The following is a 55,821-nucleotide window of genomic DNA, read 5'->3' as shown; positions in this document are numbered from 1 at the left end:
TCGACGGCTCGGACCGTCTCCGGATGCTGCGTGATGCCGTCGAGGCCGGTCTCGGTCCAGACCGCGATCTTGAGCGGGCGGGGCGGGCGCTTGATGGCCTCGATGAACTGACGATCGGGCCGCCAGCCGTGCAGATCGCCCGGCCAGGGCTGGGCCATCACGTCGAGGAGCAGGGCCGCATCCTCGACCGTGCGGGCGATCGGGCCCTCGATGGAGGTGGGGAAGAACGAGCCGGCCGGTACCGCGGGGGTGATCAGGCCCAGACTGGGCTTCACGCCGACCAGGTGACAAGTTGCGGCCGGCGTCCGGATCGAGCCCGCGCCGTCGCTGGCATGGGCCACCGGCAACAACCCGGCCGCGACCGCGGTCGCCGCGCCGCCACTCGACCCACTCGCGTACCGCGTCACGTCGTACGGCGTGACCGAAGGTTGAGCCGTGACGTCGTTCGGGGTGTAGCAGGTCGAGCCGAACTCGGGGGTGTTGGTCTTCCCGACCAGCACCGCGCCCGCCCGCCGCAACAGCCCGGTGGCCCAGCCGTCGGTCTCCGGGACCGTGTCGGCCAGCGCCGCTGACCCGAACGTCGTCCGGACGCCGGCGGTCGGAAACAGATCCTTGATACCCAGCGGCAACCCGCGCAACGCGCCGTCACCCCAGGACTCGTCGATGGCGGCCGCCTCGGCCATCGCCAGATCCGCCGAAACACTCACGAACGCGCCGAGACCCTCGTCGTACTTGGCGATCCGCTCCAGGTAGTGCGCGGTCAGCTCCCGCGCGCTGAAGTCGCGCGCCCGCAGCCCCGCGACCTGCGCCGCCGCCGACAGCTCGTGCAGTTCGTTGCCCACTACACCAACTCCATTTCGCTACACCATGCAGTTTAAGTAATGTAGAGCTGTCCCTTGGCCGAGCACAAGGGATCGCGAGAACTCAGCTCGCGGCGGTGAGGATCTCGCGGATCGCCGCGTGCGTCGCGGCCGGATTCTCCTGCGGGACAAGGTGTCCGGTGTCGGCCGCGATCTCGACGCGCCCGCGGGGGACGGCGGCCATCAGCTCGGCGGCGGCGTGGTTGAAGAGCGGGCGCCGCTGCTTCATGCCGCGGTCGACGCGGCCGGCTTGGAGGCAAATCGTCGGGACGTCGGGTGTTCCGGCGGCCTGGAGGCGGCGCATCGTCGTCAGGGCGGGGATCACCTGCTGGGCCTCGCGGCGAGCGGCGCGCATGGCGCGGACGCAGGCGTAGTCGCGGGTCATCAGCTCGCGATCGGTCATGCTGATCTCGGGGGACCAGTGGGGAATTGTCTGCTTGACGATCAGGTTCTTCCCGCCGAGGCGGGCGAGTAGTCCCATCACCGCGAACGACCTGGACAGCAGTTTGCTGTCACTCGCCGGCATCACCTCGACGATGGTCGCGTCGATGAAGACCAGACCCGCAACGCGCTCCGGGTGGCGCTCGGCGAACAGCCGGATGATCGGCCCGCCCCAGCTGTGCCCGACCAGGACGACGGGCGCGGTCTCGCCGAGCGCGTCGAGGAGCGCGGTCAGGTCGTCGGCGATGCGTTCGAGGGTGCGGTCGGCCGGGTCGACATCGCTGCCGCCGTACCCGGCGCGGTCGTAGGAGAGCGTTCGCGCTTGTGCGCTCAGCTCGCGCTGGGTGTGCGCCCAGCAGGCGGCCGGGGCGCTCATACCTGCCTCGAAGACGACGAGTGGGCCGTCGCCGCGGCCGGCGGTGATCGCGCGCAGCCGGCGGCCGCCGGGGAGGACGACGTACTGCTCGGTCAGCCCGGCGCCGGGGTGGAGGGACATGGCATCACCGTTTCGCTGAGGACCCCGCGGTCAGAACCTGATGGACGACGGCGGCGAGCGCGTCGAGGAACTCCGGCGTGAGCGACTGGCGGGCCGCGATCCGCCGGTGCATCAGCGGGCCTTCGATCAGATCGCCGACCAGCGCGCGATCGGTGGTGGCGGCGATCTCGCCGCGCTCGATGGCCCGGTCGAGCGCGTTACTGAGCGCCGTCCCGCGCCCCTCGCCCATCCGGCGGAAGGCGAGCTCGGCGTCCGGATCGCGTTGCAGGTCGGCGGACAGCGCGACCACGCCGTCGATCCAGGACGACGACCAGGACTCCGCGAAGGCCCCGAGAATCGCGCGCAGATCGGACAGCAGTGAGCCGGTGTCACGCGCGACGATCGGCGGCAGGTGTTCGGTCAGGGTGTCGACGGCCAGCTGCGCCTTGCTCGACCAGCGGCGGTAGACGTCGGTGCGGTGCGCGCCCGCGTGGTTGGCCACCTCGGCCAGCGTCAGCGCGTCGTACCCGCGCTCGGTGAGCAGCTCCCAGGCTGCTTGCAGCAACCGCTTCTCGAGTTCGGGGTTGCGGGGACGTCCGGCCACAGTGATACTCCATTACGCTACGCCGTGCAGTGAATTCACTCTAAAGCTTTCGCGAGCACTTTGCCAGAGGAGTGTGCGATGGATCTGACCCAGGGTTTGCATCGAGCCGTCCAGCAGCAGCCGGATGCGATCATGACGATCTGTGGCCCTCGGCAACGAACCTTCCGGGAGGTGGCCGATCGGGTCGCCCGGCTGGCCGGCGCGCTGCGCGGGCTCGGCGTCGGATCGGGGGATCGGGTGGGGATTCTCGCGCTCAACTCCGATCGGTACTCCGAGTATCTGCTCGCGGTTCCGTGGGCGGACGCCGTCCTGAACCCGGTGAACATCCGGTGGAGCGCGGCCGAGATCGCTTACTCGCTGGCGGACTGCGACACCCGGACGCTCTTCGTCGACGACGCGTTCGCGCCGATGCTGCCGGCGTTGCGGGCTGATGTGCCCGGGGTGACGACGGTGATCCATGTGGGTGATGGGCCGACGCCGGACGGCGCTCTCGACTACGAGAGTTTGATTGCGGGCGCGGCGCCGGTGGCGGACGCGCATCGGGGCGGCGACAAGCTGGCCGGAGTCTTCTACACCGGCGGAACGACCGGGTTCCCGAAGGGCGTGATGCTCTCGCATGCGAATCTGGCGACGTCCTGGCTCGGGTCTGCGGCCACTGGTTGCCTGCCGACGGCCGACTCGCGCTCGCTGCACTGTGCGCCGATGTTTCACCTGGCCGCGCTCGCAGTCTGGGGATCGACGCTGCTGATGGGTGGCAGTCATGTGTTCGTGCCGAGTTTCAAGACCGTACCGGTGTTCGAGGCGATCGCCGCACATGGGGTCACCGATGTCCTCGTCGTCCCGACGATGATCCAGCTGATGGTCGACGATCCGGCGATCGGGGATCACGACCTGACCAGCCTGCATGCCGTGCTGTACGGCGCTTCGCCGATCCCGGCCGCGGTGCTGGAGCGGGCGATGAAGGTCCTGCCGGATGTCACCTTCACGCAGGCCTACGGCCTGACGGAGACCGCGCCGATCGTCACCGTGCTGACGCCGGCCGATCACCGGCGCGGGCTGCTCCGGTCGGCCGGTCGATCCGCGCCGCACAACGAGCTGCGGATCGTCGACCCGCTCGGGGCGCCGGTCCCCGCCGGGACGGTCGGCGAGATCGTCGTCCGCGGGGATCACGTCATGCACGGGTACTGGGACAAGCCGGCCGAGACTGCGGCGGCGATCCGGGACGGCTGGTTCCACACCGGTGACGCCGGGTATCTGGACGAGCAGGGCTACCTGTACGTCGTCGATCGGATCAAGGACATGATCGTCAGCGGTGGCGAGAACGTGTACTCGGCCGAGGTGGAGAACGCGATCGCGCGGCATCCGTCGGTGGCCCAGTGTGCGGTCATCGGCGTACCGGATGCGGACTGGGGTGAGCGGGTGCATGCGGTCGTCGTACCGCAGGCCGGCGCGAGCCTGACGCTGGCCGAGGTGCGTGAGCACGTGAAGACGCTGATCGCCGGTTACAAGGCGCCGCGGTCCCTCGAATTGGTGGAAGCGCTCCCGATCTCGGGGGCCGGGAAGGTGCTCAAGCGGGAGCTGCGCAAGGAGCACTGGGGTGCCGCCGTTCGCCAGGTGCACTAGGCCGATCAGGGTATTGAACAAGGTCTGAAACAAGTTCCGGAACCGGCGGGCTGTTGACCGGGAGCGCTTCCAATTTCATCCTCTAGCTGCCGACCCCGCCCCCCGGAGGATGCCATGTTCCGACGTGTCACAACCCTGCTCGCGATCAGCGCGACGCTCGCGTTCGCCGTACTCGCCCCGACCGGCAGCCAGGCTGCCACCACCGCCATCGGCGGCAGTTTCGTCGACAACTTCGACGGCTTCGACACCGGCCGCTGGCACAAGGCCGACGGCTGGAGCAACGGCGGAATGTTCAACGCCGGCTGGCGTGCCGACCATGTCTGGTTCAACGGCGGCGTGATGGGCCTGAACCTCGACAACGCCTCCTGCCCGGGCGGCTGCTCCGGCAAGCCCTACGCGTCCGGCGAGTTGCGGACCAACGACCTGTACTCCTACGGCCGGTACGAGGTCCGGATGAAAGCGGTGAAGGGCTCCGGCACCGTCACCGGCTTCTTCACCTACACAGGCCCAAGTGACGGGCAGCCGTGGGACGAGATCGACGTCGAGATCCTCGGTAAGAACACCACGCAGATGCAGACGAACTACTTCACCAACGGCGTCGGCGGCCACGAGAAGATCATCAACCTCGGCTTCGACGCCGCGGCCGGCTACCACGACTACGCGATCGAGTGGTGGAACCAGGGCACGATCAACTGGTTCGTCGACGGCCGCCTTGTCCACCAGGAGAACGGCTCCCGCGGCCCGCTGCCCACGCACCCGGGCCGGCTGATGCTCAACCTCTGGCCGGCCACCGGCGTCGACGGCTGGACCGGCCCGTTCACCTATCCGGGCTCGACAATGACCGCGTTCTTCGACTGGGCCCGCTACACGAAGTACTGAGCAGGCTTTCGGCGGTCTCCTCGATCGTCCGGTCGAGGGGACGCGGCTTCCAGCCGAGCATCTGTTCAGCCTTCGCGCTGGTGGCGTTGAAGTCCTGCCCCAGTTGCGGACGGAGCGCGCGCAACTGTGGGTTGAAATGGGCCAGCAGCCGCGCGATCGGCAGCGGCAGCTCACGAGTCGGGGCGTTCGCAGCCCGGTCGCCAAGCCGGCGACGCAGGATGCGGGCGACCTCGACGATCCGCAGGCTCGGCCCGGCCGAGGCGAGCCAGCGCTCGCCGGCCGCGGCCGGCTCGGTCATCACGCGCAGGTGCAGCTCGGCGACGTCGCGGACGTCGACCCAGCTGGTCCCGAACGGCGGGGTGGCCGGCAGATCGCCGTCCAGCATGCTCCGGATGGTTCGCAGCGACGGCGGGTCGTCCGGCCCGAGCACCGGCCCGATCACCGCGACCGGGTGGACGGCGGTCAGCTCCAGCGCGCCGCCCTCCTCCTGGATGAACTGCCAAGCGGCGCGCTCGGCCAGCGTCTTCGACTTCTGGTACGGCGCGATATCCGCCTCGACATTCGTCCAATCTGCCTCGGTGAACGGCGCCGTCCGCCGCGGGTGCCCATACCCGATCGCCCCGAACGCGCTCGTCAGCACCACCCGGCGTACCCCGGCATCGCGCGCCGCGCGCAGCACCCGCAGTACGCCGTCCCGCGCTGCTCCGACCATCTCGGCTTCACTCGCCGGCCCGTTCCGCAGTGTGGGCGACGCGACGTGCAACACATACTCGCTCCCCGCAACCGCCTCCGCCCACCCGTCATCACTCTGCAGATCGGCGCGGACGACGCTCAGCCGCTCGTCCGCGAAGTCGGCGGCCGCATGCAGCTGAGCCCGCAACCCCGCCTCCCGATCCAAGGTGCGCACCGTCGTCCGTACGTCGTACCCGGCCTGCAACAGCGCGAGCACACACCAGCCTCCGATGAATCCCGAACCTCCGGTGACCAAGACCTGTGACATCTCCGTGTCCTTCCCCTAAGCTATGTGGAGAGTTCTCCATTTACGTTAGTGGAGAACTCTCCGCTTAGCAAGGAGGGGTCGGCTGTGGTCCGTTCGGATGCCCGGGAGAACCGGGCTCGCATCCTCGCGGCAGCCCGCGAGGCGTTCGCCGCGGACGGCGCGACGTCGATGAACCAGGTCGCGCAGCGCGCCGGCGTCGGCGCGGGCACGCTCTACCGCAACTTCCCGACCCGGGAGGCGCTGGTGCTCGCCGTCTACCAGGACGAGGTCGACGGCATCACCGACGGCGTCACACGGCTACTGGCCGAACTGCCGCCGCTGGAAGCCCTCCGCGAGTGGACAACCGGCCTCGTCGAAGCGATGCGCCGCAAACACGGCCTGGGCGACGCCCTCAGTCCAGCCGCCCACCAAGCCATCGCCGAACAAACCTACGACCCTGTCGTCGCGGCCATCGCCCGAATCCTCGACGCCGGCAAGCAAGACGGCACCATCCGCACCGACGCCGACCCCGCCGACTTCCTCCAACTCACCGGCGCCCTCTGGCGCACCACCCCCGGCCCCAACGACCGCTCACCCCGAATGCTCGCCCTGATCCTCGACGGACTTCGCAAGTAGCGCGTCGACGGCTTCGAGGAGGGTTTGGCCGACGGTGGTGGGGTTGGTGAGGCAGCCGGCGGCCATGGCGCCGTCGCGGAGGAGGATGAACTGGCGGGCTGTGGAGGTGGGGGCGCCTAGTTGGGTGAAGAGGTTGGTGATGGTGGTTTCGAACCAGTGGCGGTGGGTGAGGACGGCCTGGTGGACGGGGTGTTCGGGGTTGGGGTATTCGGCGGCGGCGTTCAGGAAGGCGCAGCCGCGGAAGACTGGGGAACTGAGGCCTTGGGCAATTGATTCGGCGATCAGGCGGATGGTGTCCGCTGGGGCGCGGCCGGTGCCGACGGCCGCGCCGACCTGGCCGCGCTCCAGCTGGCTGACGCTCTCCAGGTAGGCGACGACGAGGTCGTCCTTGCTGGGGAAGTGGCGGTAGAGCGTCGCGCGGGTGACCTGCGCCTCGGCGACGATGCGGTCGATCCCGACCGCGTGCAGGCCTTCGGCGTAGAAGACCTGGGTCGCGGTGTCGAGCAGCCGGGTGCGGGCGGCGGAGGTCTTGGTCATCACCTCCGAGAATAGCCGACAGAACGTTCGGTCTAGGAGGGGTAGCGGAGGCCTTCGGCGCCGGCCTGGATCCAGTTCGGGTACGCCGGCGGCAGCGCGCTGACCGCGTCGAGTTCGGCCAGGTCCTCCGCGGTCAGGGTGAGGTCGCTCGCGCCCAGGTTGTCGGTGAGCTGCTCGACCTTGCGGGCCCCGACGATGACGCTGGTGACGGTCCGCTGGGCGAGCAGCCAGGCGATCGCGACCTGGCTCGGGCTCGCGTCATGCCGCTTGGCGACGGCGCGGACGACGTCCAGGACGTCGAACCCCCGCTCCTCGTCGAACGGCACGAAGTCGCCGCCCGCTTGCGCCCGCCGGGACGCGGTGTCGGTGATGCCGCCCCGATCGAATTTGCCGGTCAGGAAGCCGCCGACCAGCGGCGCCCAGATCGTCAGGCCGACCCCCTCGGATTCGGCCATCGGGATGAGGTCGCGTTCGGCGTCCCGGCCGAGCAGGGAGTAGTGGATCTGGTTCGCGACGAACCGCGCCGCGTGCTCGCGCTCGGACACGCCAAGCGCCTTGGTGACCTGCCAGGCGGTGAAGTTCGAGCAGGCGGCGTACCGGATCTTGCCCTGCCGGACGGCGTCGTCGAGCGCGCCCAGCGTCTCCTCGATCGGCGTCAGGTGGTCGTGGTTGTGCAGGTAGTAGACGTCGATGTGGTCGGTGCCGAGCCGGCGCAGGCTGTCTTCGAGCGCGTTCATCACATGCAGCCGGGAGGCGCCGCGGCTGTTCGGCCCGGCGTCGGCCCCGAGTGGCGCCATGAACTTGGTGGCGAGGACGACGTCCTTACGCCGGGCCCGGATCGCCCGACCGAGGATCTCCTCGCTCTCGCCATCGGCGTACACGTCGGCGGTGTCGATGAAGTTGATGCCGGCGTCCAGCGCCGTCCCGACCAGCCGGTCGGCCGCGGCCTGGTCGAGCATTCCGAGTTTGCTGTAGACGGGGTGCTCCTGGCCGCCGAAGGTCATCGCGCCCAGCGAGAGTTCCGAGACCCAGACGCCGGTCCGGCCGAGCAGTCGATATTTCACGGTGATCCATCCTCCTGAACAGTCTGTCCGGACACTATGTCCAAAAACAATGCTACATGGTGTCCGGACAAGGTGTCTTAAAACTGTTTCCGCCGGTATGCTCGGTGGATGCCATCGATCACCCGCCGGCCCGGCGCGCAGCCCGGCCGCCCGGCCACCGCGGAGGCCGAACTGCTGGCTGCGGTCCGGCGTCTGCTGGCTGGCGGGGCGACCTTCACCGAGCTCGGCGTCCAGGCAATCTGCAAAGAGGCCGGCGTCGCCCGCTCCACCTTCTACATCCACTTCAAGGACAAGGCGGCGCTACTGCTCGGGCTCGGCGCCGAGTTCACCAGCTCGTCGTTCGCGATCGCCTCCAGCTGGCAGCCGCAGGACGGCCCGGAGGCGCTCGCCGACGTCTTCAGCCACATCGTCGCCGTCTACCGCGAGCACGCTCCGGTCCGCCGCGCGCTGGCCGAGGTCGCGGCCTACGACGAGACCGTGCGCGCCTTCTGGGACGCCGAGCTCCAGCCGTTCACCGCCGGCACCATCGCCCTGATCCGCCTCGAACAAGACGCCGGCCGCATCCCCGCCGACCTCGACCCGGTCGCCGTCACCCGCATCGTCGTCCCCGGCGGCGAACGAGCCATCGTCGACCAGGTCGACCACGGCGATCCCGCCGCCGACGACGCCTTCACCCGCGAACTAGCCCTCACCTGGTGGCACGGCGTCTACCGCCGCCCCACCTGACGTGTTCAGGGGCGAGTAAGAAAGTCTTCGTACTGCTGGCAGACCTGGCGCCAGAGCTGGGCGCGCCGGCTGACGTCGTACTGCGGGAACGGGAGGTGGAACTCGTCGGCGAGCAGGGTGAAGTAGTCGGCGCGGGAGTTGATGACGACGGCGTCGGTGCGGTCGGCGAAGGTCTCGGTGAAGCTGAGTGAGCGAAGGGTCAGGAGGGACTTCGGCTTGCGGCGGAAGGCGAAAGCGGTGCGCACGAAGCCGGCTTCCGGAACGGTCGACAGGACGGCGTGCTGGGCGGCGAAGCGTTCGAAGGTGACCGGCTCGGCGGCGAAGTCCATGCCGACGATGCTCGCCCGGGCATCGTGGTCGAGTCGCCACCCATCCGTCTTCACGGATCGCCGCAGCCGTAGGTCGAACGGTTCCTGCCGCATCGACCCGGCCTCCAGCGGGATCGGATGCAGCAACCCGCCGCTCAGCCCGGCGTCCACCAGCCATGCGCGCTCCGGATCGTCGACCAGGCCGGTCACTGTCAGCACCAGATGGGTGCCGTCGACATCCCCCGGCCGAGTCTTCGTCTCCACCCCGCCTGCGTGCATGGTCGCCCGGTATCCGAGTTCGGTCAGCAACCGCGCCAGGACGCCGTTCAGCTGGAAGCAATACCCACCCGACTCGCGCTCGACGATCCGCCGGGCGGTCTCGTCGAGGTCGAGCGGTCCACCCGGCATCAGCTGAAACTGAATCGACTCGTACGGAATCTGATCCACGTAAGCCGCATGCAGCCTGCTCAGAGCCTCGACCCGCGGCGGACCGTCGTCCTGGAATCCGATCCGCCGCAACAGCGCACCACTGTCCATGTTCTCCCAGACCGGACTGGAAGGACGTCTGTGACAGTACATGCTCTTGCGGTTATATAGCCGAGTGGGTATGTTAGGGGTTGTGAGCGCACCCTTCGATGTTTTGGCCGAGCCGCGGCGGCGGCAGATTCTCGAGCTGTTGCGGCAGCGGCCGCGGCTGGTGGGGGAGTTGACCACGGAGCTCGGGGTGAGTCAGCCGGGGGTGTCGAAACATCTGCGGGTGTTGCGCGAGGCGGGGCTGGTCGGCGTCCGGCAGGACGCGCAGCGGCGATGGTACGAGCTGCGGCTCGGGCCTTTGCGTGAGCTCGACGCCTGGTTGCACCCGTACCGGATGTTGTGGGACGACGCGCTCGACGACCTCGAGAAACACCTCGAGACCATGCCCGATCGAACGGAAGGTTGATGATGGCGAACGAGACCCTGGTCAGGAGCGAGGGCCGCTCGGTACTGCGGATGGAGCGCCGGCTGCGCCACCCGGTGGAGAAGGTCTGGCGCGCGCTGACCGATCCGGACGAGCTGGTCCACTGGTTCCCGGCCACCGTCCGCCTGCAGCCGCGGATCGGCAGCCCGGTCGAGTACGTGATGGACGGCGAGCCGGGCGGCGACGGCGAGGTACTCGAATTCGATCCGCCGCGCGTCTTCGCGTTCACCTGGAGCGGTGAGGTACTCCGCTGGGAGCTGCTCCCCGAGGACGACGGCTGTCTGCTCGTCCTCAGTCACACCTTCGACGACCACTTCGGCGCCGCCAGCTTCGGCTCCGGCTGGTCGCTCTGCTTCGAGGCCCTCGACCTTCGCCTGCAGGGCAAGCCCATCGACGTCGAGCCGGACACCGGCCCGCTCCACGACCGCTACCTCGCGCTCCTCGAGCTGGGCGAAGGCGAGGCCGAGGAGACTCCCGACGGCTGGCGGGTCCGCTTCGAGCGCCAGCTGACCCGCCCGGCCGAAACCGTCCGCCCCGAACTTGCCACCTGGCAGGACGACAACCTGCACTGGGAGCTCACCACCGGCACCGGCCACGGCGCCCGCCTCATCCTCACCCAAACCAACCTCAGCACCCCCGACAAAGCCCTCGCCCTCTGGCGCGAGCGCCTCGACGACCTGGCCGCCGCCCTCCTGCAAACCCCGGCCCCGCGCTAGCCGCCCAGGCGGCGCAGGTGGGTTCCACCTGCGCCGCGGTCGGTCAGGCGAGCAGCCACTGGCCGGGCGTCGTGCCGAGCTGGTCGCTGAAGCGGCGGGCCAGGGTCCGCGGCGAGACGTTCAGTTGCGCGGCGAGGTCATTGACGCCGATCGGCTCGGCGAGATGCTCGGAAACCCAGTCCAGCAAGGCGCCCAGCGACTCACCGGGCGGCGGCTCATCATCGGCGCGATACTGCACCTGACCACCTTCGCGGTGTGGCGGCATGACCATCCGGCGCGCGATCCTGGCGGCGTACGCGGATCCGTGGTCGGCACGGACGAGCTGGAGGCACAGGTCGTATCCGGTGCCGGATCCGGCGCCGGCCACGCAGCCGAGCTCGAAGCTGCCTGCGGAGCCGAGACCAGCGCCACGACACGATGGACGCTCATGGCAGAAAAGTACTCCTCAACGACAATCCTGACCCTGGGGTCGTCGTCCGCGCCGGCCGAGGATGGCGGTATGGAATGGATTTCGGCAACAGATGTTCCCGTCCGCGAGCTCTTCTTCATCCACGCCCCCGCCGGCTCGTCCCACATCCCCCGGTCCGCCGAAGGCTGCACGCTCTTCCTGTTCTACCCGGAGGGCTAGGACAAGCAGCGCGACACGAAAGTGGCTCGCGTCCCGTAGAAACTTCTGCACGTCTCTGCAAGGGTTTTCCACGAGCACCTGGCACCGTCGACTCCCGCCCGCCCGCCCAGTCGAAAGGCGCGACCCTCATGCACGAGAAGGAAGAGCAGACTCCGGCCAGATTCAGCCGTCGCAACGTCCTCACGGCCTCCGCGACCGCAGCTGCCGCGCTCGGTGCGGCCGGATTGCCGGTTCTGGCCACCGGAACTCCGGCGTTCGCGACCGGCGGCGACCATGGCCACGGTCGTGGCCTGCGGGCCGAGCCGCTGATCCCGTCCGGTAACCGCGGGATCATCCTGTACAGCGTCCGCGACCGGATCGGCGCGGCGCCGGACAACACCGGCGTACCGTACGGATTCGAGCGCGTGCTGGCCCGGCTGGCCGAGATCGGCTACCGGGAGGTCGAGTTCGCCGGCTACACCCAGAACACCGCGCTCCTCGGCCGGCAGATCACGCCCAAGGAGATTCGCAAGATCCTGGACGACAACGGGCTGGTCGCCAACGGCACCCACACCCAGATCCACCCGGACACCTTCGAGCAGCAGATGGACATCGCCCAGGAGCTGGGCATGAAGCACATCGGCACCGGCGGCGACCCCACGAACAGCGCGTACAAAGCCGACTGGGACGCCGCCGCCGACGTCTGGAACGAGCTGGGCCGGCGAGCCAAGGCGCGTGGCCTGCGGCTCTACACCCACAACCACCACGAGGCCTACGACTTCCTCCTGGACACCGGCCCCTTGGACGCGAACGGCAAGCCGACCCGGTCGTCCGGGCTGCGCCGGCTGGAGTACTTCTTCGACCAGGCCGACCCTCGCTACGTGTTCTTCGAGATGGACATCTACTGGGCGTACGTGGCCCGCTTCAGGCACACGACGTACACCGATCGGAGAGGCAACCAGCGGACCGACCTCTTCGACCCGATCCTGACCGTAGCCCCACGCACCGCCCGCTTCCCGCTGTTCCACGCCAAGGACGGCGACCGCAACCCCGCTGTGCCCGACGGGCACGACATGGTCCCGCTCGGCGACGGCGACATCAACTTCCAGCAGTTCTTCCAAACCATCGGCGCACCGCACCTCCACCACGCGAACTGGGAGCACGACGACGCTTCCGGCGGTACGGCGATCCCCGCGCAGTCCCTGAACTTCGCCGCCTCCAGCTACACCAACATGTCCGAACTGACCATCTACCGCCACTGACGGATCAGCTGACGAGGGCCTTCAACTCGTCCTTGTGCAGCTCCAGCCAGGTGTCGAACGACTGGAGGGCGGGGTTGAGGGCGCGGACGGCGTCGAGGTCGCGGTCACCGGCGAAGTCTTTGTTCTCGGCGTAGAACTGGAACATGTTGGCCATCTCGACGGCCATCGGGAAGCCGTAGGAGCGGAACTCGGCCCAGGTGGGGGAGTTGTAGGTGACTTCTTCGCCGAGGGTGGCGGCGAGGCGTTCGGCGTACTGGTGGCCGGTGAGGTGGGCGCCGGCGATGCTGATGGTTTCGTCGATCAGGTCGGGGCGCTTGAGGATGGCGAGGGCGGTGCGGCCGATGTCGTCGGAGGCGACGCCGGAGAGCGGCTGGTCGGACATCGGGAAGGTGATGGTGATCTTGCCGTCGGCGTCGCGTTTGGGTTCGAGGCCGTTCAGGAAGGCGTCGAAGTAGAAGGTGGTGCGCAGGTAGGTGGTGGGGACGCCGGTGCTGCGGAAGATCTCGTCGGCCTCGCCCTTGGCGTCGAAGTGCGGGACCTTGTAGCGGCCGTCGTCCAGGCCCGGGACGTCGGCGCGGTCGCCGAAGAAGTCGCGGGTGTCCTCGAGGGTCGACCAGACCAGGTGCTGGACGCCGGCGTCCTTGGCGGCGCGGGCCGCGTTGCCGGCCTGCTGCAGCTCCATCTCGGCGCGGGTCCGGGCGGCCTCCTCGGCCGGGGTGCGCGCGACCCAGTAGTTCGTCACGACGAAGGCGCCGTACACGCCGTCGAAGGCCTTCCGCAGGCTGCTCTCGTCGTCCAGGTCGGCCTCGACGATCTCCGCGCCGCGGGCGGCGAGCGCCTGGGCGGACGCCGACTGCGCGCTCCGTGTCAGCGCGCGGACGGTGAAGGCCCGCTCGGGGTCGTCCAGGATCGCCTGCACCAGGCCGCCGCCCTGGGCCCCGGTGGCTCCGACGACCGCGATCACCTTGCTCATTGCTACTCCCGAAAGATTGGGTTGATGTGTCAACTCGACCATCGTAGCTCGTCTGGTTGATGTGTCAACCGGGTCGAGTATGATGGACGACGTGGGCAAAGGACCGTGGCTGGACGACGACGAGCAGAAGGCGTGGCGGAGCTACCTGCTGATGAACAAAACGCTGGAGACGCATATGGAGCGGCATCTCCAGCGGGAGTTCGGGCTGTCCAAGTCCGACTTCGAGATCCTGGTCAACCTCTCCGAGGCGGAGAACGGGCGGATGCGCGCGTTCGAGCTCGGCCGGGCCACCCAGTGGGAGAAGAGCCGGATGTCGCACCACCTGACCCGGATGGAGAAGCGCGGGCTGATCCGGCGCGAGGCCTGCCAGGCCCGGTATCCGGAGGTCGTGATCACCGCGGAGGGGCAGGCCGCGATCGAGGCCTGTGCACCGCAGCAGGCGGCCCGGATCCGTGAGTTCTTCGTCGATGTCTTCGGTCCGGAGCGGTTGGCCGAGCTGGGGAAGGCCGGTGACGAGGTGGTCGAAACCATTCGCCGTCACGAGGAGAACGACTGCCCGCCGGAGGTCCGCGGCACCTGCTGACCTGAGAGGTTCTCTCAGTCACCTCTCAGCAGAACTTGACGCTCACTTGAGGGTCTCTTGGAGTGCGGCTGACGCGCGCTTCGCGACGCTGGCGACATGCTCACCACAGACGAATCCCCTCGCCGGCGCTGGCTGCGCCGGGCCTCGGTCGCGGCAGCCACGACCGCAGTCCTCGGTATCGGCACCGCAGGCCTGTCTGTCGCCGTAGTCTCCGCTCGCTACGAAACCCCGCCGGCCAGTACGTCGTCCGTCGACAGCTCGCCCGGTATCGGATCGGCGCCGTCCGGCTCCACGTCACAGGGCGGGAGCAACGGCTCATGAGTGCCACGCGAAACTGGAGTGCCTGGAGCTGTAGCGTCCGTCTGACCGTTGAGGACCCGGCTGTGCTCGGTGCGGCCTGCGGTGAGCTCAAGGCGCTGATGGACCGGGTCGACAAGGCTGCCAGCCGCTTCCGCCCGGACTCCGAGCTGTCCGCCGTCAACAGTCGTTCCGGGGCGATGGTCCCGGTCTCGCGCCTCCTCGTCGATCTGGTCGACGTCAGTCTGGTCGCGGCGTCGATCAGCGGTGGCGCAGTCGATCCCACTGTTGGCTCGGCCGTCATTGCTGCCGGCTACGACGCCGACATCGAGACGGTCCGCCGCCGGTTTCCGCAGCCGTTGGGTACGCCGCCGCCGGTCCCCGGCTGGCAGGGCGTTCAGCTCAATCGCAAGCTCGCGCTGCTCGGCGTCCCCGAAGGCGCGACGCTCGACCTCGGTGCGACCGCTAAGGCCTGGACTGCGGACCGTGCGGCCCTCATCCTCAGCAAGCGCTACGGCTGCGGCGTCCTGGTCGAGATCGGTGGTGACCTCCGTGCGGCCGGTGAGCCGGCGCAGCCCTGGGTAATCACCGTTGCCGAGCGGGCCGGTGCGTCCGGCGTCCTCGTGACCCTCGCGCACGGCGGTCTGGCGACCTCCACGCGGATCTCCCGGTCCTGGGAGAACGGGCATCACATCATCGATCCACGGACGGCTCGTCCCGCCGACGGCCCGTGGCGGACGGCGTCCGTCTGGGCGCCGAGCGCGGTGCGGGCCAACACCTTCAGTACGGCGCTCGTCGCCACCGGCGAGGCCGCACTCGGTCGACTGACTCTGGCGCGGCACCCGGCCCGCCTGGTCGCGGACGACGGCGAGGTCACTCAGCTGTCCGGCTGGCCGACGTCCACCGAGGCGGCGTGATGACACTCTGGTACGTCGCTCGCGCGGCCGGAGTGGTCGCCATGATCATGTTCACCGTCGCAGCGGCCGTCGGCATCCTCACCTCCGGCAATCGGAGCCCGGAGCGCCGGTTCTGGCTTCAGTACGTGCACAGGTCGGCCGCTGTCACCGGTCTGGTCCTGCTGACCGCTCACGTCATCGCAGTGATCGCGGACGCCAATGTGGACATCAGCCCGACCGTGCTGCTCTGGCCGTTCGGCTCCGGCTACCGGCCCTTCGCCATGGCTGTCGGGGCGCTGGCGCTGTACGGCGTCGTCCTCGCCACGCTCGCGGGTGCGGCGCGCGGCCGGCTGGCGCAGTACGCCGCGTTCGCGAAGTACTGGCGCTCGATCCACATTGCGGCTTCCGTCGGCTGGCTCTTGTCCATCGGCCACGCGCTCTTGGCCGGGACAGACCGCGGTACGCCGTGGATGCTCGCAATCACCGTTTGCTGCTAGTTGCGGTCGCAGGAGCCGGTATCTACCGCGCCCGTACCTACACCGCACCCACCCTGGTGAGGGCCCGATGAAGACGTTGCTGGCAACAAGTGTGATCGGCGACGCCCGCCTCCTGGCCGGCGTCGAACGTGGCCGGTTGGACCGCCAGAACCACCTCTGGACCCACGGCGCCCCACCCGACCTGACCCGAGCCAACTATCAGCAGCTGTGCGAGGCGGTCGGTCTCAAGGGCCGCGGCGGCGCAGCCTTCCCAGTTGCCCGCAAGCTGGCCGACCTCCCCGACCGCGGTGTCGAAGCTGTAGTGGTCAACGGCTCCGAGAGCGAGCCGTTGAGCCGCAAGGACCGACTGCTCCTCTCGCTGGCGCCGCACCTCGTGCTGGACGGCGCCACCGGCCTCGCCCGCGCGCTCGGCGCTCCGCACGTCCTCATCGCCGTCCATGACGCCGAATCGGCCCAATCGATGCGCGAAGCGATCCTGGAGCGCGACGACCGGCTCGCGATCGAGGTCACCGAGACGCCGGACCGCTTCGTCGCCGGTGAGGCGCGGGCAGTGCTCAGCGCACTCGAAGGCGGTCCGGCCGTCCCGCCCGGTCGTAAGGTGCTGCCGACCCGGCAGGGCTACCACCGGCGGCCGACGTTCCTATCGAACGTCGAGACCTTCGCCCAGCTCGCCGTCCTGGCCCGGCTCGGCGCCCGCGGCTTCTCCGCGACAGGCCTCAGTACGGCTCCCGGTACGCAGTTGCTGACCGTCGACGGCGCCGTCCAGCGTCCCGGAGTCATCGAGACGCCGACCGGCATCCCGCTGGACACGGTCCTCCAGTTCGCCGGTGCCGAGCCAGGCCCAGTCTTACTCGGCGGCTACCACGGCCGCTGGCTGTCGCAGCCGGTGCCGCTGGACGGCGCGAGCATCGTCGTCGCCCTCGGCTCAGCCACCTGCCCCCTTGGAGAGGTGTACCAAGTCGCCCAGTGGCTGTCCGCGCAGTCTGCCGGCCAGTGCGGCCCGTGTGTCTTTGGTCTCGCTTCGCTGGTCGACGACTTCGCTCGGCTGCTCCACGGCGACGTCAACGGCTGGTACGACGCCCAGCGGCACCTGGGCCTGATCCCGGGCCGCGGCGCCTGTGCGCACCCGGACGGCGCCGCCCGCTTCCTGACCTCGGCGCTCCAGGTGTTCGACGACGACGTCCGGCGGCATCTCGGCGGCGGCTGCGGCCGGCCGGTGCTCGGCGTCCTGCCGGTCCCCGGAGGTGTGGCGTGAGCAGGCTGGAAATCGACTGGACCCGCTGCGACGGACACGGGCTCTGCGCGACGCTGCTGGGGGCTGCGGTGGAGCTCGACGAGTGGGGATATCCCGTTCTGCGAGGCCGTGAGATCACTGCCGGTGAGGGGCCGGATGCGCGCCGCGCAGTCCTCGCCTGCCCGGCGCTGGCGTTACGTCTGAGTAGGTCTGTTAACCGTTGATGACCAGTCGCCGGACAGGGCCGTCCCGACATCACACCAGTGACAAAGGTGGACTAATCTCTGAGTGACCGCACAAAGGCGTGCGGCCGGTGTGCAGAGCGCCGTGAAGTCACGTGTGGAGACGGTGGGGAATGCAGAGCAAGCTGGACGTCCAGAAGGCCGATGTGCTCGCGAAAGCGGTGGCCGCGGGAGCCCATGGGCATGACAAGTCGGTCGATCCGGAGAAGCTGAAGCGCTTCCTGGAGCGCTACTACCGTCACGTCGCCGCCGAGGACGTGGCCCAGCGTCAGCCGGCCGACTGCCTCGGCGCGGCCCGGCACCACTACAAGACCGCCGTCTCCCGGCCGCAGGGCACCGCGAAGGTGCACGTGTTCACCCCGACGCTGGAGGAGCACGGCTGGTCCGCCAACGGGCGGACCGTGGTCGAGATCGTCATCGACGACATGCCGTTCCTGGTCGACAGCGCCTCGATGGCCATCACCGAGCGGAACCTCGAGATCCAGCTGCTGATCCACCCGCAGTTCGTCGTCCGCCGCGACGTCGCCGGCACGCTGGAGGAGGTGCTCGAGGACGGCGCCGCCTCCGACGAGCACGACCTGGTCCGCGAGAGCTGGATGCACCTCGAGGTGGAGCGGATCGCCGACGCCGCCGAGCACCGCGCGCTCGAAGAGGCCCTGCAGAAGGCCCTGCACGACGTCCGCGAGGCCGTCGAGGACTGGCCGAAGATGCACGAGAAGGCCGTCAGCATCGCCCGCTCCCTCGACGCCGCCGACCTGCCCGTCGGGGCGAACGAGGTCGAGGAGGCCAAGGAGCTGCTGGAGTGGCTCGCCGACGAGCATTTCACCTTCCTCGGCTACCGCGAGTACGACTTCACGATGGAGGGCGACCAGGGCATCCTGCGCGGCGTCCCCGGCACCGGCCTCGGCATCCTCCGGCCGGACCCGGCGCCCGGCTCCGGCAAGCTGCCGCCCGAGGTGAGCGCCAAGGCCCGCGAGCGCAAGCTGATGATCCTGACCAAGGCCAACTCGCGCTCCACCGTGCACCGCTCCACCTACCTGGACTACGTCGGTATCAAGCAGTTCGACGCGAACGGCGACCCGGTCCGCGAGTGCCGCTTCATCGGGCTGCTGTCGTCGACGGCGTACACCGAGAGCGTCATGCAAGTGCCGGTGCTGCGGCGCAAGGCGCTGGAGCTGTTCCGGCTGACCGGCTTCGACCCGAACAGCCACAGCGGCAAGGGCCTGCTCGACGCGCTCGAGACCTACCCTCGGGACGAGCTGCTGCAGGCCCCCGTCGAGGACCTGCTGCCGATCGTCACCTCGGTGCTGCACCTGCAGGAGCGTCGTGCGGTCAAGCTGTTCGTCCGCCGCGACGTCTACAACCGCTACCTGTCCTGCCTCGTCTACCTGCCGCGGGACCGCTACACCACCGCGGTCCGGCTGAAGATGCAGCAGATCCTCAAGGACGCCATCGGCGCGGAGTCCGTGACGTACGCCGCCTACGTCACCGAGTCTGTGCTCGCCCGCGTCCACTTCGTCGTCCGGATGAAGCGCGGTACGACGGTCGGCGAGTTCGACCAGGAGCTGATGGAGCAGCGCGTCGTCGAGGCGACCCGCGCCTGGGAGGACGACTTCACCGTCGCGCTGCACGCGCAGGGCGGCGACGGCGCCGTCACCGCGCTGGCCCGCCGATACGCCGACGCGTTCCCGGAGGCCTACAAGGAGGACTTCGCCGCCCGCGTCGCCGTGAAGGACGTCGGCGTCCTGGAGAGCCTGCCGGCCGACAACGGCCTGGCCATGTCGCTGTACAGCCCGATCGAGGAGGAGTGGGCCGGCGAGCGCCGCTTCAAGGTCTACCGGACGGGCTCTGCGCTGTCGCTGTCGCAGGTGCTGCCGCATCTGACCCACATGGGCGTCGAGGTGATCGACGAACGCCCGTACGAGATCCGCCGCGACGACGGCATGGTCTACATCTACGACTTCGGGCTGAAGGCGCCGCCGAAGTCCGAGGAGCGCGAAGAGCTGCGGCAGCTGTTCTCGGACACCTTCCAGGCGGTCTGGCAGGGGCGTGCGGAGTCCGACAAGCTGAACGCGCTCGTTCTGCGCGGCAGCCTGAGCTGGCGGCAGGTGTCGATCCTGCGCGCGTACCAGCGCTACATCCGCCAGGGCGGCACGCCGTTCAGCCAGGACTACATCGAGAACACCTTCCTCAACCACGTGGACGTGGCCGGCCTGCTGGTCCAGCTCTTCGAGGCCAGCTTCGACCCGGCCCGCGGCGCGGCCGACGATCCGGACCGGGTCGCCCAGTGCGATCTGCTGGAGAAGGAGATCCTGGCCGCCCTCGACACCGTGCAGAGCCTCGACGAGGACCGGATCCTGCGGTCATACCTGACCGTGATGAAGGCGACGCTGCGGACCAACTACTTCCAGCCGGCCGCCGACGGCTCGCCGCGCAGCTACATCTCGCTGAAACTCGAGCCGAAGGCGATCCCGGATCTGCCGCAGCCGCGGCCGAAGTACGAGATCTTCGTCTACTCGCCACGGGTCGAGGGCGTGCACCTGCGCTTCGGCGCCGTCGCCCGCGGCGGTCTGCGCTGGTCGGACCGGCGGGAGGACTTCCGGACCGAGGTGCTCGGCCTGGTCAAGGCGCAGATGGTGAAGAACTCGGTGATCGTGCCGGTCGGCGCGAAGGGCGGGTTCTACGCCAAGCAGCTGCCGGATCCGTCGGTCGATCGCGACGCGTGGCAGGCCGAGGGGATCGCGTCCTACAAGACCTTCATCTCCGGGCTGCTCGACATCACCGACAACATCGTCGGCGGTTCGGTGGTTCCGCCCGCGCAGGTGGTTCGGTACGACGGCGACGACGCCTACCTGGTCGTCGCGGCGGACAAGGGGACGGCGACGTTCTCGGATATCGCGAACGGCGTCGCCAAGGAGTACGGCCACTGGCTCGGTGACGCGTTCGCGTCCGGCGGGTCGGTCGGCTACGACCACAAGGCGATGGGGATCACCGCCCGCGGCGCCTGGGAGTCGGTCAAGCGGCACTTCCGCGAGATGGGCCACGACTGCCAGAACGCCGACTTCACCGTGGTCGGCGTCGGCGACATGTCCGGTGACGTCTTCGGTAACGGGATGCTGCTGTCGGAGCACATCCGGCTGGTGGCCGCGTTCGACCACCGGCACATCTTCCTCGACCCGGCGCCGGACGCCGCATCGTCGTACGCCGAGCGCCGGCGGCTCTTCGACCTGCCGCGCTCCTCGTGGGCCGACTACGACACCGCGCTGATCTCGGCCGGTGGCGGTATCTACCCGCGGACCGACAAAGCGATCCCGGTCTCGGCCGAGATCCGCGAAGCGCTCGGTATCGAGGGCTCTCCCGCGACGCTGACGCCGGCCGAGCTGATGAACGCCATCCTGAAGGCGCCGGTCGACCTGTTCTGGAACGGCGGGATCGGCACCTACGTCAAGGCCGAGTCCGAGTCGAACGCCGATGTCGGCGACAAGGCCAACGACGCGATCCGGATCAACGGCGGCGAGCTGCGCGCCAAGGCGGTGGGTGAGGGCGGCAACCTCGGCTTCACCCAGCTCGGCCGGATCGAGTACGCCGCGGCCGGCGGCCGGATCAACACCGACTTCATCGACAACGTGGCCGGCGTGGACACCTCCGACCACGAGGTGAACATCAAGATCCTGCTCGACAAGGTGGTCGCCGACGGCGACCTGACCGAGAAGCAGCGCAACGACATCATCGCCTCGATGACCGACGAGGTCGGCGGGCTGGTGCTGAAGTCGAACTACCGGCAGAACGTCGCGCTGGCCAACGCGGCCGCGCAGGCGCCGGCGCTGATGCACGTCCACCAGGACTGGGTCCGCCGGCTGGAGAAGCAGGAGCTGCTCGACCGCGAGCTCGAGTTCCTGCCGAGTGTCGCCGAGTTCAAGCGGCGGAAGGCGGACGGGCGCGGGCTGACGTCGCCGGAGCTGTCGGTGCTGATCGCGTACACCAAGATCGTGCTCGACGCGGAGCTGCTGAAGACCTCGCTACCCGACGACCCGTTCCTCCGGCACAAGCTGGCGTCGTACTTCCCGCAGGCGATCCAGGAGCGGTTCGCCGATCAGATCCAGTCCCACCAGCTGCGGCGCGAGATCATCACGACGCAGGTCGTGAACGAGTTCGTCAACACGTCCGGGATCACGGCGTTCCACCGGCTCTCGCTGGAGACCGGCGGCTCGGTCGAGGACGTCGTCCGCGCGAACCTGGCCGCCTCGCGGATCTTCGCGCAGCCCGAGCTGCTGTCCGCGAACGCCGACCTGGACAACGTCGTCGACGCCGCGACCCAGACCCACATGCGGCTCGAGACCCGGACGCTCGTCGAACGCGCCACCCGCTGGCTGGTCAGCAACCGGCGCCCGCCGGTCGACATCCAGGAGCTGATCGAGTACTTCGCTCCCGGCATCACCAAGCTGACCGCTGCCCTGCCCGAGCTGCTCCGCGGCCGCGAGCTCGCGCTGTTCGAGCACCGGCGCGAATCACTGGTGGAACAAGGCGTCCCGGTCGACGTCGCGACCAGCATCGCGATCCTGCCCCCGGCGTACGCGGGCCTCGGGATCGTTGAGACGGCGTCCGCCGACGGCCTGGACATCTTCGAGGTCGCCAAGGTGCACTTCGCGCTCAACGAGCGCCTCCAGCTGGGCCTCTTCCTCGAGCGCATCATCGGCCTGCCCCGCACCGACCGCTGGCAGACCATGGCCCGGGCCGCCCTCCGCGACGACCTGCACGCCGTCCACGCCCGCCTCACCCGGCAGGTCCTGGCCACCACCGAAGCCGCCGAGGACCCGGAATCCCGAGTCATCGCCTGGCAGGACCAGAACGCCACCGCCCTCTCCCGAGCCGCCACCATGCTCGAGGAGATCGTCGACACCGAAGGCCCCGAACTGGCGCACCTCTCCGTCGGCCTGCGTCTGGTGCGAACCCTTCTGGCCAACCAAGCCTGAGCCCTGACCGCGGGTGGGCGAGCAGGCCCACCCGCGCGGTCAGCGTTCGGAGACCAGGACGTCTACGGAGTACTGGTCGGCTCGGTAGCAGTGGCTGCCGTATTCGACGGGGGCTCCATCGGCGTCGTAGGCGGAGCGGGTCATGGTGACCAGCGGCTCGGCTTTGGACATGTGGAGGGTGCGGCGCTCTTCGGCGGTGGCATTGCGGGCGCCGATGCGCTGGCGGGCAACGGTGGGGCGGATGCCGCGGGCGCGGAGGACGGCGTACAGGCCGTCGCGGACGAGGTCGTCGACGGTGAGGTCGTCGAGGGCCGGGGGGAGCCAGTTGCGCAGGATGGCGAGCGGCTGGTCGCCGGCGTAGCGCAGGCGGACGATCGAGACCAGCGGGGTGTTGGCCGGGAGGCCGAGCATCTCCGCCGCGCGCTCGTCGTGCGCGTCGAAGGTGAGCGCGAGGACGTCGGTCCGCGGCGTGCGGCCCTCGCGGATCAGGTCGTCGTACAGGCTGGTCAGCTCGGCCTTGCGGTGCACCATCCGGTTGGCGACCGTGGTGCCGATCCCGCGGCGGCGAACGAGCAGCCCTTTGTTGACCAGCTCGGAGATGGCCCGCCGGACGGTCGGCCGGGAGAGCCCGAGCCGGTCCGACATCGCGATCTCGTTCTCGAACGGGTCGCCCGGGCGCAGCGTGCCCTCGTTCACGGCAGCGGTCAGCTGCTCGGCGAGCTGGTGGTAGAGCGGCACCGGGCTCGTCCGATCGATGCTGATCGGCAGGGTGGCCATGCGGCGGATGTTACAGGAACGAGGTATGTATGTCGCGACGTGCGAATGTGTTAACAAACTATTGACACCTGCCTCCGCGGCCAGCAAAGCTGACGGTGGTCGCGGACGACGAAAGAGGGCACACGCATGCGGATCGGGTTGGTCGGGGTCGGGCGGATCGGCGCGTTCCACGCCTCGACCCTGAAGGCGTTACCGGCGGTGGACCAGGTGGTCGTCGCCGACGCGGACCCGAGCCGGGCCGAGGCGGTCGCGAAGGAGCTCGGCCTCGAGTTCGCGGCGGACGTCCCGGCCCTGCTCGCGAGCGGGCTCGACGGGTTCGTCATCGCCGCCGCCACCGGCGCCCATGCGGAGCTGATTGCCGCCGGGGTCGCGGCCGGCGTACCGACGTTCTGCGAGAAGCCGGTCGCGCTCGACCTGGCCGAGACGCAGCGCGTCGTCGATCTGGTCGAGGCGCACGACGTGCCGGTGCACATCGGGTTCCAGCGCCGCTTCGATGCCGGCTACCAGGCCGCGCGGGCGGCGGTCGTGTCCGGCGAGCTCGGCTTCGTGCATCACATCCGCGCGAACACGAACGACGCATTTCCGCCGCATCAGGAGTACATCCCGCAGAGCGGCGGCTTCTTCCGCGACTGCAGCGTCCACGACTTCGACGCCGTCCGGTACGTCACCGGCCGCGAGATCGTCAGTGTGTACGCGACCGGCGCCAACCGCGGCGAGCCGTTCTTCGGCGAGTACGGCGACGTCGACTCCGCCGCCGCGCTGCTCACCCTGGACGACGGCACCTTCGTCCAGGTCAGCGGGACGCGGTACAACGGCGCGGGCCACGACGTCCGGATGGAGCTGCAGGGCAGCCTCGGGTCGATCGCCATCGGCCTCGACGAGCACACCGCGCTGCGCTCGGCCGAGCCCGGCGTCAGCTTCCCCGGCGGTCCGCCGCACCTGACCTTCATGGACCGCTTCCAGCCCGCGTACGTCGCCGAGCTGACCGCCTTCACCGAGGTCGCCGCGGGTACGCGCGACGTACCGTGCACGGTCCGCGACGCGCTGGCGGCGTTCCGGATCGCCGACGCCTGCGAACTCTCCCGGCACGAGAACCGTGTCGTCACACTCTGACCGAACTCACTTCTGCGATAGAGGAGACTGTGCTCGATGACTGACCTGGCTGCCCGGATCGCCGGCGCTCCGATCTCCTGGGGCGTCTGCGAGGTTCCCGGCTGGGGCTACCAGTACGACGCCGCGACGGTGCTGGCCGAGATGCGGGCCGTAGGGCTCGCCGCGACCGAGTTCGGTCCGGACGAGTTCTTGCCGGTCGACCCGGCGGAGAAGGCCAAGACGCTCGCGGACGTCGGCCTGCGCGCGGTCGGCGGGTTCGTGCCCGTCGTCCTGCACGATCCGGCGCACGACCCGGCGCCCGAGGTCGCCGCGGCGCTGGAGGGCTTCGTGGCCGCCGGTGCGAGCACGCTGGTTCTGGCCGCGGCGACGGGTCAGGAGGGGTACGACGACCGGCCGGTGCTGGACGAGAACGGCTGGAGCACGCTGCTCGCCAACCTGGACAAGCTGTCCGCGCTGGCCGCCGAGAGCGGCGTCCTGGCGACGATCCACCCGCACGTCGGGACGATGGTCGAGAACGCGGACGACGTCGATCGCGTCCTGCGCGGCTCGTCGATCGGGCTCACGCTGGACACCGGTCACCTGCTGATCGGCGGCGTCGACCCGGTCGCGCTGACGCTCGCGTACACCGATCGGATCAAGCACACGCATCTGAAGGACGTCGACGCCGCTTGGGCCGCGAAGGTCCAGGCCGGTGAGGTCAGCTACACCGACGCGGTGCGGCAGGGGATGTACCGGCCGCTGGGACACGGGGACATCGATCTCGGCGCGATCGTCGGGACGCTGGAGGCGGCCAGGTACGCCGGCTGGTACGTGCTGGAGCAGGACACGATCCTGCCGGAGCGGCCGGCCGACGAAGGGCCGGTGGTCGACGTCCGGGTGAGTATCGCGCATCTGCTGGCGATCGCGGAGACGGTGGGATGAGTTTGCGGTCGGGTTCGGCGCAGATGAGTTCGGCGCTGATGGGTTCGGCAAGGTTCGGTTCGAGACGGGGAGACTGATGGCGGACGACGTACTGACGATCGGGCGGATCGGGGTCGACCTGTACCCGCTGCAGACCGGGACGCATCTCGAGGACGTGACGTCGTTCGGGAAGTTCCTCGGCGGCAGCGCCACGAACGTCGCCGTCGCGGCGGCCCGGCACGGCCGCAAGGCCGCGGTGATCAGCCGGACCGGGAACGACCCGTTCGGCACGTTCATCCACAGCGCGCTGCGCGACCTCGGCGTCGACGACCGGTTCGTCGCGCCGGTGGACGGGCTGCCGACGCCGATCACCTTCTGCGAGATCTTCCCGCCGGACAACTTCCCGCTGTACTTCTACCGGTTCCCGAAGGCGCCGGATCTCGTCATCAACCCGGACGAGCTCGACCTGGACGCGATCGCGGACGCGCGGATCTACTGGTCCACGGTGACCGGACTGTCCGACGAGCCGTCGCGGTCCGCGCACTTCGCCGCCTGGGAGGCGCGCGGCCGCCGCGGCCGCTCGGGTGCCGCGATCACCGTGCTGGATCTGGACTACCGGCCGATGTTCTGGGCCGACCCGACCCAGGCGCACGCGCAGGTGAGCCGGGCGCTCGAGCACTGCACAGTTGCCGTCGGCAACCGTGAGGAGTGTGAGGTGGCCGTCGGCGAGACCGATCCGGACAAGGCGGCCCAGGCGCTGCTCGACCGCGGCCTCGAGCTCGCAGTCGTCAAACAAGGCCCCAAGGGCACCCTCGCCCGCACCCGCGACGAACGCGTCGAGGTCCCACCGCACCCGGTCGAGGTGGTCAACGGCCTCGGCGCCGGCGACGGCTTCGGCGGCGCCCTCTGCCACGGCCTGCTCGCCGGCTGGCCCCTGGAGAAGATCATCCGCTTCGCCAACACCGCCGGCGCCATCGTCGCCGGCCGTCTCGAATGCTCCACCGCCATGCCCACCACCGCCGAGGTCCTCACCACCATGGGAGCCGAAGCATGACCAACTCCGACTCCCGCCAACCCCTCCCCATCCGCCGCCCCACCCCCACCCCCGACGAGCCAACCGTGGCGGCAGGCCGGCCGGAACCCGAGCCAAGCCCAACCGACCCGACAGCCGCCCACCGCCGCCCAGTAAGCCCCACCGACCCAACCGTGGTCGTGGGCCAGGCGGTCCACGAAGTGTCCGCCAACCGGCGTCCGCCCGGCCCCAACGACCCGACAGTCGTGGCCCGAGGCAACTATCCGGCGCCCGACGACCCCACGGCCGTTGTGCCCACGAACGACGCGACAGTTGCAGTCCCGGCGAACGAGCCCACGATGGTCGTGCCAGTGAACAACCCGCCACAGACCGCCCCGCCAACCGCGGGCGCCGACGACGAAACCGTCCTCGTGCCGACCTCGCCACCCCCGGCGCAGGTCGGCCCCGACGACGTAACAGTTATCGCCCAAGCACCCGCAGGACCTGCCGTCGACCCCGACGAGGTGACAGTCATCGCGCAGGCACCTGCTCAGCCGGCGGACGCCCGACAAGCGACTGATCCTGATGAGGTGACCGTGATCGCGCAGGCGCCTTGGCAGCAAGGGGCTGCGGAGACTGCGGTGAACGCCGAGGAGGTGACGATGAACGCGCGGGCAGCAGCTGAGCAGGCTGCGGACCCAGCGGCGCACGCCGACGAGGTGCCCGCGGGCACGCACACAGCGGCTGAGCAGGCTGCAGCGCCGACCGTGGGTTCGGGTGACGTGCAGGCCGGCCCGTCGCATGGGCGAGCTGTTGTGCCGGGTGCTGAGGTGGCGGGGGTTGTGCAGGCGCCTTGGCAGGTAGGAGAGGTTGGCGAGGTGACGGTTGAGGCTCAGGTGCCTGTGGGGGGTGAGCGGGTTGTGGGCTGGCATCCGGCTACGGAGGGGGGACGGCCGCGGCCGGTTGAACAGGCTGCGCAGCAGGTTGTGGAGGCGCCTGGGGTGCTTTGGGGGAGTGGGGTTCGGGAACGGGTGGGGGAGCTTACTGAGATTCGGGTGCGCTGGCCGGAGCGGGTTGCGGAGGCCTGGCAACGGCGGCGGACCCGGGAGCTGGTGGGGGCTGACGGACGGCTGCTGATCGTGGCGGCCGACCATCCGGCGCGCGGAGCGCTGGGGGTCCGCGACGATCGGTTCGCGATGGGGAGCCGGCCCGGGTTGATCGAGCGACTGGTGACGGCGCTGGAGCGGCCTGGGGTCGACGGCGTACTGGCGACGCCTGATGTGTTGGAGGATCTGCTGCTCCTTGGGGCGTTGGAGGGAAAGGTTGTCATCGGCTCGATGAACCGTGGCGGCCTGCAGGGCGCCGCGTTCGAGCTGGACGACCGCTTCACGGCGTACGGGTGTGCGGACGATCTGGCGACCCGCCGTCTCGACGGCGGCAAGATGTTGACCCGGATCGACCTGGACGACCCCGGCACGGTCGCCACCCTCGAAGCGAGCGCGAAGGCCGTCACCGAGCTGGCCGAGCACAAACTGATGGCGATGGTCGAGCCGTTCTGGTCGACCCGCACCGACGGCCGGGTGACGAACGTGCTCGACGCCGACTCGGTGATCAAGTCGGTGCACATCGCCGCCGGTCTCGGCGCGACCAGCGCCTACACCTGGCTCAAACTCCCGGTCGTCGACGAACTCGAACGTGTCATGGATGCCACCACCCTCCCGACTCTGCTGCTCGGCGGCGACCCCACGGTCGCCCCCGAAGAAACCTATGCACGCTGGGGTAAAGCCCTGACCCTCCCGGCCGTCCGCGGCCTGGTCGTCGGCCGCGCCCTGCTCTTCCCGCCGGACGGCGATGTCGCGTACGCCGTCGATCAAGCCGCCGCTCTCGTTCACGGAGGAGCCGTATGACCGAGTGGTTCCGGCCGGCCGGTACGACGTCCCGCGACGGCTTCGACGTCGCGGTCACCCCTGGCGAGCAGGACTGGGAATACACCGGCCTGTACGTCGCCACCCTCGACCGCGGCCAGACGATCGAGTTCGACACTGACGACTGCGAGTACCTCGTCCTGCCGCTCAGCGGATCGGCCGAGGTGATCGTCGACGGTGCGAAGCTCCCGCTCGGCGGCCGCGCCGACGTGTTCGCCGGCCCGACCGATTTCGCGTACGTCCCGCGCGGCACCACGGTCGCGGTCACCAGCGCCGGCGGAGCCCGCATCGCCTTCCCGCACGCAAAAGCCGCCAACGAGTACCCCTTCCGGCGGATCGGTGTCGAACAAGTGGAATCCGAGCTGCGCGGCGCCGGGGTCTCCTCACGCCAGGTGCGCAACTTCGGTACGCCGGGTGTCCTCGAAGCCGACTCGATCATCGCCTGTGAGGTCCTCACCCCGGCCGGGAACTGGTCGTCGTACCCGCCGCACAAACACGACGAGCACAAGCCTGGTAAGGAAAGCGTGCTCGAAGAGATCTACTACTTCGAGCTCCAGCTCTCCGACGCCGCCCCTGAAGGTGTCAAGGGCAACGACCCGATCGGCTACCAGCGGGTCTACGGCACGGCGGACCGGCCGATCGACGTCCTCGCGGAGGTCCGCAACGGCGATCTGGTCCTGGTACCGCATGGTTGGCATGGTCCGGCGATGGCGCCTCCTGGTTACGACATGTACTACCTGAATGTGATGGCCGGCCCCGGCGCTCAGCGCGAGTGGCTGATCACCGACGACCCCCAGCACGGCTGGGTTCGTGAGTTGTGGCCGAGTCAGCAGCTCGACCCGCGTCTGCCTTTCGAAGCCGCCCGGCCGGACGGCTCTGCCGAGCTTTCTGAAGGAGATCAGTCATGACGGTGCGTCTCACGGTCGCGCAGGCCTTGGTGCGATTCCTGAGCGTCCAGTACTCGGAGCGGGACGGCGTCCGTCAGCGCCTGATCGCCGGCGCCCTGGGCATCTTCGGCCACGGCAACGTCGCCGGTGTCGGCCAGGCGCTGCTCCAGGCCGAGCTGCAGGACCCGACGGCGCTCCCGTACATCCTGTCCCGCAACGAGCAGGCGATGGTGCACACAGCCACCGCCTTCGCCCGCACCCGTGACCGGCTCCAGACCTACGCCTGCACGGCAAGCGTCGGCCCAGGCTCGACCAACATGGTGACCGGCGCGGCGCTGGCCACGATCAATCGGCTCCCCGTGCTGATCCTCCCTTCGGATGTGTTCGCAACCCGGGTCGCGACGCCCGTGCTGCAGGAGCTGGAGAGTTTCGGCGCCGGCGACGTCTCGGTGAACGACGCCTTCCGCCCGGTTTCGAAGTACTTCGACCGCGTCTGGCGCCCCGAGCAACTGCCGTCGGCCCTGCTGAACGCCATGCGCGTGCTGACCGATCCGGTCGAGACCGGCGCGGTCACGCTGGCGCTGCCGCAGGACGTGCAGGCCGAGGCCTACGACTGGCCCGAGGAGCTTTTCGCCGAGCGCACCTGGTACGTCGCGCGCCCGTTGCCGGAAGCATCAATTGTCGACAAGGCGGTAGATCTCCTACGGTCCGCGCAGCGGCCGCTGATCGTCGCCGGCGGCGGTGTGCACTACTCCGGCGCCGAGGACGCGCTCCGGGCGTTCGCCGAGCGGAGCGGTATCCCGGTCGCGGAAACCCAGGCTGGTAAGGGATCGCTGCGCTACGACCACCCGCAGTCGATGGGCGCGGTCGGCTCGACCGGGACCACCGCGGCGAACGCGCTGGCCCGCGAAGCCGACCTGGTGATCGGGATAGGCACCCGCTACAGCGACTTCACGACGGCCTCCCGGACCGCCTTCCAGCACCCTGGGGTGAAGTTCGTCAACGTCAACGTGGCGCGTTTCGACAGTGCCAAACATGGCGGCCTTCCTCTCGTGGCGGATGCGCGAGAAGCCCTTGTTTCCTTGGGCTCCGCGCTCGGCGACTGGTCCGTCGACGACCAGTACACGTCGCACGCGGCGGAACTTTCAAGGAACTGGGACGGAATTGTTTCGGCCCATTACGACCCCCCGGCCGAGGTGACCGGGAAACTCGCCGACGGACTGCTCACCCAGGGCCAGGTCCTCGGCGCCGTCAACGAATTGTCGGCGGCATCTGATGTGGTGGTGTGCGCGGCCGGATCGATGCCCGGCGACCTGCACAAACTCTGGCGGACCCGCGATCCGAAGGGATACCACGTCGAATATGGCTTCTCCTGTATGGGTTACGAGATCGCCGGCGGTCTCGGCGTCCGCCTCGGCGCGCCCGATCGCGACGTGTTCGTCATGGTCGGCGACGGGTCGTACCTGATGATGTCCAGTGAGCTCGCCACCGCCGTCCAGGAGAACCTGAAGGTCATCGTCGTCCTGGTGCAGAACCACGGCTTCGCCTCGATCGGCGCGCTGTCGGAGTCCCTCGGCTCCCAGCGCTTCGGGACGGCGTACCGCAAACGCACCGGCGACGGCCGGCTCGACGGCGACTACCTCCCGGTCGATTTCGCGGCCAACGTCCGCAGCTTCGGCATCGAGGTGCTCGACGTCCACAGCCGCGATGAGCTGGCGAAGGCCATCGCGACGGCGAAGGCCGCGACCGGCCCGATCGCGATCCATGTCACCACCGATCCGCTGATCGGCGCCCCCGACAGCGACTCCTGGTGGGACGTCCCGGTCAGCGAGGTCTCCGAGCTGCCGAGCACGCAGGCCGCCGCCGCGGCGTACGAGCAGAGCAAGAAGGCCCAGCAGCCCTACGTCACCCCCGCGGAGGGCTGACATGGGCGCGATCAACGTCGGTACGGCGCCCGACTCCTGGGGAGTCTGGTTCGCCGACGATCCGCAGCAGACGCCGTGGGCGCGGTTCCTCGACGAGGTCGTCGCGGCCGGCTACCGGCGGATCGAGCTCGGGCCCTACGGCTATCTGCCGACCGATCCGCAACAGCTCAAGGCAGAGCTCGACCAGCGAGGCCTGACGATGACCGCCGGGACGACGTTCGAGCAGCTGCACCGGCCCGACGGCTGGGAGTCGACGTGGCAGGGTGTCGCGCCGACTGCCGAGCTGGCGGCCGCGATGGGCGCGAAGCATCTGGTCGTGATGCCGTCGATGTGGCGGGACGCGGATGGCAGCATCGTCGAGGAGCGGCTCGATCACGCGGGCCAGGCCGCGCACGGCAAGCAGGTGACGGAGCTGGGCCGCCGGGTCGCCGAGGAGTTCGGCGTCCGCCTGCAGTACCACCCACATGCCGACGGTCATATCGACAACCAGCACACGGTCGAGCGGTTCCTCGAGGAGACCGACCCCGAGCAGGTGAGCTTGTGCCTCGACACAGGCCACATCAGCTACTGCGGCGGTGACAACCTGGAGCTGATCCGCAAGTACCCGAGCCGGATCGGCTACCTGCACCTCAAGCAGGTGAATCCCGATGTCCTGGCCGCGATCGAGGGGCAGGAGCTGAGCTTCGACCAGGCGATCGAGCGGGGCGTGATGGCCGAGCCGCCGGCCGGCATCCCGGAGTTCCCGCCGCTGCTCGACGAGCTGGCCGCGCTCGGCGTCGACCTGTTCGCGATCGTCGAGCAGGACATGTATCCGTGCCCGCCGGAGGCGCCGTTGCCGATCGCGGCGCGGACCGCGGCCTATCTGAGATCCCACGGGGGTGGCGTATCGCTGTGACGGCCAGCAGTGTGAGACTCGCTGGTCCCAACCCAAACCCGCGGAACGGCCGCGGATCACTCGAAAGGCTGGTTGGAGTCATGGTTCGGTGGCACAAGAAGGCGGTGGCCGCGGGCGCGGTGCTCACGCTCGCCGCGGCGCTGGCCGCATGTAGTTCCTCCGGGGGCAAGCAGGAGGAGCAGGGTTCGGGCGGCAGCGGCAGCGGGGTCGCCGACACGCCGCGGATGAAGGTCGCGCTGATCACCCACTCGGGTCCCGGCGACACCTTCTGGGACATCGTCCGGCGCGGCGCCGAGGTGGCCGCGAAGAAGGACAACGTCGAGCTGCAGTACTCCTCCGACCCCGACGGCGCCGCCCAGGCCAACCTGGTGCAGACGGCGATCGACGCCAAGGTCGACGGCATCGCCGTCACGCTGAGCAAGCCGGACGCCGTCATCCCGAACGTCAAGAAGGCCGTCGCGGCGGGGATCCCGGTGACCATCCTGAACGGCGGGCTGGACAGCTGGAAGAGCACCGGCGCGGTCGGCTACTTCGGCCAGGACGAGCGGATCGCCGGCCAGGCGACCGGTGACAAGCTCAAGCAGCTCGGCGCCAAGAAGGTCATCTGCGTCATCCACGAGCAGGGCAACGTCAGCCTGGAGGCCCGCTGCCAGGGCATCAAGGACCGGCTCGGCGCCGTCGAGAACGTGAACGTCAACGGCACCGACCAGCCAGCCACCCAGGCGACGCTGACCTCGAAGCTGCAGCAGGACAAGGCCGCGGACTACGTCGTCGCGCTGAACGCCGGGATCGCGCTGACCGCCGTCACCGCGGCCAAGGACGCCGGCTCGGCGGCCAAGATCGGCAGCTTCGACATGAGCAAGGAGATGGCCAAGGCGGTCAAGGACGGCACGGTCCAGTTCGCCGTCGACCAGCAGCCGTACCTGCAGGGCTACCTGGCGATCGACGCGCTCTGGCTCTACAAGACCAACGGCGACACCATCGGCGGTGGCGAGGCGACCCTGACCGGGCCGGCCTTCATCGACAAGTCGAATATCGACGCCGTCGAGAAGTACGCCGCCGCCGGGACGCGCTGAGGTAGCGGCATGGCATCCACCATCACCTCACCCGCCACCGCGGACGACCGGGTCGCCGCCCGGTCCGTCGGTGCCCGGCTGCTCAGCCGGCCCGAGATCGGCTCGCTGGTCGGCGCGGCGGTCATCCTGGTGTTCTTCCTGATCGCCGCACCGCCGTTCCGCGATATCAACAACACCGGCACGATCCTGTACGGCGCCGCGCTGATCGGGGTGATGGCGGTGCCGGTCGCACTGCTGATGATCGGCGGCGAGTTCGACCTGTCGGCCGGGGTCGCGGTGACGACGTCCGGGCTGACCGCCGGCATCTTCGCCTACCAGCTCAGCCTGAACGTCTGGGCCGGGATCCTGCTGGCGCTGGTCGTCTCGGTCGCCGTCGGCGCTTTCAACGGCTGGCTGCTGATGCGGACGGGGCTGCCCAGCTTCCTGGTGACGCTGGGCACCTTCTTCATCCTGCAAGGCGTGAACCTCGCCGTCACCCGGCTCACCTCGGGCGCCGTCGCGTCGAACTCGATCAGCGACATGGACGGGTTCGGCGCCGCGAAGGCCGTGTTCGCCTCCGAGTTCAAACTCGGCGGGATCACGATCAAGATCATCATCGTCTGGTGGATCCTGTTCGTGGCGATCGCCGCCTGGGTGCTGCTGAAGACCCAGATCGGTAACTGGATCTTCGCCGTCGGCGGCGACGCGGCGGCCGCGCGGGCGGTCGGCGTCCCGGTGAAGAAGGTGAAGATCGGGCTGTTCATGACGGTCGGCTTCTTCGCCTGGTTCACCGGGATGCAGTTGCTGTTCGTGCAGAACGGCGTCGTCCAGTCCGGTGAGGGCGTCGGCAAGGAGTTCCTCTACATCATCGCCGCGGTGGTCGGCGGCTGCCTGCTGACCGGCGGCTACGGCTCGGTGGTCGGCGGCGCGGTCGGCGCGCTGATCTTCGGCATGGTGCAGCTCGGCGTCGTCTACGCCGGCTGGAACGCGGACTGGTTCAAGGCGTTCCTCGGCGTGATGTTGCTGCTGGCCACGATCGTCAACCTGGTCGTCCGGAGCAAGGCGGAGGCACGATGAGCACCACGCAGAGCTTCGCGGACGAGGCGGCCACCAGCCCGAACACGCCGATCGTCCTGCTGGAGGAGGTCGGCAAGAGCTACGGCAACGTGCACGCGCTGCGCGGTGTCTCGCTGTCCGTGCGGCAGGGCGAGATCACCTGCGTGCTCGGCGACAACGGCGCCGGCAAGTCGACGCTGATCAAGATCGTCGCCGGTCTGCACGACTACACCTCGGGCCGGATGTCGGTGAACGGCGAGGAGCGGCACTTCTCCTCACCGCGCGAGTCGCTGGACAGCGGGATCGCGACCGTCTACCAGGATCTGGCGCTCGCGCCGCTGATGTCGGTCTGGCGGAACTTCTTCCTCGGTAACGAGCTCACCAAGGGCCCGTTCAAACAGCTCGACGTCGCGGCGATGAAGCGGATCGCCCAGGAGGAGCTGACCAAGATGGGGATCTCGATCCCCAACCTGGAGCAGCCGGTCGGCAAGCTGTCCGGCGGGCAGAAGCAGTGCGTCGCGATCGCCCGTGCGATCCACTTCGGCGCCAAGGTGCTGATCCTCGACGAGCCGACCGCGGCGCTCGGCGTGAACCAGTCCGGTGTGGTGCTGAAGTACATCGTGAAGGCGCGGGACGCCGGGATCGGCGTCATCTTCATCACCCACAACCCGCACCACGCCTACCTGGTCGGCAACCACTTCGTTGTGCTCAAACTCGGTCGCGTCGCGCTGGACACGCACCGCGCCGACATCACGCTGGAGCAGCTGACCACCGAGATGGCCGGCGGGTCCGAGCTCGAGGCGCTCAGCCACGAGCTGCGCGACCTCGCGCCCGGCGCCCAGGACGAGAACCCAGCAGGGGAGAAGGAGTAAGGAATGAGCGATCTGCGGATCGGCATCGTCGGGGTGGGCGCCATGGGCGCCGATCACGCCGAGCGGATCGTCCGGCGGATCTCCGGCGCGCGCCTGGTCGCGGTGTCGGATCCGGACACCGCCCGCGCCGAGGAGCTCGCGGTCCGGCTGTCCGGTGGAGGCCCGGCCGGCGGCTCGGCGGCAGCCGGGGCCGGTGCGGCGGGCGGCGCGGTCCGGGTGATCGGCGATCCGCTGGAGCTCGTCGGCGCCCGGGAGGTGGACGCCGTCATCCTGGCCTCGCCCGGGTTCGCCCATGCGGAGCAGCTGTTCGCCTGCCTGGAGCACGGCAAACCGGTGCTCTGCGAAAAACCCCTGACGATGGACGCCGCGTCCTCGCTGCAGGTCGTCGAGGCCGAGCACAAACTCGGCAAACCGCTGATCCAGGTCGGTTTCATGCGCCGCTTCGATCCGGAGTACGCCGCGCTCAAACAGCTGCTCGACTCCGGGGAGCTCGGCCGGCCGTTGCTGCTGCACAACGTGCACCGCAACAAGGCGAACGGCCCCGGCTTCCGCAGCGAGATGATCGTCCGGGATTCGATGGTCCACGAGGTCGATGTGGCCCGCTGGCTGTTCGGCTCCGAGATCAGCCGGATCACCGTGCACGCGCCGAAGCCGACCGGCGCCGTGCCCGATGGCGTCCTCGATCCGCAGTTCGCGGTGTTCGAGCTGGCCAACGGCGCGATGGCCGACGTCGAGGTCTTCGTGAACTTCCAGGTCGGCTACGAGGTGCGCTGCGAGGCGGTCGCCGAGCGCGGCAGCGCGACCATCGGGCTCGGCTCCGGTGTCGTCACTCGGGCCGCCGGCCACTGGGGCGGCGCCGTCCCGGAGGATTTCCGGGTCCGTTTCGACCTGGCCTACGACATCGAGGTCCAGCGCTGGATCGACGCTGTCGGTCGTGGTGAGATCGATGGGCCGAGCGCTTGGGACGGCTACGCCGCGGCCGCGGTCTGCGAGGCGGGGATCGCCTCGCTGAACAGCGGGCAGCCCGTCGCCGTCGATCTTGCCGACCGCCGCACCGTGCTCGGCTGAAGCTGAAAGGGAACCCTGTGAGTACTGAGATCAAGCGCATCACCCACCTCGTCGGCGGCAGCGCGTGGGCGGGTGTCGCCGAGCGCACGAGTGACGTCTACAACCCGGCCACCGGCGCGGTCACCGGCCGGCTCGACCTGGCCTCCGCGGCCACCGTCGACGAAGTCGTGAAGGTCGCCCACGAGGCCTCGAAGACCTGGGCGGCGACGTCGCTGACCAAGCGCGCGCAGGTGCTGTTCGCCTACCGCCAGCTGGTGAACGAGCGCAAGGAGGAGATCGCGGCGCTGATCACCGCCGAGCACGGCAAGGTGCTGTCCGACGCGGTCGGCGAGGTCACCCGCGGTCTCGAGGTGATCGAGTTCGCCTGCGGTATCCCGCATCTGCTCAAGGGCGGTTTCAGCGAGGGCGTCTCGACCAAGGTCGACGTGTACTCGATCCGGCAGCCGCTCGGCGTCAGCGCGGTCATCTCGCCGTTCAACTTCCCGGCGATGGTGCCGATGTGGTTCGTGCCGATCGCGGTCGCCTGCGGGAACAGCGTGGTGATCAAGCCGTCCGAGAAGGACCCGTCGGCGGCGAACGCGATGGCCGAGCTGTGGAAGGAGGCCGGCCTGCCGGACGGCGTGGTGAACGTCGTGCACGGCGACAAGGAGGCCGTCGACCGGCTGCTCGAGCACCCCGACATCAAGTCGGTCTCGTTCGTCGGGTCGACGCCGATCGCGAAGTACGTCTACGAGAACGGCACCCGGAACGGTAAGCGCGTGCAGGCGCTCGGCGGCGCGAAGAACCACATGATCGTGCTGCCCGACGCCGATCTCGACCTGGCCGCGGATGCCGCGGTGAACGCGGGGTTCGGCTCCGCGGGTGAGCGCTGTATGGCGATCTCCGCGCTGGTCGCGATCGAGCCGATCGCCGACGAGCTGATCGCGAAGATCTCCGAGCGGATGGCCAAGCTCAAGACCGGTGACGGCACCCGCTCCTGCGACATGGGCCCGCTGGTCACCGGCGCGCATCGGGACAAGGTCTCCGGGTACGTCGCGACCGGTGTCGACGAGGGCGCCGAGCTGGTCGTCGACGGGCGCGACGGCGACTTCGACGGCGGCGCGGACGGTTTCTGGCTCGGCCCGACGCTGTTCGACAAGGTGACTCCGGAGATGTCGATCTACACCGACGAGATCTTCGGCCCGGTGCTGTCGGTGCTCCGGCTGCCGTCGTACGACGCGGCGCTCGACCTGGTGAACTCGAACCCGTACGGCAACGGCACGGCGATCTTCACCAACGACGGCGGCGCGGCCCGCCGCTTCCAGAACGAGGTCGAGGTCGGCATGGTCGGGATCAACGTCCCGATCCCGGTCCCGATGGCGTACTACTCGTTCGGCGGCTGGAAGAACTCGCTGTTCGGCGACACCCACGCGCACGGGATGGACGGCGTGCACTTCTTCACCCGCACCAAGGTCGTCACCTCGCGCTGGCTCGACCCGAGCCACGGCGGGATCAACCTGGGCTTCCCGACCCACGACTGAGCGACCCGAGCAGGCGACGTCCCTGGCCGATGCCGGTCAGGGACGTTGACCCCTGGTACGCCGGGCCGCCACCGTCGGTCAGGTGAACGGACGAATCGCAGCCCTCGTTGCCCTGATCGGCCTGCTGGCGCCGACCACCGCGGCCGCCGCCAAGCCTGACGACGCCCTCACGATCATCAACGGCGACGCGGCCGGGCCCACCGTGCGCTTCGTCCCGGGTGGTGACGCCGTCGACGCACACGACGGCGAGATCCGGCGGTTCGGCTCGCGGTACTACCTGTACGGGACGAGCTACGGCTGTGGCTACGAGTGGAACCGCGCCGGTACGCCGTTCTGCGGCTTCAAGGTCTACAGCTCGACCGACCTGCGCAGCTGGGTCGACGAGGGGTTCCTGTTCGACGGTACGACGTCCGCGTGGCAGCAGCGCTGTAACGGCTCGACGTACGGCTGCTACCGCCCGCATGTGCTCTACAACGAGGTCACTCGCAAGTACGTGCTGTGGATCAACTCGTACGACGTCGGTGTCGGCTATCACGTGTTCACGTCGAACCGCCCGACCGGTCCGTTCACCGAGCAGCCGTTGCCGACGCTCTCCGTCAACAACGACATCCCGCCGGGGGTGAACAACGGCGATCACGACCTGTTCCGCGATTCCGACGGTACGGCGTACCTCGCGTACACGGACTGGCGAGCCGGCGGCGACATCATCGTCGAGAAGCTGGACTCGTCGTACCGGACCGGCACCGGGCAACACGTCCGGCTCGGCGTCCGTTCGACTGAAGCGCCGTCAATGTTCAAACGCAACGGCAGCTACTACCTGACGCTCTCCGACCCGAACTGCGGCTACTGCACGACCGGTACGTCGTACTTCCGCGCGGACAGCCCGCTGGGGCCGTGGGTGGGCAGCACGGCCGACGCGGCCTGGCAGTTGCAGAACCAAGCCCTGCATGCGAACGGCGGCGGCGTCGGTCTCACCAAGGTCGGTGCGACGTGGGCCGACTACGACCTCAGCTTCAAGACCACACCGCTGCAGACGGCGGGCGGTGGCAGCTACGCCCAGGCAGGCTGGACTTTCCGCGCAACTGACGGCGGGACCGGCTACCAATGGCTGCTGGGCAACTATGCGCACCCAGGCGCCGAGGGCGGCAACCTGACCAAGATCGTGTACCGCGGCGGCGCTGTGCAGCGGCTGGAGGTGGTGAAGACCCCCATGGCGATCGTCGGCGGCCAGCCGTACGCCGTCCGGACCCAGGTGGCCGGTTCGACGATTCGGACTTGGGTGAACGACGTCCTGGTCGACACCACGACAGACTCGGCGTACGCGACCGGACAGGCCGGCTTCCGGCAGAGCGGCGGAAACGACGGTGAGAGCGCGCTGTTCGACGACGTCCGTGTTACTGCGGCTGACGGCGCGGCTCTGTTCGCCGACGACTTCAGCGGCGACCTGTCAGCCTGGAACCCGCCGCCGACCGCCGTCCGCGGTGTGAAGATCAGCACGAACTCCTGCGGCGGCCAACCCGCTGACGTGGCTGAGCTCCCAGGCGGCATCTACCTCTACCAGAGCGATCTATGGAACAACGCAGCTCCCAACGAAGCCCTCGCCAAGCACCACTGGGAGCCCTTGCGCTTCACAGCGGACGGCGCCATTCAGCCCCTCGAATGCGGCACCCGCTACGACCTGACGGCCGCCAAGCGCCCCACCACCTCATCCGGCGACGAAGGTTTCCACACCTACTGCGACATCACCCGATCCATCGCCCGCGCCCAAACCTTCACCCCAGGCGCCGGCCACCTGAAGTCCGTCACCTACACGACCTTCCAGTCCGGCTACCCCAACGGCCCGCTCATCCTCACCGTCACCCGCCTTAACCCCGACGGCACCCCAGGTGCCGTAGTCGGCACCCGAACCGTGCCTGCTGCTGAGGTGAGCTGGTCACCCCAGCAGCAGACAGTCCAACTCAACGCCCCAGCCGCCCCCGGCGAGCAGTTCGCCCTCGTCATCAAAACCACCGCAACCACCGGCTGCTACGGCCTCGCCCACAACGACGCCAACCCGCTACCCAGCGGCAAAGCCCTCTACAGCACCACCACCGGCACCACCTGGCGCGAGGAGCCGTCGAGAGACTTGCGGATCAGTACCAGTTAGAGCGAGGGGCGCGGTGACAGACCTGCGGCCACGTATGCCGCGTCGATCAGCTCCATCGTGGCGACGGCGTCGTCCGCATCTGTCGGCAGTGGAGCGCCGTCACGTAGGTGCGCGGCGAAGGCCTCCAGTTGGTAGGTGTAGGACGATTTGCGGCCGAGGTGTTCGACCCAGTGGTCTTCCTTGGTTGTGACGATTACGCGGTCGTCTTGGTGTGGCAGGACGAAGCTGGGGGCGAATGCCTCGCCGCGGGTGCCGACCAGCTTGCAGCTGAATTCGAGGGATTCCGCGCCCATGCTCGTTCGCACTGCGCCGGTGGCGCCGTTCGGGAACTCCAGGTCGGCGTTCAGCCACTCGTCGACACCGGGCAGCCGCTTGCGCTCTCCGGCTCGTGCGCTGACCAGGCGTGGCGCACCACCGGCCCAGGGCGCGACTGTGCGCTGTGCGTGCAGGGCGTAGCAGCCGACGTCCATCAGTGCGCCGCCGGCGAGCGGCAGCGACCAGCGCGGGTCGTCGTCGGCGGGTGGCGGCATCACCATGGTGGTCTCGACATGCTGCAGCTCGCCCAGCTCACCCTTGGCCAGCAGTTCGTGCAGCCGCCGGGTGACCGGGTGGAAGAGGTAGTGGAAGCCCTCCATGACGGCCAGACCGCGCTCCGCGGCAGCGTCGCGCACCGTCGCTGCCTCGGTCGCGTTACTGGCCGACGGTTTCTCGGTGAGCACGTGCTTGCCCGCGGCAAGCGCCTTCAGGTTCCACGGGCCGTGCAGCGCGTTGGCCAGCGGGTTGTAGACAGCCTCGACCTCCGGGTCGGCGAGCACGTCGTCGTACGTCGCGTGCACGCGCTCGACGCCGTGTTCCGCCGCGAAGGCCGCGGCCCGATCACGGTCGCGAGCGGCGACGGCGACCAGGCGGGCCCCGGTCAGCCGGGCTGGTTCGGCGATCGCGCGCCCCGCGATCCGGGCGGCGCCAAGGATCCCGATCCGCAGCGGTTCCATACGTGTCCTCATCTCAGCCGTACAGCCAGCACAGCCCCCCGAGCGGGCCGGCGGATGAATTGGAAGCCGTCATCCTCCCGCACGCGCGCCCCGGCAGATACGGCCGGACCGCCATCCGGACCCCGGGATCAGGCGGGGGACGATCTGATCAAATCACCGTGGTGGGTCGACTGATCCCGGTGCAGGCCTCAGGATGTCCGCATGAACACCGTGCAGGTCCAGGTTGACCGGAGTAGCCGTACGCCGTTGCACGTCCAGCTGGCTCAGCAGCTCGAGGCGGCAATCCAGGGCGGCGAGCTACCGGTCGGATCGCGCCTCAGCAATGAGGTGGACCTCGCGGAGGCGTACGGGCTCAGCCGGCCCACAGTGCGGCAGGCGATCGCCAGACTGGTCGACCAAGGGCTGCTGGTCCGCAAGCGCGGTGTCGGTACCCAGGTAGTCGGCAGCTCCGGCCAAGTACGCCGTTCGCTCGAGCTGACCAGCCTGTACGACGACCTGTCCGCTGCGCACCGCAAACCGGAGACCGAGGTGCTGCGGTTCGGCATCGCCCCAGCCACCGCAGATGTGGCCTCAGCTCTGCAGTGTGAGGTTGGAGACCGCGTACTGCGCCTGGAGCGGCTGCGCCGGGCGGACGGCGAGCCCCTGGCGCTGATGCGCAACTGGCTGCCGCCGGACCTGCTGGAGACCGACCCGGCCACGCTGGCCGAGCGAGGCCTCTATCAACTGCTCCGCGCCGAGGGCGTCCGGCTCAAGGTCGCGCACCAGACGATTTCGGCCGCCCCGGCCACGCCCGAGCAGGCCCGGCTGCTGGCCGAGGAGCCCGGCCACCCGCTGCTCGCGACCACCCGGATCACGTACGACGACCACGGTCAGCCGGTCGAGTTCGGGTCGCACCTCTACCGTGCCAGCCGGTATTCCTTCGAGCACACGCTGGTCCACCGCTGAGCCGCCCGCGCCCGCCTGCCACAAGCTGCAACTTTCTGGCCCCTGCCGTACCGGCGTGGATACGCTCGGTGAGCCTTTGGCATGTCACGGTTATCCACAGGCAGCCGTGAGCCGGTGGCGCGAGGTGTCCCGGGGTTGACAGGATGGTCGCGCATGGTGACCGCGCGTGGTCGCCGGACGGGACACACACGGGGAGACCGATGACAGCCGACAGACTTGCCCCGCGCCGGGTGGGCTGGGACGGCGCCGTCGAGCTCATCGACGCCCAGGTGCGCGATGTCGTCCGTCGGGAGGGGATCGACCCGCTCCGCGACCCGGCGGCGGTGAACGCGATCGTCGCGACCGTCGTCCGCGAGTACGACGAGCGCAGCCTGACCGGCGTGGTGCCGCCGATCGGCGATCTGGAGGCGGTCAGCCGCGAGGTGCACGACCGGGTCGCCGGGTTCGGCCCGCTGCAGCGTTATCTGGACGATCCCAAGGTCGAGGAGATTTGGATCAACGAGCCGAGCCGGGTCTTCATCGCCCGCGAGGGCCGCCACGAGCTGACCACGACCGTGCTGACCGAGGAGGAGGTCGGCGATCTGGTCGAGCGGATGCTGAAGACCACCGGCCGCCGGATCGACGTCTCCCAGCCGTTCACCGACGCCCGGTTGCCCGACGGCAGCCGCGTGCACATCGTCCTCGGCGGGATCACGCAGCGCTACGCGGCGATCAACATCCGGAAATTCACGGTTCGCGCCACCAGACTGAACGACCTGGTCCAGCTCGGCTCCCTGACGCCGCATGCGGCCGCCGTCCTGGACGCCGCCGTCGCGGTCGGGCTGAACATCCTGGTCTCCGGCGGCACGCAGGCCGGTAAGACGACCATGCTGAACGCGCTGGCCGGCTCGATCCCGGGCAGCGAGCGGGTGATCAGCTGTGAGGAAGTCTTCGAGATCAAGCTCCCGATTCCGGATTGGGTCTCCATGCAGACCCGGCAGGCCGGGCTGGAGGGCACCGGCGAGGTCCGGCTGCGCGATCTGGTCAAGGAGTCGCTGCGGATGCGGCCGTCCCGGGTGATCGTCGGCGAGGTCCGCGGCGAGGAGTGTCTCGACCTCCTGCTCGCGCTGAACTCCGGCTTGCCGGGCATGTGCACGATTCACGCGAACTCGGCCCGCGAGGCGCTGACCAAGATGTGCACGCTGCCGCTGCTCGCCGGCGAGAACATCGGCTCCCGCTTCGTGCTGCCGACCGTGGCCGGCTGTGTCGACCTCGTCGTCCACCTGGGGGTCGCGGCCGACGGACGCCGGCGCGTGCGCGAGATCCTGGCCGTCAGCGGCCGGATCGAGGAGCAGGCGATCGAGACCGAGACCCTGTTCGGCACGGTCGACGGCCGGTTGCGCCGGGCCGAGGGGCAGTTGCCACATCCCGAGCGGTTCCAGCAGGCCGGGTACAACCTGGCCGGTCTGCTGACCGAGCTGCCCGGAGGTGTCGGCTGATGGGGTTGCTGCTCGGGTTGTTCTTCGGGATCGGTTTGCTGCTGATCATCGCGACGTTCGTGGCGCCGGGCGAGAGCCGGCCGCCGCAGGACGGGCGCCTGATCAGCCGCAGCCGGGAGTTGCTCGCGAGCGCGGGGGTCGAGGGCGTGACGCCGGGCGCCTTCATCGGCGCCTGCCTGATCACCGGGCTGCTCGGGTTCGCGCTGATGTTCGCGGTCTCGGGCGCGCTGCCGATCGGCGCCGTGTTCGGGCTGATGGCCGGGGCCGCGCCGGTCGCGCTGGCGAAGAGCCGGGCCCGGCGGCGGCTGGCGGAGTTCCGCGAGCTCTGGCCCGATGTGGTCGACAACATCGCGTCCGCCGTCCGGGCCGGCTTGTCGCTGTCCGAGGCGCTGGCGCAGGTCGGCGAGCGCGGGCCGTTGCCACTGCGTGAGCCCTTCCGCCGCTTCGGGGCGGACTACGCCTCGACCGGCCGCTTCGCCGAGTCGCTGGATCGGTTGAAGGCCCGGCTGGCCGATCCGGTCGGTGATCGGGTGATCGAGGCGCTGCGGATCGCGCGGGAGGTCGGCGGTGGTGACCTCGGCCGGCTGCTGCGGTCGCTGTCCACGTTCCTGCGCGACGACGCGCGGACGCGTTCTGAGCTGGAGTCCCGTCAGTCCTGGTCGGTGAACGGCGCGCGCGTCGCGGTCGCCGCGCCGTGGCTGGTGCTGGCCCTGTTGTCGTTCCAGGGTGATGTCATCGAGCGCTACAACTCGCCGGTCGGCGCGATCATCATCGGCGCCGGGGCGGTCGTCTGCGTGTTCGCGTACCGGTTGATGCTGCGGATCGGCCGGTTGCCCGAGCCCGAGCGGGTGTTGCGATGAGCCCGATCCTGCTCGGCGGCGTCCTCGGTGGGTTGTTCGGCCTCGGCCTGCTGGTCGTCGTCCGCCGGTTGCCGTTCCTGCGCAAACCCACCGCCGACGACCGGATCTCGCCGTACCTGCGCGATCTGGGCGGTTCCGAGGTGTTCGCCGGTGTCGTCGATTCGGGCTCGCCGTTCTACGCGATCGTCCGGTTGTTCGGGCCGTCGCTGCGCTCCGGCGCCCGGCGGCTGGAGCGGCTGCTCGGCGGGGCGTCGTCGATCCGGCGGCGGCTCGCCCGGGCCGGTCTGGAGCGCACGGTCGAGGAGTTCCGGATCGAGCAGCTGCTGTGGGGGACGGCGTTGTTCGGCGCCGGCCTGGTCGTCTCGCTGATCGCCGTCTCGCTCGGCGCCGGCAACCCGGTCGGCATGCTGTTCTTCTGCGCGCTGCTCGGCGTCCTCGGAGTGCTTGCCCGGGACACCTATCTGAGCACGCAGGTCCGCAATCGCGAGCGCCGGTTGCTCGCCGAGTTGCCGACGGTGGCCGAATTGCTCGCGTTGTCGGTTGCGGCCGGTGAAGGCCCGGCCGCCGCGCTCGACCGGGTGGCTCGCTCCTGCCGGGGCGAGCTGGCCGACGAGCTGAAACGGGTCCTGGCCGAGACCCGCGCCGGGGAGACGCTCGTGCGTGCGCTCGACGGGCTCGCCGATCGCACCGGCCTGCTGGCGCTGTCCCGCTTCGCCGACGGATTGGCGGTCGCGCTGGAGCGCGGCACCCCGCTGGCCGACGTCCTGCGGGCCCAGGCCGGCGATATTCGTGAGGCCGGTCGGCGCGAGCTGATCGAGTCCGGCGCCCGGCGCGAGGTCGCCATGATGGTCCCGGTGATCTTCCTGGTGCTACCGGTCACCATCGCGTTCGCCTTCTACCCGGGCGCTGTCGGAATCCGGCTGATCGCCGGATGAATCGAGGAGAAACCATGTCCCTGTTGATGACGAGAATGTTCGTGGCGCTGACGACGTCGCGGCCCGCGCACAAGGAGCGCGGCGACGTACCCGGCTGGGTGCTGATCACGGTGATGACAGCCGGGCTGGTCATCGGCATCTGGACGCTCGCGGGCGAACAGCTCGAAGCAATGCTGCGTAAAGCGCTGGATTCCGTCGGCAACAAGTAGTCCGGTGCGCCTGACCCGCCGAGTTCGCGACGACCGTGGTTCCGCGGTCGTGGACTTCGTGCTGGTCTCGATGCTCGTCGTACCGCTGTTCCTCGGCATCCTGCAGGTAGGCCTCTACCTGTACGTCCGCAACACCATCACCGCCGCCGCGTCGGAAGGCGCCCACTACGCCGCTGTCCTCAACCGCGACCCCGGCGACGGCCAGGCCCGCACCCAAGAGCTCATCCGCGGCGTCGTGAACGACCGTCTCGTCGACTCCGTCGAAGCAGCCAGCACCGACATCGACGGCCAGCCAGGCGTCCAGGTCACCGTCCGCGCCCACATGCCCGCCCTTGGCCTCTGGGGTCCAGCCGTCGAGTTCACCGCCACCGGCCACGCCATCAAGGAAACCGGCGAATGAAACGGCGGCGTGATGAGCGGGGGAGCGCGGTGGTGGAGTTTTCCTGGCTGGCGCTGCTGCTGATGGTGCCGCTGATCTATGTGTTGTTGGGGGTTTTCGACGTGCAGCGGGCTTCGTACGGCGCGACGGCGGCGACTCGGGCGGCGGGGCGGGCGTTCGTCATCGTGCCGGACGGATCAACGGAGGAGGAGGCGCGGGGGCGGGCGTTCGAGGCGGCGAAACTGGCAATGAAGGATCAGGGGATGGAGCTGTCGCCGGGGCAGCTGAGCATCAGTTGCAGCCCGGCGTGTCTGCAGCCGGGGTCGACGGTGACGGTCACGCTGGAGACGAGTGTTCGGTTGCCGCTGATTCCTGATGCGCTCGGCGGTGAGCCGCCCGCGATCCGGGTCAGCTCTGCCCACACCGAGCCGTACGGCGACTATCGCGAAGCCAAGGGGGACGGGTGAGACGGCCCCGGCGCGACGAGCGGGGCCAGATGACGGTGCTGATCATCGGCTTCACGTTCGTGATCCTGTTGCTGATCGTCGTCGTCACCGATATCTCCAAGGTCTTCCTGGTCCGCCGTGATCTGGACGCCACCGCGGACGGCGCCGTCCTCGCCGCGGCCAACGGGCTGGCCGCGATCTACGCGCAACCGGCCGCCGGCGCGAACGCCGAGCTCGATCCCGAGCAGGCCCGCCGGCTGACCGCCGAGCACCTCGATCAAGTTGCCGCTAGCAACCGTTTCGACGGGCTCGACTGGTCTGCCGACGTGACCGGGACGACGGTGACCGTGCAGCTCACCTCGACCGTGGAGCTCCCGTTCCAGCCGCCCGGCTTCCCGGGCTCGTCGGATATCGCCACCGAGGCCTCGGCCATCGTCCCGATCCGCTAGGCCCGCCGGGCCCGGAAGAGCACCAGCACCAGCAGCATCGTCGCGACTCCCACCAGCCCGACCGCGTGGTACCCGTCGAGGAACGCCCGCCGCACCTGGCCGAGCACAGCCGGATCGGTCTGCTCGAAACCGTCCACCCAGCTACCGGTCGCCGAGAGCCGAGCCCGGTACACGACAGTCGCGAGGCTGCCCAGAATCACCAGACCGGTTGCGATCCCGATCTCGTTGGCCGTCTGCGCCAGGGACGCCGCCGACCCGGCCCGGTCCTGCGGCGCGTGCGAGATGATGTCGTTCATCAGGAACGGGAACGCCGCCCCGATCCCGGCCGTCGTCAGCACTCCGCCCGCGATCAGCACCGCGATCCCGGCCCCGCCCACCGGCAGCACCGCGAACGGCACGAACCCGGCTGCCATCACCACCAGCCCACCCAGGACGACGCGTTGCGGCGGATACCGGTGACCGAGCCACGGGCCCAGGTTCGAGGCGGCGATCATCGCGAGCATCGACGGAATCAGACACACCGCCGCGGTCAACGGCGACAATCCGCGGACGGACTGCAAGTAGAAGCCCGCGAAGATCGACGTACCGCCCATCAGCAGCGCGGTCAGGAACAACACCCACAGCGCGCGACTGACGCCCGGCTGCCGGAGCAGCGACAGGTCGAGCAGCGGGTGCTCAAGGGTGTGCTGCCGCCGGACGAACACCACTCCGAGCACGAACCCGACCACACCCAGGCCGGCCGTCTGCCAGAGCGGGGCGCCGTTCACGGCCCACTTGAGTGCGGCGACCAGCGACAGGATCGAGGTGAGGCAGAGCGCAGCGCTGCGCAGGTCGAGGTGCGCATCCGGCTGCGGCTCGGACTCCGGGAGCAGCCGTGGCGCGGCCGCCACGGTCAGCACCATCACCGGTACGCCGAGCAGGAACACCGACCCCCACCACCAGTACTGCAGCAGGACGCCGCCGAGCAGTGGAGCGAGCGCCATCCCGGTCAGGAAGCAGGTCATGTACGCGCCCATCGCCGAGACGCGCTGTTTCGGGTCCGGGAAGAGCTGCGCGATCAGCGCCATCGAGGCCGGCATGATCGCCGCGCCGGCCAGGCCCATCACCGCGCGCGTCGCGATGATCATCCACGGCTCGGTCGCGAACGCGGCCGCGGCTGACGCGAGCGCGAAGACCGCGGCGCACAGCACGATCAGGCGGCGCCGGCCGATCCGGTCGCCGACCGCGCCCATCGTGATCATCGTGCCGCCGACCATGAAGCCGTAGATGTCGTTCATCCACAGCAGCTCGGCCGGTGACGGGCGCAGGTCGGCGGACATCCGGGGCAGCGCCACGCCGAGCACGCTGATATCGATCGCGATCAGCAGCGACGGCAGCGCCAGGAGCGCCAGTGCGAGCCGCGGGTTGCGCTGCCGGACAGTGGTGGTCATCGGGGTCCTCTCAGTGGGTCGTCACCCACGTGTCGGACGAGATCCCCGGTTCTTGACATCCCGATGGGCACTCTTTGGGTATGAAGATCGAATTGAGCGGACGACGGGCGCTGGTTTCTGGATCGAGTCAAGGCATCGGGCTGGCGATCGCCGTCGAACTGGCCCGGGCCGGGGCGGCGGTCGTGGTGAACGGGCGGACGGCCGACAAGACCGAATCCGCGGCCGCGCAGGTGCGGGACGCCGTACCGGGCGCCGAGGTGACCGCGGTCGCGGCTGATCTCGCCTCGGCCGAAGGGGCCGACCAGCTGCGCGCGCAGGTGCCCGACCTGGACATCCTGGTCAACAACCTCGGCATCTTCGGCGCGAAGCCGGTGCTGGAGATCGGCGACGACGAGTGGCGCCGGTACTTCGAGGTGAACGTGCTGTCCGCCGTCCGGCTGATCCGGATGTACCTGCCCGGGATGATCGAGCGCGGCTTCGGCCGGGTGCAGAACATCGCCAGCGACTCGGCCGTGGTGACGCCGATCGAGATGGTTCACTACGGCGTCACGAAGACGGCCCTGCTCGCCGTCACCCGGGGCTACGCGAAGGCGGCCGCCGGCACCGGCGTCACGGTGAACTCGGTGATCGCCGGCCCGACCCACACGCCCGGCGTCGAGGACTTCGTGCACGAGCTGGTCGGCGACGATCAGGAGTGGGACGCCGCGCAACGCCAGTTCATGCGCGAACACCGCCCGTACTCGCTGATCGAGCGCCTGATCGAGCCGCACGAGATCGGCAATCTGGTTGTCTACCTCAGCTCCGAGCAGGCCTCGGCCACCACCGGCGGCGCCCTCCGCGTCGACGGCGGCTACGTCGATTCCATCCTGCCTTAAACCTGAGTGGCGGGTTTCCGCCATGTCGTGGCAGCCGTCCGTCCGCAGCCCTACGGCGAAGAAACGAAAGGTCACTGCGTATTGGATGGGAGTCGCCATGAATCGACGAGCCGGTGTGGTCGCTGCGGGTGCTGTCGCGATCGGACTCCTGTTCGGATCGGTCGGGCTGGTCGCCCAGGCTGGGCCGAGCGGCCGGACCGCCGTCACGGTGGCGTGCACCGCGCCCGCCTGGGCCGAGGGCAACACCTATGCGGTCGGCGCCCAGGTGACCTATCAAGGGCGGCTCTACCAGGCGCGGTCGGCGCACACGGCGCACCCGGGCGCCGGCTGGACTCCCGCCTCGACGCCGACGCTCTGGCAAGACCTGGGCGCCTGTGACAACACCCCGCCGACCACGCCGCCGACGAACCCGCCGAACGACGTCACCTGTGCGGTGAAGTCGCGCCCGGCCGGCAAGGTGCTGCACGGCTACTGGGAGAACTGGGACGGCGCCTCGAACGGCGTCCACCCGCCGTTCGGCTGGACGCCGATCACCGACGCGCGGATCGGGCAGCACGGCTACAACGTGATCAACGCGGCCTTCCCGGTGATCCTGTCCGACGGCACGGTCAAGTGGGAGGACGGGATGGACTCGACCGTGAAGGTCGCGACTCCCGCGGAGATGTGCCAGGCGAAGGCGGCCGGGCAGACCATCCTGCTCTCGATCGGCGGCGCCACCGCCGGGATCGACCTCAGCTCGTCGGCGGTCGCAGACCGGTTCGTTGCGACCGTCGTACCGATCCTGAAGCGGTACAACTTCGACGGGATCGACATCGACATCGAGACCGGCCTGACCGGCAGCGGCAACATCAACCAGCTGTCGACCTCGCAGGCCAACCTGATCCGGATCATCGACGGCGTCCTGGCTCAGATGCCGTCGAACTTCGGTCTGACGATGGCGCCCGAGACGGCCTACGTGACCGGTGGCAGCGTCACCTACGGCTCGATCTGGGGCTCGTACCTGCCGATCATCAAGAAGTACGCCGACAACGGGCGCCTCTGGTGGCTGAACATGCAGTACTACAACGGCAGCATGTACGGCTGTTCCGGTGACTCGTACAACGCCGGCACGGTCCAGGGCTTCGTGGCGCAGACGACCTGTCTGAACAACGGTCTGGTCATTCAGGGCGTCACGATCCGCGTCCCGTACGACAAGCAGGTCCCCGGGCTGCCTGCCCAGAACGGCGCCGGCGGTGGCTACATGTCGCCGTCACTCGTTTCGCAGTCCTGGAACAGTTTCAACGGCCAGCTCAAGGGGCTGATGACCTGGTCGATCAACTGGGACGGCTCGAAGAACTGGACCTTCGGCGACAACGTCAAGGCACTCCAGGGTCGCTAGCCGAACAGACCTGGGTGGTCCGCCAGCCAGGTCTGCCAGCTCCGAGCGGTGTGACCGGTGAGCAGTTCGACACCGGGCTCGATCGGATGCGGTGAGCCGACGCGCGAGGCCCAGTACGCCAACAGGGTCTCGCGCTGGCCCACGTCCCGGATACCCATCTCTTCCCGCGCTTGTTCGGCGGTCAGATCGACAGCCTCGATCGGTACGCCGATTCGCGCGATCTGCTCCCGCCGGGTCATGGACTCCGGTCCAGTCAGCGGGTAGCCGCGGCCGTCGTGCCCGTTACCCGGTCCGTCGAGCAGCACCCGGACGGCGGCGTCCGCGATGTCCAGCTCGTGGACCGGCGCCTCCTCCGCCTCCAGGTACGGCAGCCGGATCTGGCCGGTCGCACGAACCTGGTAGGCCCAGAACCGCGCATTGCTCATGAAAGCGCCCGGCTGCAGGTAGGTGGTCGCGTACGAGCCCGCACCGACCGCACGCTCGGCTTTCGCATGCGGATCGTCCGGTCCGTCGAGAGCGGACAGCGACGAGAGCAGAACGACCTGCTTCACCCCCGCGGCCTCGGCTGCCGCGACAAACGCGCCCGGTGCTGAGCGGTCGGCGTACAGGAACACCTGGCTGACGCCTTCGAGCGCAGGGCCGGGATCGGCCGGGTCGTAGGCGACTGCGCCGGGGACGTCGGCGGGTTCGCGGGAGGCGATGCGGACGTCGTGGCCCGCGTCGGTCAGGCCGGTGCTGACGGCGCGGGCGATCGCGCCGCGACCGCCGGTGACGAGAATCGTCATTGTATGAGCTCCAAACTTGTAGTCACTCTAAGATTGGGTTCAGTAAAACAGATCCGCTAGGGTGCTGGCAATGGAGATCGGGCGGCGGGAGCGGAAGAAGCAGCAGACGCGGCAGGCCATCTCGGACGTCGCGACCGGGCTGTTCCTGGAGCGTGGGTTCGATGCGGTGACGGTGGCCGAGGTGGCCCGTGCGGCGGATGTCGCCGTCCAGACCGTCTTCAATCACTTTCCGGCCAAGGAAGATCTGTTCTTCGACGAGGACGGCTGGTGGGTCGGCCCGGCCCGCGCGGTGCGGGCGGCGGCCGGCCATCCGCTGGATGCGCTGGAGGCGCACTACCTGGCGTCGATCCGGGAGCGGCTGGCGATCGGGCACTTGGCGACCTGGCGGCAGTTCGTCCGGACGATCGACGGCAGCCCCGCGCTGTCGGCGCGGCGTCGGCTGCAGGCCGACCAGCTGGTCGTCGACCTGGCCGCGGCCCTCGACGAGCGCGCGCCGGATCGGCTGCGCAACCGCCTGCTCGCCGCCCAGTACGCCGCCGCCCAGAACGTGCTCGAAGACGAGCTGCTGCACCTCCTCCCGGAGGATGCGACCCCCGCGCAGCTGGCCACCGCGCAACAGCAGCTGGAGGAGGCTGTGACCAAGGTCTTCGCGATCCTCCGCAATGGTTTAACGGCTACGACCAGCTAGCGGGTACGCTGCATGGTTGTGGCTGGACTGGATTTCGACGCTGAGCAGAAGCAGCTCGACGCAACGCTGACCTCGATCGAGAAGGTGATGGATCTGCCTGCCCTGCGGGCGGAGATCGCGAAACTCGGTGAGGAGGTCGCCGCGCCCGACCTGTGGGACGACCAGGCGAACGCGCAGAAGGTGACGTCACGGCTGTCCAGCCTGCAGGCCGACCTGGAGCGGGTGACCGGTCTGCGCGGCCGGCTCGAGGACCTCGGCGTCCTGGTCGAGCTCGGGCGCGAGGAGAACGACGCCGACAGCATGGCCGAGGCGGAGAAGGAGATCGGGTCGCTGGCCAAGGCGATCCAGTCCCTCGAGGTCCGCACGCTGTTGTCCGGTGAGTACGACGAGCGCGAGGCGCTGGTGACGATCCGCTCCGGCGCCGGCGGCGTCGACGCGGCGGACTTCGCCGAGATGCTGCAGCGGATGTACCTGCGCTGGGCCGAGCGGCACGGCTACCCGACCGAGGTCTACGACACGTCGTACGCCGAAGAGGCCGGGCTCAAGTCGACCACGTTCGCGGTCAAGGCGCCGTACGCATACGGCACGCTGAGCGTCGAGTCGGGGACGCACCGGCTGGTCCGGATCTCCCCGTTCGACAACCAGGGCCGCCGGCAGACGTCGTTCGCGGCGGTCGAGGTGGTGCCGGTGCTGGAGCAGACCGACGAGATCGACGTCCCGGACGAAGAGATCCGGGTCGACGTGTACCGGTCGTCCGGCCCGGGCGGTCAGAGCGTCAACACGACGGACTCCGCGGTCCGGCTCACGCACATCCCGACCGGCACCGTGGTCTCCTGCCAGAACGAGAAGTCCCAGCTGCAGAACAAGGCTTCCGCGATGGTCATCCTGAAGGCCAAGCTGCTCGCGCTGAAGAAGGCCGAGGAGCGGGCCCAGATCGACGCGCTGCGCGGTGACGTCGCCGGCTCGTGGGGCGACCAGATGCGCTCGTACGTCCTGCACCCGTACCAGATGGTGAAGGACCTGCGGACGCAGTACGAGTCCGGTAACACCTCCAGCGTCTTCGACGGCGAGATCGACGAGTTCGTCGAGGCCGGTATCCGCTGGCGCCGGACCGGCCAGACGGTTGCCGACCAGAATTAGCACGGCCAGAACTGAGCTCCGTGCCGACTGCAGTAGTTGCTACGGCCTCTGCTGCGTCGCGCTGACCTTCAGCCGGTCGGCCGATTTCGCGATCGACAAACCGGCCGGCTCGCCCTGCCCGAACCTGGACGACGGCTTCCGCTGCTCGATCCATCGCGACCTGCGGCCCAAGGGCTTCCAAGGCTGCACGGTCTACGACTGTTTCGGTGCCGGGCAGGAGATCACCCGCCGCGCGGGTGCGAGCTGGCGCGAGCAATCCGGGCAGCAGATGTTCGCCGCGCTCCCCGTACTGCGCCAGTTGCACGAACTGCTCTGGTACCTGGCCGAAGCCCTTGAACACAAGGCGACCCGGAGCATCCACGCCGACCTCCGCGCCGCCGCCGACCGCGTCGAAACCGCTGCCCGGACGCCGGATCTCGCGACCGTCGACGTCCCCGCCGAACGAGCCGCCGTCAACGAGTTGCTGCTGGCAACCTCTTCCCTTGTTCGCGGCAACCAGCCCAAGAAGAAGGATCGTCGCGGCGCCGACCTGATCGGCAAGCGCCTCCGCGGCGCCGACCTCGCCAACGCCAACCTCCGCGGCGCCTATCTGATCGCCGCCGACCTCACCAACGCCAACCTCTGCCAGGCCGACCTCATCGGCGCCGATCTCCGCGACGCCGACCTCACCAACGCCGACCTCACCGGCGCCCTCTTCCTCACCCAATCCCAGGTGAACGCCGCCCACGGCAACCACACCACCAAACTCCCCGCCGCGCTTACCCGCCCCTCGCACTGGTAGTCCTGCGCCGCCAGCTCACGATCTTCCAGCCGCAGTAACCCAGGTAGCCGGCTGCCGCGAGCCCCATCAGCAGGATGAGGATCCAGTCGTCCGATCCCGGTGGGTAGACGACTCCGGGGTCCGTCGAGCCCCGCCCTTCTCCGGGGAGTTCAAGGGAACGGGGTCAGTGGCGGAGTTGGTTGGTGAGGGGGGCCATGGCCAGGGCGATGGCGGCTAGGGCGAGGGTGGTGGCGGCGAGGGCGCCGCCGAAGTTCCAGGTGGTGCCGGCCAGGGCGAGGAAGACGGTGCCGACGGTGGCGGCGCCGAAGGCGAGGCAGGTTTGCTGGCTGGTGAGGAGGATGCCGCTGCCGAGGCCGGCCTGGGCGGGTGGGACCTGGCTGATGACGAGGCCGATCAGGGGGACCATGACGAGGCCGCCGCCGAATCCGATCACCAGCATCGGGGCGGCCAGGCGGAGGATGGTCACGTCGGGCCAGAGTGCGAGTGCGGCGACGGCGAGCAGGACGAAGCCGGCCGCTTCGATGATCCAGCCCCAGACGACCATGGCGACGCCGTACCGGCGTTGGAGGGCCGGACCCCAGATGCAGGTGATCAGGAAGCCGATGGCGAGCGGAAGGAGGCTGAGGCCGCCTTCGAAAGCAGTCATCTGGGCGCCGGCTTGGGTGGCGAGGGCGAAGGTGAACATGAAGCCGCCGAAGCTGGTGAAGAAGCCGACTGCCATCAGCAGCCCGATTCGCATCGCCCGGTGCTGGAGCACACTCGGCGGGATCAACGGTGCATGCCCGGACCGTTCCGCCCGGCGCTGATGGACGGCGAGCAGGCCGATCGCCGGGACGACGGCGGCGAGGCTGATCCAGGTCCAGAGCGGCCAGCCGAGGGCGCGGCCCTCGGTCAGCGGGAGTAGTAGCAGGACGAGCGTCGCGGCGAGAAGCGCGGCGCCGACGAAGTCGACACGGTGCGCTTGGACGGCCTTGCTGTCGGGGACGGAGAACGCGACCGCGACCAGCGCGAGCAGGCTGCCGAGCGCGAGGACGACGAAGATCGAGCGCCAGCCGAGACCGAACGGGTTCGCATCCACCAGGACGCCGCCGAGAATCTGGCCGAGCGCGGCCGAGATGCCGTTGGCGACGCCGAACATCGCCATCCCGCGGGCGCGGTGTTCGCCGGTCATCAGGCTGGTGATCGACGCGAGAACCTGCGGGGTGACGGCTGCCGCCGCCGCGCCCTGGGCGACGCGCGCGAGGAGCAGCACCGGGACGGACGGCGCGATCGCACAGACGACCGAGGCGACGGTGAACCCGGCGAGGCCGAGCAGGAGCAGCCGGCGGCGGCCGAAAGCGTCGCCGAGGCGGCCGCCGACGACGAGCAGGGTCGCGACCGCGATCCCGTACGCGCCGACGACGAGCTGGAGTTCGCCGGCGTCCGCGCGCAGGTCGGCGCCGATCGCGGGGAGCGAGACGTTGATCATGAAGAACGAGAGCATCGGCAGCAGTGAGCCGAACAGGAGCGAGGTCAGGGCGACCGTCGGCAACCCGGACGGCGCGGCCGGTGGCGCCGCGGCCGGGGTGGCGGTGGCCTGAAGCTGGTCAGTCATGGAACCAGGCTGCGGCCGAGCTGATCCTGGTGGTGAGAGCCTGATTATCCTAGTACTCACAGCACCTGGCACCAGGTTGAATGCTCGGGCACGATGAGGATATGTCCACTGTGTCAGCGGCCGGCGACGAGCGCCGGCGGGAGCTCGGCGTCTTCCTGCGCAGCCGGCGGGAGCGGATCCAGCCGGAGGAGGTCGGGTTCGCGCCGGGGCAGCGCCGGCGGACGCCGGGGCTCCGGCGCGAGGAGGTCGCACTGCTCGCCGGCGTCGGCGTCACCTGGTACACCTGGCTGGAGCAGGGGCGCGACATCAACGTGTCCGCGCAGGTGCTGGAGGCGATCGCCGGGACGCTACGGCTCGACCGCCAGGAGACCAACCACCTCTTCACGCTGTCCGGGCTGCGCGTCGGCCCGGCGTCCGCCGAGTGCACGCTGCTGCCGCCGTCCATCCAGAAGACGCTGGACGCCGTCCTGCCCTACCCCGCGATCGTGGTGAACGAGCGCTACGACATCCTCGCGTTCAACGAGGCCTACTGCCGCGTCGTGATCGACCTGCGTCAGATCGAGCTGCAGGAGCGCAACATGCTCTGGCTGATGTTCGTCTCCGACCGCTGGCACTGCTACTTCACCGACACCGAGAGCACCCGCCACCACATGGTCGCCGCCTATCGCGCTGCGCTCGCCAACCACCTCACTGAGCCCTCCTGGCAAGAGCTCACCCAGAGCCTCCTCGCCCGTTCCCCCGAATTCGCCACCCTGTGGGAACGCTACGACGTCGCCGCCCCCAGCACTCGCATCAAGTTCCTCGACCACCCCACCGCAGGCCTCCTCACAGTAGACCCGGCCGTCCTCTACCTCACCCAATCCACCCAACTCCGCCTCACCGTCTACACCCCCACCGACGCCACCACCGAATCCAAACTCCACCAGCTCCTCAATA

Annotated in this window: 56 protein-coding genes (2 of these 56 only partly in view); 42 read left to right on the top strand and 14 right to left on the bottom strand. The window is 69.4% G+C overall.

Features of this window, described 5'->3' with window-relative positions; all coding sequences use genetic code 11:
• From HPO96_RS07720 to HPO96_RS07710, 3 genes are all read right to left on the bottom strand, one after another.
• On the bottom strand, nt 1-842 hold the 5' portion of the coding sequence (locus HPO96_RS07720) for an amidase family protein (RefSeq protein ID WP_171672205.1). The gene continues 580 nt to the left of window position 1, outside the view; only the first 842 of its 1,422 coding nucleotides appear in the window; it begins with the start codon at nt 840-842; its stop codon lies off the left edge, out of view.
• 82 nt (nt 843-924) lie between these two features.
• On the bottom strand, nt 925-1,797 hold the full coding sequence (locus HPO96_RS07715; RefSeq protein ID WP_171672203.1) for an alpha/beta fold hydrolase: 873 nt from the start codon (nt 1,795-1,797) through the stop codon (nt 925-927).
• A gap of 4 nt (nt 1,798-1,801) precedes the next feature.
• A complete protein-coding gene (locus HPO96_RS07710) occupies nt 1,802-2,380 on the bottom strand; it encodes a TetR/AcrR family transcriptional regulator C-terminal ligand-binding domain-containing protein (protein ID WP_171672202.1) in 579 nt (192 codons plus the stop codon).
• Between the two features lie 78 nt (nt 2,381-2,458).
• Between HPO96_RS07710 and HPO96_RS07705 the strand changes: the two genes are divergently transcribed.
• Complete coding sequence (locus HPO96_RS07705; protein WP_171672200.1) at nt 2,459-4,003, top strand: acyl-CoA synthetase; 1,545 nt, start codon at nt 2,459-2,461, stop codon at nt 4,001-4,003.
• A 114-nt stretch (nt 4,004-4,117) separates the two neighbouring features.
• Nucleotides 4,118-4,882: a beta-glucanase gene (gene bglS / locus HPO96_RS07700; RefSeq protein ID WP_171672198.1), complete on the top strand. Its 765-nt coding sequence runs from the start codon at nt 4,118-4,120 to the stop codon at nt 4,880-4,882.
• Here the strand turns inward: bglS and HPO96_RS07695 are convergent.
• Complete coding sequence (locus HPO96_RS07695) at nt 4,821-5,882, bottom strand: SDR family oxidoreductase (RefSeq protein WP_171672196.1); 1,062 nt, start codon at nt 5,880-5,882, stop codon at nt 4,821-4,823. The genes bglS and HPO96_RS07695 overlap by 62 nt on opposite strands.
• A gap of 84 nt (nt 5,883-5,966) precedes the next feature.
• On the opposite strand from HPO96_RS07695, the gene HPO96_RS07690 reads away from it, so the two are divergent.
• Nucleotides 5,967-6,497, top strand: coding sequence for an SbtR family transcriptional regulator (locus HPO96_RS07690; RefSeq protein ID WP_171672194.1), 531 nt, complete (start codon nt 5,967-5,969; stop codon nt 6,495-6,497).
• Here the strand turns inward: HPO96_RS07690 and HPO96_RS07685 are convergent.
• Nucleotides 6,453-7,034, bottom strand: coding sequence for a TetR/AcrR family transcriptional regulator (locus HPO96_RS07685; protein WP_171672193.1), 582 nt, complete (start codon nt 7,032-7,034; stop codon nt 6,453-6,455). The two genes, HPO96_RS07690 and HPO96_RS07685, sit on opposite strands and share 45 nt — an antisense overlap.
• 32 nt (nt 7,035-7,066) lie before the next feature.
• The gene (locus tag HPO96_RS07680; RefSeq protein ID WP_171672191.1) at nt 7,067-8,098 is read right to left on the bottom strand and encodes an aldo/keto reductase; all 1,032 of its coding nucleotides are present in this window, start codon (nt 8,096-8,098) and stop codon (nt 7,067-7,069) included.
• A 108-nt stretch (nt 8,099-8,206) separates the two neighbouring features.
• Here HPO96_RS07680 and HPO96_RS07675 point away from each other — a divergent pair, with 108 nt between their 5' ends.
• A complete protein-coding gene (locus HPO96_RS07675; RefSeq protein WP_171672189.1) occupies nt 8,207-8,824 on the top strand; it encodes a TetR family transcriptional regulator in 618 nt (205 codons plus the stop codon).
• Nucleotides 8,825-8,829: 5 nt separating this feature from the next.
• On the opposite strand, the gene HPO96_RS07670 is transcribed toward HPO96_RS07675, so the two are convergent.
• On the bottom strand, nt 8,830-9,669 hold the full coding sequence (locus tag HPO96_RS07670) for an arylamine N-acetyltransferase family protein (RefSeq protein ID WP_171672188.1): 840 nt from the start codon (nt 9,667-9,669) through the stop codon (nt 8,830-8,832).
• An 82-nt stretch (nt 9,670-9,751) separates the two neighbouring features.
• Between HPO96_RS07670 and HPO96_RS07665 the strand changes: the two genes are divergently transcribed.
• Nucleotides 9,752-10,072 (top strand): metalloregulator ArsR/SmtB family transcription factor, encoded by a 321-nt coding sequence (locus tag HPO96_RS07665; RefSeq protein WP_171672186.1) that lies wholly within the window; start codon nt 9,752-9,754, stop codon nt 10,070-10,072.
• 2 nt (nt 10,073-10,074) lie between these two features.
• Nucleotides 10,075-10,806: an SRPBCC family protein gene (locus HPO96_RS07660; protein ID WP_171672184.1), complete on the top strand. Its 732-nt coding sequence runs from the start codon at nt 10,075-10,077 to the stop codon at nt 10,804-10,806.
• Between the two features lie 43 nt (nt 10,807-10,849).
• Here the strand turns inward: HPO96_RS07660 and HPO96_RS07655 are convergent, their stop codons facing one another.
• Nucleotides 10,850-11,173: an AraC family transcriptional regulator gene (locus HPO96_RS07655; RefSeq protein WP_337796543.1), complete on the bottom strand. Its 324-nt coding sequence runs from the start codon at nt 11,171-11,173 to the stop codon at nt 10,850-10,852.
• 132 nt (nt 11,174-11,305) lie between these two features.
• Between HPO96_RS07655 and HPO96_RS38980 the strand changes: the two genes are divergently transcribed.
• Both HPO96_RS38980 and HPO96_RS07645 read left to right on the top strand, forming a co-directional pair.
• Nucleotides 11,306-11,434, top strand: a complete 129-nt coding sequence (locus tag HPO96_RS38980) for a hypothetical protein (RefSeq protein ID WP_272954515.1) — start codon at nt 11,306-11,308, stop codon at nt 11,432-11,434.
• Nucleotides 11,435-11,562: 128 nt separating this feature from the next.
• Entirely contained in the window at nt 11,563-12,675 is a 1,113-nt protein-coding gene (locus HPO96_RS07645) for a sugar phosphate isomerase/epimerase family protein (protein WP_171672183.1), read from the top strand.
• A gap of 4 nt (nt 12,676-12,679) precedes the next feature.
• Here HPO96_RS07645 and HPO96_RS07640 read toward each other — a convergent pair whose 3' ends face one another.
• Complete coding sequence (locus HPO96_RS07640) at nt 12,680-13,648, bottom strand: NmrA/HSCARG family protein (RefSeq protein WP_171672181.1); 969 nt, start codon at nt 13,646-13,648, stop codon at nt 12,680-12,682.
• An 82-nt stretch (nt 13,649-13,730) separates the two neighbouring features.
• On the opposite strand from HPO96_RS07640, the gene HPO96_RS07635 reads away from it, so the two are divergent.
• The 7 genes from HPO96_RS07635 (at nt 13,731) to HPO96_RS07605 (ending at nt 22,370) form a co-directional block, all read left to right on the top strand.
• Nucleotides 13,731-14,231, top strand: a complete 501-nt coding sequence (locus tag HPO96_RS07635) for a MarR family winged helix-turn-helix transcriptional regulator (RefSeq protein ID WP_171672467.1) — start codon at nt 13,731-13,733, stop codon at nt 14,229-14,231.
• A 96-nt stretch (nt 14,232-14,327) separates the two neighbouring features.
• Nucleotides 14,328-14,552: a hypothetical protein gene (locus HPO96_RS07630; protein ID WP_171672179.1), complete on the top strand. Its 225-nt coding sequence runs from the start codon at nt 14,328-14,330 to the stop codon at nt 14,550-14,552.
• Nucleotides 14,549-15,445 carry an FAD:protein FMN transferase gene (locus HPO96_RS07625; RefSeq protein ID WP_171672178.1) on the top strand — a complete coding sequence of 299 codons (897 nt, stop codon included), beginning with the start codon at nt 14,549-14,551 and terminating at the stop codon, nt 15,443-15,445. The genes HPO96_RS07630 and HPO96_RS07625 overlap by 4 nt, the downstream gene beginning before the upstream one ends.
• Entirely contained in the window at nt 15,445-15,921 is a 477-nt protein-coding gene (locus HPO96_RS07620) for a ferric reductase-like transmembrane domain-containing protein (protein WP_171672176.1), read from the top strand. The genes HPO96_RS07625 and HPO96_RS07620 overlap by 1 nt, the downstream gene beginning before the upstream one ends.
• A 67-nt stretch (nt 15,922-15,988) precedes the next feature.
• Entirely contained in the window at nt 15,989-17,176 is a 1,188-nt protein-coding gene (locus HPO96_RS07615) for an NADH-ubiquinone oxidoreductase-F iron-sulfur binding region domain-containing protein (RefSeq protein WP_171672175.1), read from the top strand.
• Nucleotides 17,173-17,379 carry a ferredoxin gene (locus tag HPO96_RS38020; RefSeq protein ID WP_171672173.1) on the top strand — a complete coding sequence of 69 codons (207 nt, stop codon included), beginning with the start codon at nt 17,173-17,175 and terminating at the stop codon, nt 17,377-17,379. Before HPO96_RS07615 ends, HPO96_RS38020 begins: the two co-directional genes overlap by 4 nt.
• Before the next feature lie 131 nt (nt 17,380-17,510).
• Nucleotides 17,511-22,370, top strand: a complete 4,860-nt coding sequence (locus tag HPO96_RS07605) for an NAD-glutamate dehydrogenase (protein WP_171672171.1) — start codon at nt 17,511-17,513, stop codon at nt 22,368-22,370.
• Between the two features lie 39 nt (nt 22,371-22,409).
• On the opposite strand, the gene HPO96_RS07600 is transcribed toward HPO96_RS07605, so the two are convergent.
• Entirely contained in the window at nt 22,410-23,147 is a 738-nt protein-coding gene (locus HPO96_RS07600) for a GntR family transcriptional regulator (protein ID WP_171672170.1), read from the bottom strand.
• A gap of 126 nt (nt 23,148-23,273) precedes the next feature.
• On the opposite strand from HPO96_RS07600, the gene HPO96_RS07595 reads away from it, so the two are divergent.
• From HPO96_RS07595 to HPO96_RS37555, 13 genes are all read left to right on the top strand, one after another.
• Nucleotides 23,274-24,260 carry a Gfo/Idh/MocA family protein gene (locus HPO96_RS07595; protein ID WP_171672168.1) on the top strand — a complete coding sequence of 329 codons (987 nt, stop codon included), beginning with the start codon at nt 23,274-23,276 and terminating at the stop codon, nt 24,258-24,260.
• Nucleotides 24,261-24,296: 36 nt separating this feature from the next.
• Complete coding sequence (locus HPO96_RS07590; protein WP_171672167.1) at nt 24,297-25,181, top strand: sugar phosphate isomerase/epimerase family protein; 885 nt, start codon at nt 24,297-24,299, stop codon at nt 25,179-25,181.
• A 76-nt stretch (nt 25,182-25,257) separates the two neighbouring features.
• Nucleotides 25,258-26,214 carry a 5-dehydro-2-deoxygluconokinase gene (iolC, locus tag HPO96_RS07585; RefSeq protein ID WP_171672165.1) on the top strand — a complete coding sequence of 319 codons (957 nt, stop codon included), beginning with the start codon at nt 25,258-25,260 and terminating at the stop codon, nt 26,212-26,214.
• 989 nt (nt 26,215-27,203) lie between these two features.
• The gene (locus HPO96_RS07580) at nt 27,204-28,079 is read left to right on the top strand and encodes a Cgl0159 family (beta/alpha)8-fold protein (RefSeq protein ID WP_337796547.1); all 876 of its coding nucleotides are present in this window, start codon (nt 27,204-27,206) and stop codon (nt 28,077-28,079) included.
• Nucleotides 28,076-29,005, top strand: coding sequence for a 5-deoxy-glucuronate isomerase (gene iolB, locus HPO96_RS07575; protein WP_171672163.1), 930 nt, complete (start codon nt 28,076-28,078; stop codon nt 29,003-29,005). Before HPO96_RS07580 ends, iolB begins: the two co-directional genes overlap by 4 nt.
• Nucleotides 29,002-30,909 carry a 3D-(3,5/4)-trihydroxycyclohexane-1,2-dione acylhydrolase (decyclizing) gene (gene iolD / locus HPO96_RS07570; protein WP_171672161.1) on the top strand — a complete coding sequence of 636 codons (1,908 nt, stop codon included), beginning with the start codon at nt 29,002-29,004 and terminating at the stop codon, nt 30,907-30,909. Before iolB ends, iolD begins: the two co-directional genes overlap by 4 nt.
• A gap of 1 nt (nt 30,910) precedes the next feature.
• On the top strand, nt 30,911-31,804 hold the full coding sequence (locus tag HPO96_RS07565) for a sugar phosphate isomerase/epimerase family protein (RefSeq protein WP_171672160.1): 894 nt from the start codon (nt 30,911-30,913) through the stop codon (nt 31,802-31,804).
• Between the two features lie 80 nt (nt 31,805-31,884).
• Nucleotides 31,885-32,880: a sugar ABC transporter substrate-binding protein gene (locus tag HPO96_RS07560; RefSeq protein ID WP_171672158.1), complete on the top strand. Its 996-nt coding sequence runs from the start codon at nt 31,885-31,887 to the stop codon at nt 32,878-32,880.
• A 9-nt stretch (nt 32,881-32,889) separates the two neighbouring features.
• Entirely contained in the window at nt 32,890-33,936 is a 1,047-nt protein-coding gene (locus HPO96_RS07555) for an ABC transporter permease (protein ID WP_171672156.1), read from the top strand.
• Nucleotides 33,933-34,787 carry an ATP-binding cassette domain-containing protein gene (locus tag HPO96_RS07550; protein ID WP_171672154.1) on the top strand — a complete coding sequence of 285 codons (855 nt, stop codon included), beginning with the start codon at nt 33,933-33,935 and terminating at the stop codon, nt 34,785-34,787. Before HPO96_RS07555 ends, HPO96_RS07550 begins: the two co-directional genes overlap by 4 nt.
• 3 nt (nt 34,788-34,790) lie before the next feature.
• Nucleotides 34,791-35,855 (top strand): Gfo/Idh/MocA family protein, encoded by a 1,065-nt coding sequence (locus HPO96_RS07545; RefSeq protein WP_171672152.1) that lies wholly within the window; start codon nt 34,791-34,793, stop codon nt 35,853-35,855.
• Between the two features lie 17 nt (nt 35,856-35,872).
• Complete coding sequence (locus HPO96_RS07540; protein ID WP_171672151.1) at nt 35,873-37,375, top strand: CoA-acylating methylmalonate-semialdehyde dehydrogenase; 1,503 nt, start codon at nt 35,873-35,875, stop codon at nt 37,373-37,375.
• An 82-nt stretch (nt 37,376-37,457) separates the two neighbouring features.
• A complete protein-coding gene (locus HPO96_RS37555) occupies nt 37,458-39,521 on the top strand; it encodes a family 43 glycosylhydrolase (protein ID WP_184999612.1) in 2,064 nt (687 codons plus the stop codon).
• Here the strand turns inward: HPO96_RS37555 and HPO96_RS07530 are convergent.
• Nucleotides 39,518-40,513: a Gfo/Idh/MocA family protein gene (locus HPO96_RS07530; RefSeq protein WP_171672149.1), complete on the bottom strand. Its 996-nt coding sequence runs from the start codon at nt 40,511-40,513 to the stop codon at nt 39,518-39,520. The two genes, HPO96_RS37555 and HPO96_RS07530, sit on opposite strands and share 4 nt — an antisense overlap.
• 201 nt (nt 40,514-40,714) lie before the next feature.
• Here HPO96_RS07530 and HPO96_RS07525 point away from each other — a divergent pair, with 201 nt between their 5' ends.
• From HPO96_RS07525 to HPO96_RS07490, 8 genes are all read left to right on the top strand, one after another.
• Nucleotides 40,715-41,458 (top strand): GntR family transcriptional regulator, encoded by a 744-nt coding sequence (locus tag HPO96_RS07525; protein ID WP_171672147.1) that lies wholly within the window; start codon nt 40,715-40,717, stop codon nt 41,456-41,458.
• A gap of 200 nt (nt 41,459-41,658) precedes the next feature.
• Nucleotides 41,659-42,936 (top strand): TadA family conjugal transfer-associated ATPase, encoded by a 1,278-nt coding sequence (locus tag HPO96_RS07520; RefSeq protein ID WP_171672146.1) that lies wholly within the window; start codon nt 41,659-41,661, stop codon nt 42,934-42,936.
• The gene (locus tag HPO96_RS07515) at nt 42,936-43,796 is read left to right on the top strand and encodes a type II secretion system F family protein (protein ID WP_171672144.1); all 861 of its coding nucleotides are present in this window, start codon (nt 42,936-42,938) and stop codon (nt 43,794-43,796) included. Before HPO96_RS07520 ends, HPO96_RS07515 begins: the two co-directional genes overlap by 1 nt.
• Complete coding sequence (locus HPO96_RS07510; RefSeq protein ID WP_171672138.1) at nt 43,793-44,731, top strand: type II secretion system F family protein; 939 nt, start codon at nt 43,793-43,795, stop codon at nt 44,729-44,731. Before HPO96_RS07515 ends, HPO96_RS07510 begins: the two co-directional genes overlap by 4 nt.
• Nucleotides 44,732-44,745: 14 nt before the next feature.
• Nucleotides 44,746-44,940: a hypothetical protein gene (locus HPO96_RS07505; protein ID WP_171672136.1), complete on the top strand. Its 195-nt coding sequence runs from the start codon at nt 44,746-44,748 to the stop codon at nt 44,938-44,940.
• Between the two features lie 49 nt (nt 44,941-44,989).
• Entirely contained in the window at nt 44,990-45,340 is a 351-nt protein-coding gene (locus HPO96_RS07500) for a TadE family protein (RefSeq protein WP_337796541.1), read from the top strand.
• A gap of 32 nt (nt 45,341-45,372) precedes the next feature.
• Nucleotides 45,373-45,786 carry a hypothetical protein gene (locus HPO96_RS07495; protein ID WP_337796540.1) on the top strand — a complete coding sequence of 138 codons (414 nt, stop codon included), beginning with the start codon at nt 45,373-45,375 and terminating at the stop codon, nt 45,784-45,786.
• Entirely contained in the window at nt 45,783-46,214 is a 432-nt protein-coding gene (locus HPO96_RS07490; protein WP_337796539.1) for a Tad domain-containing protein, read from the top strand. Before HPO96_RS07495 ends, HPO96_RS07490 begins: the two co-directional genes overlap by 4 nt.
• On the opposite strand, the gene HPO96_RS07485 is transcribed toward HPO96_RS07490, so the two are convergent.
• A complete protein-coding gene (locus HPO96_RS07485; protein WP_171672132.1) occupies nt 46,211-47,644 on the bottom strand; it encodes an MFS transporter in 1,434 nt (477 codons plus the stop codon). The two genes, HPO96_RS07490 and HPO96_RS07485, sit on opposite strands and share 4 nt — an antisense overlap.
• Nucleotides 47,645-47,724: 80 nt before the next feature.
• On the opposite strand from HPO96_RS07485, the gene HPO96_RS07480 reads away from it, so the two are divergent.
• The gene (locus HPO96_RS07480; protein ID WP_171672130.1) at nt 47,725-48,519 is read left to right on the top strand and encodes an SDR family NAD(P)-dependent oxidoreductase; all 795 of its coding nucleotides are present in this window, start codon (nt 47,725-47,727) and stop codon (nt 48,517-48,519) included.
• Nucleotides 48,520-48,616: 97 nt separating this feature from the next.
• Nucleotides 48,617-49,897 (top strand): carbohydrate-binding protein, encoded by a 1,281-nt coding sequence (locus HPO96_RS07475; RefSeq protein ID WP_171672129.1) that lies wholly within the window; start codon nt 48,617-48,619, stop codon nt 49,895-49,897.
• Here HPO96_RS07475 and HPO96_RS07470 read toward each other — a convergent pair.
• The gene (locus tag HPO96_RS07470; protein WP_171672127.1) at nt 49,894-50,682 is read right to left on the bottom strand and encodes an SDR family oxidoreductase; all 789 of its coding nucleotides are present in this window, start codon (nt 50,680-50,682) and stop codon (nt 49,894-49,896) included. The genes HPO96_RS07475 and HPO96_RS07470 overlap by 4 nt on opposite strands.
• Before the next feature lie 70 nt (nt 50,683-50,752).
• Between HPO96_RS07470 and HPO96_RS07465 the strand changes: the two genes are divergently transcribed.
• The 3 genes from HPO96_RS07465 to HPO96_RS07455 are packed head-to-tail and all read left to right on the top strand — an operon-like array spanning nt 50,753 to nt 53,291.
• Nucleotides 50,753-51,370, top strand: a complete 618-nt coding sequence (locus HPO96_RS07465) for a TetR/AcrR family transcriptional regulator (RefSeq protein WP_171672125.1) — start codon at nt 50,753-50,755, stop codon at nt 51,368-51,370.
• Between the two features lie 18 nt (nt 51,371-51,388).
• On the top strand, nt 51,389-52,510 hold the full coding sequence (prfB, locus tag HPO96_RS07460) for a peptide chain release factor 2 (protein ID WP_171672124.1): 1,122 nt from the start codon (nt 51,389-51,391) through the stop codon (nt 52,508-52,510).
• The gene (locus HPO96_RS07455; protein ID WP_171672122.1) at nt 52,494-53,291 is read left to right on the top strand and encodes a pentapeptide repeat-containing protein; all 798 of its coding nucleotides are present in this window, start codon (nt 52,494-52,496) and stop codon (nt 53,289-53,291) included. Before prfB ends, HPO96_RS07455 begins: the two co-directional genes overlap by 17 nt.
• Before the next feature lie 163 nt (nt 53,292-53,454).
• Here the strand turns inward: HPO96_RS07455 and HPO96_RS07450 are convergent, their stop codons facing one another.
• Nucleotides 53,455-54,885, bottom strand: a complete 1,431-nt coding sequence (locus HPO96_RS07450; RefSeq protein ID WP_171672121.1) for an MFS transporter — start codon at nt 54,883-54,885, stop codon at nt 53,455-53,457.
• Nucleotides 54,886-54,986: 101 nt separating this feature from the next.
• On the opposite strand from HPO96_RS07450, the gene HPO96_RS07445 reads away from it, so the two are divergent.
• Nucleotides 54,987-55,821 carry the 5' portion of a helix-turn-helix transcriptional regulator gene (locus HPO96_RS07445; RefSeq protein WP_171672119.1) on the top strand. 23 nt of this gene lie beyond the right edge of the window, so 835 of the gene's 858 nt are visible here — the first part of the coding sequence; the start codon lies at nt 54,987-54,989; its stop codon lies beyond the right edge, outside the window.

Origin of the sequence: Kribbella sandramycini, from assembly GCF_013131805.1 — a bacterium.
GTDB classification, from domain to species: Bacteria; Actinomycetota; Actinomycetes; order Propionibacteriales; family Kribbellaceae; genus Kribbella; species Kribbella sandramycini.
This window is presented reverse-complemented; position numbering and strand designations above follow the sequence as displayed.

Coding starts and splice junctions, on each gene's coding strand:
- HPO96_RS07555 (WP_171672156.1), top strand. CDS start 32,890: ATGGCATCCACCATCACCTCACCCGCCACCGCGGACGACCGGGTCGCC.
- HPO96_RS07670 (WP_171672188.1), bottom strand. CDS start 9,669: ATGGACAGTGGTGCGCTGTTGCGGCGGATCGGATTCCAGGACGACGGT.
- HPO96_RS07510 (WP_171672138.1), top strand. CDS start 43,793: ATGAGCCCGATCCTGCTCGGCGGCGTCCTCGGTGGGTTGTTCGGCCTC.
- iolB (WP_171672163.1), top strand. CDS start 28,076: ATGACCGAGTGGTTCCGGCCGGCCGGTACGACGTCCCGCGACGGCTTC.
- HPO96_RS07705 (WP_171672200.1), top strand. CDS start 2,459: ATGGATCTGACCCAGGGTTTGCATCGAGCCGTCCAGCAGCAGCCGGAT.
- HPO96_RS07600 (WP_171672170.1), bottom strand. CDS start 23,147: ATGGCCACCCTGCCGATCAGCATCGATCGGACGAGCCCGGTGCCGCTC.
- HPO96_RS07640 (WP_171672181.1), bottom strand. CDS start 13,648: ATGAGCAAGGTGATCGCGGTCGTCGGAGCCACCGGGGCCCAGGGCGGC.
- HPO96_RS07635 (WP_171672467.1), top strand. CDS start 13,731: ATGGACGACGTGGGCAAAGGACCGTGGCTGGACGACGACGAGCAGAAG.
- iolD (WP_171672161.1), top strand. CDS start 29,002: ATGACGGTGCGTCTCACGGTCGCGCAGGCCTTGGTGCGATTCCTGAGC.
- HPO96_RS07605 (WP_171672171.1), top strand. CDS start 17,511: ATGCAGAGCAAGCTGGACGTCCAGAAGGCCGATGTGCTCGCGAAAGCG.
- bglS (WP_171672198.1), top strand. CDS start 4,118: ATGTTCCGACGTGTCACAACCCTGCTCGCGATCAGCGCGACGCTCGCG.
- HPO96_RS07645 (WP_171672183.1), top strand. CDS start 11,563: ATGCACGAGAAGGAAGAGCAGACTCCGGCCAGATTCAGCCGTCGCAAC.
- HPO96_RS07625 (WP_171672178.1), top strand. CDS start 14,549: ATGAGTGCCACGCGAAACTGGAGTGCCTGGAGCTGTAGCGTCCGTCTG.
- HPO96_RS07525 (WP_171672147.1), top strand. CDS start 40,715: ATGAACACCGTGCAGGTCCAGGTTGACCGGAGTAGCCGTACGCCGTTG.
- HPO96_RS07685 (WP_171672193.1), bottom strand. CDS start 7,034: ATGACCAAGACCTCCGCCGCCCGCACCCGGCTGCTCGACACCGCGACC.
- HPO96_RS38980 (WP_272954515.1), top strand. CDS start 11,306: ATGGAATGGATTTCGGCAACAGATGTTCCCGTCCGCGAGCTCTTCTTC.
- HPO96_RS07615 (WP_171672175.1), top strand. CDS start 15,989: ATGAAGACGTTGCTGGCAACAAGTGTGATCGGCGACGCCCGCCTCCTG.
- HPO96_RS07550 (WP_171672154.1), top strand. CDS start 33,933: ATGAGCACCACGCAGAGCTTCGCGGACGAGGCGGCCACCAGCCCGAAC.
- HPO96_RS07595 (WP_171672168.1), top strand. CDS start 23,274: ATGCGGATCGGGTTGGTCGGGGTCGGGCGGATCGGCGCGTTCCACGCC.
- HPO96_RS07590 (WP_171672167.1), top strand. CDS start 24,297: ATGACTGACCTGGCTGCCCGGATCGCCGGCGCTCCGATCTCCTGGGGC.
- iolC (WP_171672165.1), top strand. CDS start 25,258: ATGGCGGACGACGTACTGACGATCGGGCGGATCGGGGTCGACCTGTAC.
- HPO96_RS07695 (WP_171672196.1), bottom strand. CDS start 5,882: ATGTCACAGGTCTTGGTCACCGGAGGTTCGGGATTCATCGGAGGCTGG.
- HPO96_RS07515 (WP_171672144.1), top strand. CDS start 42,936: ATGGGGTTGCTGCTCGGGTTGTTCTTCGGGATCGGTTTGCTGCTGATC.
- HPO96_RS07505 (WP_171672136.1), top strand. CDS start 44,746: ATGTCCCTGTTGATGACGAGAATGTTCGTGGCGCTGACGACGTCGCGG.
- HPO96_RS07630 (WP_171672179.1), top strand. CDS start 14,328: ATGCTCACCACAGACGAATCCCCTCGCCGGCGCTGGCTGCGCCGGGCC.
- HPO96_RS07450 (WP_171672121.1), bottom strand. CDS start 54,885: ATGACTGACCAGCTTCAGGCCACCGCCACCCCGGCCGCGGCGCCACCG.
- HPO96_RS07520 (WP_171672146.1), top strand. CDS start 41,659: ATGACAGCCGACAGACTTGCCCCGCGCCGGGTGGGCTGGGACGGCGCC.
- HPO96_RS07715 (WP_171672203.1), bottom strand. CDS start 1,797: ATGTCCCTCCACCCCGGCGCCGGGCTGACCGAGCAGTACGTCGTCCTC.
- HPO96_RS07560 (WP_171672158.1), top strand. CDS start 31,885: ATGGTTCGGTGGCACAAGAAGGCGGTGGCCGCGGGCGCGGTGCTCACG.
- HPO96_RS07675 (WP_171672189.1), top strand. CDS start 8,207: ATGCCATCGATCACCCGCCGGCCCGGCGCGCAGCCCGGCCGCCCGGCC.
- HPO96_RS07475 (WP_171672129.1), top strand. CDS start 48,617: ATGAATCGACGAGCCGGTGTGGTCGCTGCGGGTGCTGTCGCGATCGGA.
- HPO96_RS07465 (WP_171672125.1), top strand. CDS start 50,753: ATGGAGATCGGGCGGCGGGAGCGGAAGAAGCAGCAGACGCGGCAGGCC.
- HPO96_RS07565 (WP_171672160.1), top strand. CDS start 30,911: ATGGGCGCGATCAACGTCGGTACGGCGCCCGACTCCTGGGGAGTCTGG.
- HPO96_RS07620 (WP_171672176.1), top strand. CDS start 15,445: ATGACACTCTGGTACGTCGCTCGCGCGGCCGGAGTGGTCGCCATGATC.
- HPO96_RS07530 (WP_171672149.1), bottom strand. CDS start 40,513: ATGGAACCGCTGCGGATCGGGATCCTTGGCGCCGCCCGGATCGCGGGG.
- HPO96_RS07470 (WP_171672127.1), bottom strand. CDS start 50,682: ATGACGATTCTCGTCACCGGCGGTCGCGGCGCGATCGCCCGCGCCGTC.
- HPO96_RS07480 (WP_171672130.1), top strand. CDS start 47,725: ATGAAGATCGAATTGAGCGGACGACGGGCGCTGGTTTCTGGATCGAGT.
- HPO96_RS07485 (WP_171672132.1), bottom strand. CDS start 47,644: ATGACCACCACTGTCCGGCAGCGCAACCCGCGGCTCGCACTGGCGCTC.
- HPO96_RS07660 (WP_171672184.1), top strand. CDS start 10,075: ATGGCGAACGAGACCCTGGTCAGGAGCGAGGGCCGCTCGGTACTGCGG.
- HPO96_RS07545 (WP_171672152.1), top strand. CDS start 34,791: ATGAGCGATCTGCGGATCGGCATCGTCGGGGTGGGCGCCATGGGCGCC.